The sequence below is a fragment of the Ferrimonas sp. genome, from assembly GCF_048263965.1.
Lineage (GTDB): Bacteria > Pseudomonadota > Gammaproteobacteria > Enterobacterales > Shewanellaceae > Ferrimonas.
Map to the genome: position 1 here is coordinate 56,242 of NZ_JBLXDO010000011.1, position 57,671 is coordinate 113,912.

Annotated in this window: 47 protein-coding genes (2 of these 47 only partly in view); 24 read left to right on the plus strand and 23 right to left on the minus strand. The window is 60.5% G+C overall.

What is annotated here, in order from left to right; genetic code table 11:
* The 6 genes from ACN0RV_RS11465 to ACN0RV_RS11490 form a co-directional block, all read left to right on the plus strand.
* Positions 1–494 carry the final stretch of an efflux RND transporter periplasmic adaptor subunit gene (locus tag ACN0RV_RS11465; protein WP_417347731.1) on the plus strand. The gene continues 580 nt to the left of window position 1, outside the view, so the window shows 494 of its 1,074 coding nt (coding positions 581–1,074); its start codon lies beyond the left edge, outside the window; the stop codon is at positions 492–494.
* Positions 495–503: 9 nt separating this feature from the next.
* Entirely contained in the window at positions 504–3,731 is a 3,228-nt protein-coding gene (locus tag ACN0RV_RS11470) for an efflux RND transporter permease subunit (protein ID WP_417347732.1), read from the plus strand.
* The gene (locus ACN0RV_RS11475) at positions 3,721–6,771 is read left to right on the plus strand and encodes an efflux RND transporter permease subunit (protein WP_417347733.1); all 3,051 of its coding nucleotides are present in this window, start codon (positions 3,721–3,723) and stop codon (positions 6,769–6,771) included. Before ACN0RV_RS11470 ends, ACN0RV_RS11475 begins: the two co-directional genes overlap by 11 nt.
* Before the next feature lie 223 nt (positions 6,772–6,994).
* On the plus strand, positions 6,995–9,382 hold the full coding sequence (locus tag ACN0RV_RS11480; RefSeq protein ID WP_417347734.1) for a TonB-dependent receptor plug domain-containing protein: 2,388 nt from the start codon (positions 6,995–6,997) through the stop codon (positions 9,380–9,382).
* Positions 9,383–9,584: 202 nt separating this feature from the next.
* The gene (locus ACN0RV_RS11485) at positions 9,585–10,436 is read left to right on the plus strand and encodes an MBL fold metallo-hydrolase (RefSeq protein ID WP_417347735.1); all 852 of its coding nucleotides are present in this window, start codon (positions 9,585–9,587) and stop codon (positions 10,434–10,436) included.
* Positions 10,429–10,803 (plus strand): hypothetical protein, encoded by a 375-nt coding sequence (locus tag ACN0RV_RS11490; RefSeq protein ID WP_417347736.1) that lies wholly within the window; start codon positions 10,429–10,431, stop codon positions 10,801–10,803. Before ACN0RV_RS11485 ends, ACN0RV_RS11490 begins: the two co-directional genes overlap by 8 nt.
* 62 nt (positions 10,804–10,865) lie before the next feature.
* On the opposite strand, the gene kdsB is transcribed toward ACN0RV_RS11490, so the two are convergent.
* From kdsB to ACN0RV_RS11515, 5 genes are all read right to left on the minus strand, one after another.
* On the minus strand, positions 10,866–11,609 hold the full coding sequence (gene kdsB, locus ACN0RV_RS11495) for a 3-deoxy-manno-octulosonate cytidylyltransferase (protein WP_417347737.1): 744 nt from the start codon (positions 11,607–11,609) through the stop codon (positions 10,866–10,868).
* 2 nt (positions 11,610–11,611) lie between these two features.
* On the minus strand, positions 11,612–11,788 hold the full coding sequence (locus tag ACN0RV_RS11500) for a Trm112 family protein (protein WP_136853202.1): 177 nt from the start codon (positions 11,786–11,788) through the stop codon (positions 11,612–11,614).
* Between the two features lie 3 nt (positions 11,789–11,791).
* Positions 11,792–12,766: a tetraacyldisaccharide 4'-kinase gene (gene lpxK / locus ACN0RV_RS11505; RefSeq protein ID WP_417347738.1), complete on the minus strand. Its 975-nt coding sequence runs from the start codon at positions 12,764–12,766 to the stop codon at positions 11,792–11,794.
* Positions 12,759–14,528, minus strand: coding sequence for a lipid A ABC transporter ATP-binding protein/permease MsbA (gene msbA / locus ACN0RV_RS11510; RefSeq protein WP_417347739.1), 1,770 nt, complete (start codon positions 14,526–14,528; stop codon positions 12,759–12,761). The genes lpxK and msbA overlap by 8 nt, the downstream gene beginning before the upstream one ends.
* Before the next feature lie 104 nt (positions 14,529–14,632).
* On the minus strand, positions 14,633–16,822 hold the full coding sequence (locus ACN0RV_RS11515; protein WP_417347740.1) for a DNA internalization-related competence protein ComEC/Rec2: 2,190 nt from the start codon (positions 16,820–16,822) through the stop codon (positions 14,633–14,635).
* Positions 16,823–16,852: 30 nt separating this feature from the next.
* On the opposite strand from ACN0RV_RS11515, the gene ACN0RV_RS11520 reads away from it, so the two are divergent.
* Positions 16,853–17,416, plus strand: a complete 564-nt coding sequence (locus ACN0RV_RS11520) for a DUF2062 domain-containing protein (protein ID WP_417347741.1) — start codon at positions 16,853–16,855, stop codon at positions 17,414–17,416.
* Between the two features lie 179 nt (positions 17,417–17,595).
* Here the strand turns inward: ACN0RV_RS11520 and lolE are convergent, their stop codons facing one another.
* Genes lolE through ACN0RV_RS11535 form a run of 3 tightly spaced genes read right to left on the minus strand, consistent with a single transcriptional unit; the run spans position 17,596 to position 20,730 of the window.
* Positions 17,596–18,834, minus strand: a complete 1,239-nt coding sequence (gene lolE, locus ACN0RV_RS11525) for a lipoprotein-releasing ABC transporter permease subunit LolE (protein ID WP_417347742.1) — start codon at positions 18,832–18,834, stop codon at positions 17,596–17,598.
* Positions 18,831–19,514: a lipoprotein-releasing ABC transporter ATP-binding protein LolD gene (gene lolD / locus ACN0RV_RS11530; RefSeq protein ID WP_417347743.1), complete on the minus strand. Its 684-nt coding sequence runs from the start codon at positions 19,512–19,514 to the stop codon at positions 18,831–18,833. The genes lolE and lolD overlap by 4 nt, the downstream gene beginning before the upstream one ends.
* Positions 19,507–20,730 carry a lipoprotein-releasing ABC transporter permease subunit gene (locus ACN0RV_RS11535; RefSeq protein ID WP_417347744.1) on the minus strand — a complete coding sequence of 408 codons (1,224 nt, stop codon included), beginning with the start codon at positions 20,728–20,730 and terminating at the stop codon, positions 19,507–19,509. Before ACN0RV_RS11535 ends, lolD begins: the two co-directional genes overlap by 8 nt.
* A gap of 70 nt (positions 20,731–20,800) precedes the next feature.
* Here ACN0RV_RS11535 and ACN0RV_RS11540 point away from each other — a divergent pair, with 70 nt between their 5' ends.
* From ACN0RV_RS11540 to ACN0RV_RS11550, 3 genes are all read left to right on the plus strand, one after another.
* The gene (locus ACN0RV_RS11540) at positions 20,801–21,382 is read left to right on the plus strand and encodes a PilZ domain-containing protein (protein ID WP_417347745.1); all 582 of its coding nucleotides are present in this window, start codon (positions 20,801–20,803) and stop codon (positions 21,380–21,382) included.
* Between the two features lie 69 nt (positions 21,383–21,451).
* Positions 21,452–24,886, plus strand: coding sequence for a transcription-repair coupling factor (mfd, locus tag ACN0RV_RS11545; RefSeq protein WP_417347746.1), 3,435 nt, complete (start codon positions 21,452–21,454; stop codon positions 24,884–24,886).
* On the plus strand, positions 24,886–25,941 hold the full coding sequence (locus ACN0RV_RS11550; protein WP_417347747.1) for a CsiV family protein: 1,056 nt from the start codon (positions 24,886–24,888) through the stop codon (positions 25,939–25,941). The genes mfd and ACN0RV_RS11550 overlap by 1 nt, the downstream gene beginning before the upstream one ends.
* Here the strand turns inward: ACN0RV_RS11550 and ACN0RV_RS11555 are convergent.
* Both ACN0RV_RS11555 and ycfP read right to left on the minus strand, forming a co-directional pair.
* Positions 25,931–26,203 carry an acylphosphatase gene (locus tag ACN0RV_RS11555; RefSeq protein ID WP_286342057.1) on the minus strand — a complete coding sequence of 91 codons (273 nt, stop codon included), beginning with the start codon at positions 26,201–26,203 and terminating at the stop codon, positions 25,931–25,933. The two genes, ACN0RV_RS11550 and ACN0RV_RS11555, sit on opposite strands and share 11 nt — an antisense overlap.
* Positions 26,204–26,287: 84 nt before the next feature.
* Positions 26,288–26,842, minus strand: coding sequence for an alpha/beta hydrolase YcfP (gene ycfP / locus ACN0RV_RS11560; protein WP_417347748.1), 555 nt, complete (start codon positions 26,840–26,842; stop codon positions 26,288–26,290).
* A 355-nt stretch (positions 26,843–27,197) separates the two neighbouring features.
* Between ycfP and ACN0RV_RS11565 the strand changes: the two genes are divergently transcribed.
* On the plus strand, positions 27,198–28,568 hold the full coding sequence (locus ACN0RV_RS11565) for an L-serine ammonia-lyase (RefSeq protein WP_417347749.1): 1,371 nt from the start codon (positions 27,198–27,200) through the stop codon (positions 28,566–28,568).
* 199 nt (positions 28,569–28,767) lie between these two features.
* Here ACN0RV_RS11565 and queE read toward each other — a convergent pair whose 3' ends face one another.
* The 3 genes from queE to ACN0RV_RS11580 are packed head-to-tail and all read right to left on the minus strand — an operon-like array spanning position 28,768 to position 30,753.
* Positions 28,768–29,379 (minus strand): 7-carboxy-7-deazaguanine synthase QueE, encoded by a 612-nt coding sequence (gene queE, locus ACN0RV_RS11570; RefSeq protein ID WP_417347793.1) that lies wholly within the window; start codon positions 29,377–29,379, stop codon positions 28,768–28,770.
* A 59-nt stretch (positions 29,380–29,438) separates the two neighbouring features.
* The gene (locus tag ACN0RV_RS11575; protein ID WP_417347750.1) at positions 29,439–30,509 is read right to left on the minus strand and encodes an AI-2E family transporter; all 1,071 of its coding nucleotides are present in this window, start codon (positions 30,507–30,509) and stop codon (positions 29,439–29,441) included.
* 25 nt (positions 30,510–30,534) lie between these two features.
* Positions 30,535–30,753, minus strand: a complete 219-nt coding sequence (locus ACN0RV_RS11580; RefSeq protein WP_417347751.1) for a sulfurtransferase TusA family protein — start codon at positions 30,751–30,753, stop codon at positions 30,535–30,537.
* A gap of 415 nt (positions 30,754–31,168) precedes the next feature.
* Here ACN0RV_RS11580 and ACN0RV_RS11585 point away from each other — a divergent pair, with 415 nt between their 5' ends.
* The 4 genes from ACN0RV_RS11585 (at position 31,169) to ACN0RV_RS11600 (ending at position 35,368) form a co-directional block, all read left to right on the plus strand.
* Positions 31,169–32,617 (plus strand): M48 family metalloprotease, encoded by a 1,449-nt coding sequence (locus ACN0RV_RS11585; protein WP_417347752.1) that lies wholly within the window; start codon positions 31,169–31,171, stop codon positions 32,615–32,617.
* Positions 32,618–32,681: 64 nt separating this feature from the next.
* Complete coding sequence (gene arsC, locus ACN0RV_RS11590) at positions 32,682–33,032, plus strand: arsenate reductase (glutaredoxin) (protein ID WP_417347753.1); 351 nt, start codon at positions 32,682–32,684, stop codon at positions 33,030–33,032.
* Between the two features lies 1 nt (position 33,033).
* Positions 33,034–33,411, plus strand: coding sequence for a DUF2069 domain-containing protein (locus ACN0RV_RS11595; RefSeq protein ID WP_417347754.1), 378 nt, complete (start codon positions 33,034–33,036; stop codon positions 33,409–33,411).
* Positions 33,412–33,475: 64 nt separating this feature from the next.
* Positions 33,476–35,368: a PKD domain-containing protein gene (locus tag ACN0RV_RS11600; RefSeq protein WP_417347755.1), complete on the plus strand. Its 1,893-nt coding sequence runs from the start codon at positions 33,476–33,478 to the stop codon at positions 35,366–35,368.
* Between the two features lie 140 nt (positions 35,369–35,508).
* Here ACN0RV_RS11600 and hda read toward each other — a convergent pair whose 3' ends face one another.
* The 4 genes from hda to upp all read right to left on the minus strand — a co-directional run bounded on the left by hda (position 35,509) and on the right by upp (position 39,564).
* The gene (gene hda, locus ACN0RV_RS11605) at positions 35,509–36,216 is read right to left on the minus strand and encodes a DnaA inactivator Hda (protein ID WP_417347756.1); all 708 of its coding nucleotides are present in this window, start codon (positions 36,214–36,216) and stop codon (positions 35,509–35,511) included.
* A 66-nt stretch (positions 36,217–36,282) separates the two neighbouring features.
* The gene (locus ACN0RV_RS11610; protein ID WP_417347757.1) at positions 36,283–37,353 is read right to left on the minus strand and encodes a DUF2066 domain-containing protein; all 1,071 of its coding nucleotides are present in this window, start codon (positions 37,351–37,353) and stop codon (positions 36,283–36,285) included.
* Between the two features lie 187 nt (positions 37,354–37,540).
* Positions 37,541–38,803 (minus strand): uracil-xanthine permease family protein, encoded by a 1,263-nt coding sequence (locus ACN0RV_RS11615; protein ID WP_051215811.1) that lies wholly within the window; start codon positions 38,801–38,803, stop codon positions 37,541–37,543.
* A gap of 134 nt (positions 38,804–38,937) precedes the next feature.
* Positions 38,938–39,564, minus strand: a complete 627-nt coding sequence (gene upp, locus ACN0RV_RS11620) for a uracil phosphoribosyltransferase (protein WP_028108110.1) — start codon at positions 39,562–39,564, stop codon at positions 38,938–38,940.
* A 260-nt stretch (positions 39,565–39,824) separates the two neighbouring features.
* Between upp and purM the strand changes: the two genes are divergently transcribed.
* From purM to ACN0RV_RS11655, 7 genes are all read left to right on the plus strand, one after another.
* Positions 39,825–40,862, plus strand: a complete 1,038-nt coding sequence (gene purM, locus ACN0RV_RS11625) for a phosphoribosylformylglycinamidine cyclo-ligase (protein ID WP_417347758.1) — start codon at positions 39,825–39,827, stop codon at positions 40,860–40,862.
* Between the two features lies 1 nt (position 40,863).
* On the plus strand, positions 40,864–41,514 hold the full coding sequence (gene purN, locus ACN0RV_RS11630; RefSeq protein WP_417347759.1) for a phosphoribosylglycinamide formyltransferase: 651 nt from the start codon (positions 40,864–40,866) through the stop codon (positions 41,512–41,514).
* A gap of 7 nt (positions 41,515–41,521) precedes the next feature.
* Complete coding sequence (locus ACN0RV_RS11635) at positions 41,522–42,280, plus strand: HAD-IIA family hydrolase (protein ID WP_417347760.1); 759 nt, start codon at positions 41,522–41,524, stop codon at positions 42,278–42,280.
* Between the two features lie 172 nt (positions 42,281–42,452).
* Positions 42,453–44,042: a M28 family metallopeptidase gene (locus ACN0RV_RS11640; RefSeq protein WP_417347761.1), complete on the plus strand. Its 1,590-nt coding sequence runs from the start codon at positions 42,453–42,455 to the stop codon at positions 44,040–44,042.
* A 47-nt stretch (positions 44,043–44,089) separates the two neighbouring features.
* Positions 44,090–44,830 (plus strand): sporulation protein, encoded by a 741-nt coding sequence (locus tag ACN0RV_RS11645; RefSeq protein ID WP_417347762.1) that lies wholly within the window; start codon positions 44,090–44,092, stop codon positions 44,828–44,830.
* 136 nt (positions 44,831–44,966) lie between these two features.
* Positions 44,967–46,631 (plus strand): asparagine synthase B, encoded by a 1,665-nt coding sequence (gene asnB, locus ACN0RV_RS11650; RefSeq protein WP_417347763.1) that lies wholly within the window; start codon positions 44,967–44,969, stop codon positions 46,629–46,631.
* A 230-nt stretch (positions 46,632–46,861) separates the two neighbouring features.
* Entirely contained in the window at positions 46,862–48,382 is a 1,521-nt protein-coding gene (locus ACN0RV_RS11655) for an EAL domain-containing protein (protein ID WP_417347764.1), read from the plus strand.
* An 80-nt stretch (positions 48,383–48,462) separates the two neighbouring features.
* Here ACN0RV_RS11655 and ACN0RV_RS11660 read toward each other — a convergent pair whose 3' ends face one another.
* The 4 genes from ACN0RV_RS11660 to ACN0RV_RS11675 all read right to left on the minus strand — a co-directional run bounded on the left by ACN0RV_RS11660 (position 48,463) and on the right by ACN0RV_RS11675 (position 52,886).
* Positions 48,463–49,647, minus strand: coding sequence for an alginate export family protein (locus tag ACN0RV_RS11660; protein WP_417347765.1), 1,185 nt, complete (start codon positions 49,645–49,647; stop codon positions 48,463–48,465).
* Positions 49,648–49,711: 64 nt separating this feature from the next.
* A complete protein-coding gene (locus ACN0RV_RS11665) occupies positions 49,712–50,095 on the minus strand; it encodes a nitrate reductase cytochrome c-type subunit (protein ID WP_417347766.1) in 384 nt (127 codons plus the stop codon).
* A 44-nt stretch (positions 50,096–50,139) separates the two neighbouring features.
* Complete coding sequence (gene napA, locus ACN0RV_RS11670; RefSeq protein ID WP_417347767.1) at positions 50,140–52,623, minus strand: nitrate reductase catalytic subunit NapA; 2,484 nt, start codon at positions 52,621–52,623, stop codon at positions 50,140–50,142.
* A gap of 17 nt (positions 52,624–52,640) precedes the next feature.
* Entirely contained in the window at positions 52,641–52,886 is a 246-nt protein-coding gene (locus ACN0RV_RS11675) for a chaperone NapD (protein WP_417347768.1), read from the minus strand.
* Between the two features lie 487 nt (positions 52,887–53,373).
* Here ACN0RV_RS11675 and ACN0RV_RS11680 point away from each other — a divergent pair, with 487 nt between their 5' ends.
* Together ACN0RV_RS11680 and ACN0RV_RS11685 are read left to right on the plus strand one after the other, a co-directional pair.
* A complete protein-coding gene (locus ACN0RV_RS11680) occupies positions 53,374–54,960 on the plus strand; it encodes an EAL domain-containing protein (RefSeq protein WP_417347769.1) in 1,587 nt (528 codons plus the stop codon).
* Positions 54,961–54,967: 7 nt separating this feature from the next.
* Complete coding sequence (locus tag ACN0RV_RS11685; protein ID WP_417347770.1) at positions 54,968–55,393, plus strand: DUF3010 family protein; 426 nt, start codon at positions 54,968–54,970, stop codon at positions 55,391–55,393.
* 52 nt (positions 55,394–55,445) lie between these two features.
* Here ACN0RV_RS11685 and ACN0RV_RS11690 read toward each other — a convergent pair whose 3' ends face one another.
* Positions 55,446–56,756: a DUF3943 domain-containing protein gene (locus ACN0RV_RS11690; RefSeq protein WP_417347771.1), complete on the minus strand. Its 1,311-nt coding sequence runs from the start codon at positions 56,754–56,756 to the stop codon at positions 55,446–55,448.
* A 261-nt stretch (positions 56,757–57,017) separates the two neighbouring features.
* Positions 57,018–57,671, minus strand: partial view of a phospholipase A gene (locus ACN0RV_RS11695; RefSeq protein WP_417347772.1) — the 3' portion only. Its footprint extends 309 nt past the window's final position; the window shows 654 of its 963 coding nt (coding positions 310–963); its start codon lies off the right edge, out of view; its stop codon occupies positions 57,018–57,020.

Genomic DNA, 57,671 nt, shown 5'->3' on the forward strand with positions numbered 1-57,671 from the left:
TTGTTCGTCAGGACGAGCTGCACGGCATCATCCACCTGCCAGAGCAGGAACTCGCTCAAGTCCGTAAAGGCCAGATGGCGGAGCTGATTCTCAGTGGCGACGAGCGTAAACATCAGGCCAAGGTGCTGCGCATCAGCCCCATCGTTGACGCCGACACCGGCACCTTCAAGGTGACCCTGACCGTGCCCAATGGCCAGGGCAACCTCAAGGCCGGAATGTTTGCCCGGGCCAGACTCAAGTATGACGCCCACGAAGGTACCCTGGTGATCTCCAAAAACGCCCTGCTGCGCCAGGACCAGGGACACGCCGTGTTCGTGGTGGAAGAGGGCAAGGCCAAGCGCCGCGCCGTGGAACTGGGCTACGAGGATGAGGGTCGGGTGGAGATCACCCAGGGACTGGCCCTGAACGACCAGGTGGTGGTGCGCGGACAGCACCAACTGAAGGATGACGCCAGCGTGGAGGTTATCGCCCCACTGCAACTGGCCCAGCGCTAAGGACGGCACATGGGAATCATCAACACCTCAGTCAAACGTCCGGTCACCGTCTGGATGTTCATCCTGGCCATAGTCATGTTTGGCCTGGTGGGCCTGAGTCGCCTCAGCGTCAACCTGCTGCCGGACATGAGCTACCCCACCCTGACGGTGCGCACCCTCTATCCGGGGGCTGCCCCGGCGGAAGTGGAGCAGCTGGTCAGCAAACCCATCGAAGAATCCGTAGGTGTGGTCAAGGGACTGCGCCAGGTCTCCTCCACCTCCAGAGCCGGACTGTCCGACGTTCACCTGGAGTTCGAGTGGGGCACCGACATGGACCTGGCCGCCCTGGACAGCCGCGAAAAGCTGGATGCCATCGAGCTGCCCCTGGATGTGGATAAGCCGCTGATTCTGCGCTTTAACCCCAACCTGGACCCCATAGTCCGCCTGGCGGTCACCACCGAGGAGAGCAACGAAGCCGCCCTGGTGCAGATGCGTACCTGGGTGGAGGAGGAGCTCAAGCGCACCCTGGAAACCGTGCCCGGTGTGGCCTCGGTGCGCCCCTCCGGCGGCCTGGAGCAGGAGGTGCAGATCCTCATCGACCAGCAGAAGATGGCTCAGCTCAACCTCACCGCCGCCCAACTGATTGAGCGCATTCGCAGCGAAAACCTCAACCTGTCCGCCGGCAAACTGACCCAGGGGGATCAGGAGCTGCTGATCCGTACCCTCAATCAGTTCCAGAACCTGGAGGAGCTGCGACAGATGGTGGTCTACCGTGACGACCAGCGCCAGGTGCGCCTGTTTGAGGTGGCTCAGGTCAAAGACAGCTTCAAGGAGCGGGACAACATCGCCCGCAGCCAGGGACAGGAAGCGGTGGAGCTGGCCATCTACAAGGAGGGGGATGCCAACACCGTTGCGGTGGCCCAGGCTCTGAAAGCCAAACTCAAAACCCTGGAGGAGGAGACCCCCTACCCCATCAACCTGCTCTACGATCAGTCCCGCTTCATTGAGAATGCGGTCAACGAGGTGACCAGCGCCGCCCTGGTGGGTGCCGTGCTGGCGATGGCGGTGATCTTCCTGTTCCTGGGCCAGCTCAAGCCCACCATGATCATCTCCCTCTCCATCCCGGTGTCGGTGATCGCCACCTTCAACCTGATGTACTTCGCCGGCATCAGCCTCAACATCATGTCTCTGGGTGGCATCGCCCTGGCGGTGGGCCTGCTGGTGGACAACGCCATCGTGGTGCTGGAGAACATCGACCGTCGACGTCGCCTGGGGGATGACCTGCATCAGGCCGCCGAGAAGGGCACCCGGGAAGTGAGTGGCGCCATCGTCGCCTCCACCCTCACCACCCTGGCGGTGTTCGTGCCGCTGATTTTTGTCGACGGCATCGCCGGCCAGCTGTTTGCCGATCAGGCGATGACGGTCACCTTTGCCCTGATCGCCTCTTTGCTGGTGGCCCTGTCCGCCATCCCCATGCTCTCCTCCCGCAAGGGGATTGAGCTCAAGGTCAATCACAATAACCAGCCCAAGGCCAAACCCACCACCCGCTGGGGCAAGGTGCGCCACCATGCGGCGACGGTGTTCAGCTTCCCCTTCGTACTGCTGTTCTCCTATATTCCCAGCCTGTTGATTGGGGTGGTGATGGTTGTGGTTCGCGCCCTGCGCAAACTGTTCGCCCTGCTGCTGACTCCCGTGCTCTGGGGCTTTGACCGCCTCTACGGCGCCCTATCCTGGGCCTACCCCAAGCTGCTGAACCTGGCCCTGAGTGCCCGGGTGCTGACCCTGGGCGTGGCGGTGGCGGTCACCGCCCTGGCCTTCTCCCTGGCCCCGCGCCTGGGGATGGAGCTGATTCCCCCCATGAACCAGGGGGAGTTCTACCTGGAGGTACAACTGCCGCCGGGGACCGAGGTCAGCCACACCGACAAGGTGCTGCGCCACCTGGCGGACAGCCTGATGGACGATGAGGCGGTGGACAAGGTCTACTCCCAGGCAGGCAGCGGCGGCCTGCTCAGCTCCGCCTCCCAGATTGGCGGCGAAAACTGGGGCCGCCTGCAGGTGGTGCTCAGTGACGCCAGCCTGCAAGCCCGGGTGATGAGCGCCCTGCGCTACAGCGCCTCGCGCATCCCGGATCTGGAGTACTCCGCCCAGTCACCGGAACTGTTCAGCTTCAAGACCCCGCTGGAGCTTGAGATCAGTGGCTATGACCTGGATATGCTGGGTCTGGCCAGCGGTCAGGTGGCGGCCACCCTGGCCCAGTCCGAACGCTTCAAAGATATTCAGAACAGCCTCAAGGAGGGCCAGCCGGAGCTGACCATCCGCTTCGACCACGCCAAGCTGGCGTCACTGGGGCTGACCGCCCCGGATGTGGCCAACCGGGTCGCCTCGGTAATCGGCGGCAGTGTGGCCTCCCGATACACGGTGCGTGACCGCAAAATTGACATTCTGGTGCGAGCCCTGCCCGCCCAACGGGATCAACATGAGGATCTGGCCAGCCTGATCGTCAACCCGGGCTCCGAGCGTCCCATCGCCCTGGATGCGGTGGCCACCATCAAGGAGGAGATTGGCCCCGCGTCCATCAACCGCATCGCCCAACAGCGGGTGGCCATCGTCTCCGCCAACCTGGCCTACGGCTCCCTCAAGGAGGGGGTGGACGCCGCCTCGACCCTGCTGGAGTCGCTGTCGCTGCCCCCGGGCACCAGCATCCAGTTTGGTGGCCAGAATGAGGAGATGGAGCACTCACTGAACTCCCTCTACATCGCCCTGGGTCTGGCGGTGTTCCTGGTCTATCTGGTGATGGCCAGCCAGTTTGAATCCCTGCTGCACCCCCTGCTGATTCTGGCGGCGGTGCCCATGGCCCTGGCCGGCAGTGTCTATGGTCTGTGGCTCACCGGCACCCACATCTCGGTGATCGTCTTCATCGGCCTGATCATGTTGGCAGGCATAGTGGTGAACAACGCCATCGTGTTGGTGGATAGGATCAACCAGCTGCGCCAGGAGGGCGTGGAGCGTGGTCAGGCCATCATGGAAGCGGCCCACTCCAGGCTGCGCCCCATCCTGATGACCACCCTCACCACCACCCTGGGTCTGGCTCCCATGGCCATCGGCCTGGGCGAAGGCGCCGAGATGCGTGCCCCCATGGCCATTACCGTGATTGCCGGGCTGATGATCTCCACCCTGCTTACCCTGGTGGTACTGCCGGTGCTCTACAGCCTGTTCGACAACAAGCAGTTTGCCATGGAGGGTCAGCATGACCACTAATCTGACCAAGCTGGCCCTTAAGAGGCCGGTGACCATCACCATGGCCTTCCTGGCGATGCTGCTGATGGGGCTGGTCTCCAGCCGGCTGCTGCCCCTGGAGATGTTCCCCGGCCTGGAGATCCCCCAGATCATGGTGGAGGTGCCCTACCAGGGTGCCTCCCCCCAGGAGGTGGAGCGCGGCATCACCACGGTGCTGGAGGAGTCCCTGGCCACCCTGAGTGATGTCAAGAGCATGCGCTCCCACTCCACCGAGAATGGCGCCTTTATCGAGATGCGCTTCGACTGGGGCGTGCCCATCGCCACCAAGACGGTGGAGGCCAGGGAGCGGCTGGACTCGGTGCGTCACCTGTTGCCCACAGACGTTGAACGGGTGCTGCTGCGCCAGTTCTCCACCGCGGACATGCCCATCTACACCCTGAGGATCTCCTCCAAGCGGGATCTCAGCGGCGCCTATGACCTGCTGGAGAGTCAGCTCAAACGTCCTCTGGAGCGCCTGCCTGGGGTGTCCCAGGTCACCCTCTACGGCGTCGACAAGCCCCGCATCGAGATTCGCGTCGATGCCGATGCCCTGGCCACCATGGGGATCAACCCTGACAAGCTGCAGCAAAGGCTGAACCAGGAGAACTTCACCCTCAGCGGCGGCACCCTGCGCAGTCAGCAGACCCTGTGGCAGCTCTCGCCCAAGGGGGAGTTTCGCAGCGTCAGTGAAATCGAGAATCTGGTGCTGCGCCCCGGCCTGCGCCTGGGTGATGTGGCCGAGATTGGCTACACCCAGGCGGAGCGCATCGATGGCCGCCATCTCAACCGTGCCTACGCCATCGGCCTGGACATCTTCAAGGAGTCCGGCGCCAACCTGGTGGAGGTGGCCGACCGGGTGACCAAGGTGATCGCCCAGGCCAACGACAACCCCCAGTTCCAGGGCATCGAGCTGTTCTCCATGGACGACCAGGCCCAGGGGGTAAAAAGCTCCCTCCACGACCTGCTGATGGCCGGGCTGATAGGCGCAGGCCTCTCCTTCGGGGTGCTGTTCCTGTTCCTGCGCAACATCCCCATGACCCTGATTGTGGTGGTGTCCGTGCCCATCTCCATCGCCATCACCCTGGCGGCCATGTACCTGATGAACTACAGCCTCAACATCCTGTCGATGATGGGGCTGCTGCTGGCGGTCGGCATGCTGATCGACAACTCGGTCGTCGTGACCGAGTCGGTGCTGCAGGCTCAGGAGAGCGGCAAATACAAGGACACCAAGGACGCGATTCTGGCCGGGGTCAACAAGGTGGCCCTGGCGGTGATGGCCGGCACCCTGACCACCATCATCGTGTTTCTGCCCAACATCTTCGGCACCAAGGTACAGCTGACCATGTTCCTGGAGCACGTGGCCATCGCCATCTGCATCTCCCTGCTGGCCTCCTTGCTGCTGGCCAAGACCCTGTTGCCCCTGCTGCTCTCCCGCCTCAAGGGACTGAAATCCAGCCCCAAGGGCAACAGCCGCCACCCCAGGTACAGAAAGTGGCTGACCCGCTGCCTGGAGTGGCCCAAGACCTCGGGAATCATCGCCCTGGTGCTGCTTGGGAGCACCGCCCTGCCCATCAGCCAGGTCAAGATGGCGGACGATGACGATGACAACACCCGCCTCTACCTGCGTTACCACCTGCAGGAGCGCCAACCAGTGGCGGTCACCGAAGCCATGGTGGACAGGGTGGAGGAGTACCTGTTTGCCAACCAGGAGGCACTGGGCTTCGACAGCATCTACAGCTACTACGCCACAGACAACGCCACCACCACCCTGATCATGCGAGAGGAGCTGCCTGCAGACATCGAGTCCATCAAGCAGACCATCCGCGACAACATGCCCAGGCTGGCCAACGCCGAGCCTGAGTTTGGCTGGGGCGGCGGTGATGACAGCGGCATGAGAATCACCCTCACCGGCCGCTCCACCACGGTGCTGATGGAGTTGACTGAGCAGCTGGTTCCCCTGATGAACCGCATCGAAGGACTGGAAGATGTGCGCTCCGACGCCGGTGCCGGTCAGCAGGAGCTGGTGGTGCAGTTCGACCGTCAGCTGCTCTCCCGTCTGGGGCTGGAGGTCAGCGACGCCGCCCAGACCCTGGCCCTGGCGGTGCGCGGCCAGAACCTGCGCTCCTTCCGCCACGATCCCAGCGGCGAGATTCAGATCTTCCTCGCCTGGGAGCGTCAGTGGCGTGATTCGCTGCAGCAGCTGAAGCAACTGCCCATAGTCCGCGACGGAGAGCGGGTCTACACCCTGGAGATGCTGGCCAGCATCAATAGCCAGCCTCAACTGCAGGGGATTCGCCACTTCAACCGACAGACCGCACTGACCATTGGCGGCAACGTGGAGGGGCGCTCCATGGATGAGGTGCGTGAAGACCTGACCAAGGTGCTGGACTCCATCCACTGGCCCCCAGGCTATGAGTACAGCTTCGGCGGCGGCTTCCGTCAGCAGCAGGACAGCGAGCAGATCATGATGATCAACATGCTGCTGGCCATCGCCATGATCTACATTGTGATGGCGGCGCTGTTCGAGTCCCTGCTGCTGCCCACGGCGGTGATCACCTCCATCCTGTTCTCCATCACCGGGGTCTACTGGACCTTTATGGTGCTAGGGCAGGAGATGTCCATCATGGGGATGATCGGCATCCTGATCCTGATGGGGGTGGTGGTGAACAACGGCATCGTGCTGGTGGACCAGATCAACCAGCGAGAACCGGACATCGACCGCCTCAAGCAGGCGATCATCGACGCCGCCGCTTCCCGTCTGCGGCCGGTGCTGATGACGGTGGCCACCACGGTGCTGGGGCTGGTGCCCCTGGCCCTGAATGATACCCGCCTGGCCGGCGGCGGCCCCTCCTACACCCCCATGGCCCTGGCCATCATCGGAGGCCTGCTGTTCTCCACCGTCACCAGCCTGTTCCTGGTGCCCTACTGCTACCTGCTACTCAGCCGCATGCGCCACTTCTACGCCCAGCGCTGCGCCCGCATCAAGCAGTGGAGCGACAACAAGTTACCTAACTGGATGTAAAGAGTTTTCCCACCGTCGTTCGGGAGGCTTACGCCTCCCTTTTTTTTTGATCCCGCAAAAGAACTCTAAATAATAATTTTAAGCACTTTTAAATCAGGAGCTTATTTCAGCAGTTTTTAGACCGGAGCACGATGATTCAGACGATTTGGTTATAATTCGGCGAACTTGGAAATGTTAACATCCTCACACTTTAATATTCACTTTAGTTATTTGGATAGTACGGATGTATAGAAACCTTGTTGCGTTGGCTGTCGCAGCAACCCTGCCAGCCCCCCTGTTGGCCGCCGAAGAGGCCGCTGTTGAACGAATTGAAGTGGTGGGCTCCCGCATCGCCCTGCGTACCGCCACCGACTCTGCTGCCCCGGTAGACATCATCTCTGCCGAAGACCTGGCCGCCACCGGTCAGCTGGAAACCGCCAAGGCGCTGCAGTTTGCCGCCCCCAGCTACAGTTTCCCCTTCTCCTCGGTGACCGACGGCACCGACGCGGTTCGCCCCGCCAACCTGCGCGGCATGTCCCCGGACCACACCCTGGTACTGGTGAACGGCAAGCGCCGCCACACCACCGCCCTGGTGCACCTCTCCGGCACCGTGGGCAAGGGATCGTCCAACGTGGACCTGAACGCCATCCCCATGTCCGCCATCAAGCGCATCGAGATCCTCCGTGACGGTGCCGCCGCCCAGTATGGCTCCGACGCCATCGCCGGGGTGATCAATGTGGTGCTCAAAGACGCCGACCAGGGCGGCAGCATCAGCACCCACCTGGGCCAGACCTATGAGGGTGACGGTGAGCAGCTGCGCATCGGCCTGAACCATGGCATGCAGTTTGGTGACGAAGGCTTCCTGAACCTCTCCCTGGAGAGCCACCACAAGAACCCGACCAACCGCGCCGGCAACGACCCCCGCCAGCAGTACCCTGAATTGGCCGACGGCAGCCCGGATCCCCGCGAGGAGACCTTCGATCGCAACAACCACCATGTAGGTGACAGTGACTATCAGAACTACGGCCTGTTCCTGAATGCCGGCACCGCCATCAGCGGCGACGACCAGCTGTATTTCTTCGGCGGCTACTCCGAGCGTGAGTCTACCTCTGGCGCCTTCTACCGACGCGCCAAAGACAGCCGCAACGTACCGGAGATCTACCCCGACGGCTTCCTGCCCCAGATTAACCCGGAGATCATCGACGCCTCCCTGCTGGTGGGTTATGAGTTCGAGGTGGGCGAATGGAGCCTGGATGCCTCCGCCGGCTATGGTCAGAACAGCTTTGAGTATCGGGTAAAGAACAGCCTGAACGCCTCTCTGGGCCCCACCAGCCAGACTGAGTTTGATGCGGGCAAGCTGACCACCGACGAGCTCAACCTCAACATCGACGCCTCCCGCTACTACGACTTCGTCAACGACTCCGAACTGGTGGTCGCCCTGGGTGCCAGCTGGCGCAACAGCGGCTACGAAGTGGAAGCGGGTGAGGAAGCCTCCTACATCCGTGGCGACTATCAGGGCAAATCCGGTGGCAGCCAGGGCTTTGGCGGCTTCACCCCCGAGTCTGGGGTAGACGAGGACCGTCACAACCTGGGGTTCTATTTGGAGCTGGAAAACCAGTACAGCGATCAGTTCTACTGGGCCGCCGCCGCCCGTTATGAGGACTACTCTGACTTTGGCAGCAACACCAGCTGGAAGCTGGCGGGTCGTTGGGACATCACCGATTCCCTGGCTCTGCGTGCCACCACCAATACCGGCTTCCGCGCCCCCAGCGTGCAGCAGCTCTACTTCACCAACATCTCCACCTTCTTCGACCCGGACCCGGTCACCGGAGAGTTTGTCCCTCGTGAGTCCGGCACCTTCAACACCCTGGCACCCATCACCCAGGCCCTGGGTGTGAACGAGCTGGAGCCTGAGATCTCCCACTCCTACAGCCTGGGTCTGGTGTACAGCCACGACAGCGGCCTGACCGTCACCCTGGATGCCTACCGCATCGATGTGGATGATCGCATCATCCTCTCCGGCTCCGTGGATAAGGAGTCCTCCCCGGAGATTGAAGCCCTGTTCGCCGGCACCAACGCCGAGTCCGCCCGCTTCTTTATCAATGGCCTGGACACCCGCACCCAGGGTCTGGATCTGGTGGCCACCCAGGAGTTCGACCTGGGCAGTTGGGGTGACCTGAAAGCCAACCTGGCCTACGCCTACAACGACACCGAGATTCAATCGGTGAACCTGCCCACCATCTTGAGTGGCCAGGAGCAGCAGCTGTTCGACCGCAGAGAGGAGATTCGCGCTACCGACGCCAACCTGCACCACAAGGGCAACATCGGCTTCACCCACAGCCTGAACGATCTGACCACCCACCTGAGGTTCAGCTATTTCGGCACCTACACCGTGGGCTACTCCCGCTCCGAGGTGAAGTATGACGCCAAGTGGACCACGGATCTCAGTGCCAGCTACGCCCTGACCGATGCCCTGACCCTGACCGCCGGTGCCCAGAACCTGTTTGATACCTATCCGGAGAAACGCCCTGAAGACAACAACTTCAACGGCATCTTCGTCTACCCGCTCACCAACACCCCCTTCGGGTTCAATGGCGGTTACTACTACATGGACCTGACCTACAGGTACTGATGCTCCCCCCCCAAAAAAGGGCGCCTTCAAGGCGCCCTTTCCTTATCTGTTTGCAAGTGTCACTCCGTTGCCACGGTCCCATTACTTAGCCATAGCTCCGAGTCGTTTGTAAAAGCTCCTCATTTATAAGAAGAGTTGTCTATATAAACCGCAAGGAATTGGTGCTATTTTCATCAACACACAACAATCAGGATGATCTGTTATGCGCAAACTGCTTCTCATGACCCTGCTCTTCTCTTTGCCGTTGAGCGCAGAGGATCGCTTTAAGGATGTGAAGATCCTCTCCGAGAAGGTGTCGGAAGGGGTGCACATGCTGACCGGCAGCGGCGGCAACATCGGCGTCAGTGCCGGCGACGATGGCATTCTCATTATCGACGACCAGTTCGCCCCCCTGGCAGGTCGCATCCAACAGGCGCTGGCCGCCATCAAACCCGGGCCGGTAAACTATGTGCTCAACACCCACTACCACGGCGATCACACCGGCGGTAACGCCGAGTTTGCTCCCCCGGCAACGGTTTTTGCCCATCATAATGTCCGGCTGAGGCTGGCTGATGATGATAAGTTTTCCCCGGAGCACTTGCCTGTGGTGACCTTCGATAAGGGGATCACCTTTCACCTCAACAACGACACCATCCGGGTGATCCACCTGCCTCATGGTCACACCGATGGCGATGCCCTGGTGCGGTTCGAACAGGCCAATGTGGTGCACATGGGGGATCTCTTCTTCAACGGCATGTTTCCCTACGTCGATCTTAAGGGAGGAGGCAGTGTAGAGGGGTACCTCAACGCGGTCACCAAGGCCCTCGAGTGGATGGATGCAGACACCAGGGTGATACCGGGTCATGGCAAGTTAGCCAACAAGGCCGACCTGCAGAAGTTCCAAAAAATGCTGCTAGACTCAATAATATGGGCGAAAAAACAGGACAGGGATGCGCCGCTTGAAGCTTGGCAGAAAGCCTTCCCCGCATCCATGACCTCCTGGAGCTGGCGCTTCATCACCACCGAGCGCTGGGTCACCACTCTCTACGAGGAAAGAAACAGGCTGCATGATTGATCTGCTGATTTTCGCCGCCCTGGTGTTACTGGTCTCCATGGTGCCAGTGTATGGGGCGGCGGTGCTGATCCGCTCGCCAACGCCGGGCCCTCTCCTCGGGGCTCTGACGGTGTGCGTCGCCCTGGCCCTGCTGGAACTGTCACTGGACAGGGTAAGTGGTCAGTGGGGTTGGCTGGTGGGCGCCCTGTTTGCGGCCGTCGCCTTCAGCCTGCTGTTTGGCACCCGCACCTGGCGCGGCATCATACTGGCCGCCGTACTCTGCCTTACCTACCAGTGGGGCACCAGCGAGTACCTCAATGGCGCCTCCCTCACCGCCACCTTCAAACACCAGATCAACAAGGCCAGATCGGAAGTCTGGCCTGATTAGGGTGCGTTGGGCTTTGCTGACCGATTCTTGCGATAAAAAAGGCGGCCATCAGGCCGCCTTTTTTAGCTGAGGATGTCACGGACCCTGTCCAGGTCCTCCGGGGTGTCCACCCCGGCAGGCGGCGTCTGTTTCGCCTCCTCCACATGAATCCCTTCACCGTAATAGAGCACTCTGAGCTGCTCCAGAGACTCGATCCCCTCCAGGGGGCTGGGCTGCCAGCTGACATAGCGCTTAATAAAGCCAGCGCGATAGCCATAGATGCCTACGTGGCGCAGGGCTCCCGGGCTGACCCCAGGGCCATCGGCAAAGCCATCCCTGTGGTAGGGGATGGGCGCGCGGGAGAAGTAGAGAGCCCGACCGTCGGCGGCGCACACCACCTTGACCGCATTGGGATTGAACATCTCTTCGGCGTCTTCGATGGCCACCCCCAGGGTGGACATGGGCAGCCCGCTGGAGATCAGGTTGTCCGCCACCTGGCGGATATTGGCCGGTGGGATCAGCGGCTCATCACCCTGAACATTGACCACAACCTGATCTTCACCAAGCTTAAGCAGTTCAACCACCTCCGCCAGGCGTTCGGTCCCGGAGTTATGATGCTCGGAGGTCATCACCACCTCGGCGCCAAAACCTGCGACGGCATCAAACACCCTCTGATCGTCGGTCGCCACCACCACCCGATCGGCACCACTGGCCTGGGCTTGCTCGCAAACCCACTGGATCATGGGCTTACCGGCGATATCTGCCAGAGGTTTGGCAGGCAACCTGGTAGAGGCATAGCGGGCGGGAATCACCACCACAAAGCCCATGATCAGTCTTCCTTCAGCTCGGTGGCACGGTTCTCCAGCAGCACTGGAATACCGTCATCGATGGGGTAAACCAGACGGTCTGCCTTGCAGGTCAGGGTCTGCTCAGCCGCGTTGAACTCCAGCTTACCCTTGCATACAGGGCAGGCAATAATCTCTAGCAGTTTGGTATCGAACGCCATTGTTTATTCCTTCAGTCGTGACAGCAGAGCGCCATCAAAATCTTCCGGTAAATTAGCAGTTACCGGTAGGTAAAACCAGTTGGGCCGGGCAAAACCACGGCACTTGACCGCATCTTTTTCGGTCATCAGCAGCAGTTCGTCGTCCGGGGTCAGTGCCGCCAGCTCCGCCTCGCTGTACAGGTAGTGATCGGCAAAGGGTACGCAGCGCAGCGGCGACAGCCCCTGCTCCTCCAGTGAGGTGAAGAACCTTGGGGGGTTACCGATCCCCGCCATGGCCACAATCTCCATGTCCGGATCAAAGGGGCGGTCAGTGCCATCCACCGCTTTCAAATGGTCCGGTGCCAGGGACATGGGGTATTCGCCGGCCTGATGCCGACCGCCATTGCAGATCACCATATCGACACTCTTGAGACGGCTCACCGGCTCGCGCATGGGCCCCATGGGCATGCGAAAGCCATTGCCAAAGCGGCGCTCACCGTCGACCACCACCAACTCGATGTCTCTCTGGAGACGATAGTGCTGCAGGCCGTCATCGGCCACAATCACGTCCACCTTAGCCCGCTCCAACAGCAGCTGTGCGGCCTTGATGCGGTCCGGACCAACCGCCATGGGCGCTCCGGTTCGCTGAACGATGAGGGCAGGTTCATCCCCGACCAGGGCAGGATCCGTATCCTGGGCAACCCACTGGGGCCAGGTTTCCGACTGACCACCATAGCCGCGGCTGATCACCCCCACCTTGTAACCGTGGCGGCGAAGCAGCTCAATCAGGTAGAGCACCACCGGGGTCTTACCGTTTCCCCCCACGCTGAGGTTGCCCACCACGATCACCGGGACCGGCAATCTGGCACTGGGCAGGATGCCTAATCGAAACAGCAGCCGACGCAGGCCGCTGACCAGGATAAACAGCAGGGTCAGGGGGGCCAGAAGCCACAGCACCGGGCTCCCCTGCTGCCAGGCGCGCTCGAACCAGCTACTCATTGTCACCGAACTGCATCTGGTGCAGCTGACTGTAGATGCCACCATGCTGGAGCAGCTGTTGATGGCTGCCTTGCTCGACCACCTGACCCTTGTCCACCACCATGATGATGTCGGCATTTTCAATGGTGGAGAGGCGGTGGGCAATCACCACCGAAGTCCGCCCCTTCTGCAGGTTGTCCAGCGCCGCCTGAATGGCGCGCTCAGACTCGGTATCCAGGGCCGAGGTGGCCTCATCCAGAATCAGGATGGGGGCATCACGCAGGATGGCGCGGGCGATGGCGATACGCTGACGCTGACCGCCACTGAGCAGGATGCCATTTTCACCCACCATGGTGTCCAGCCCCTGGGGCAGGTCCTTAACGAACTCCATCAGGTAGGCGGCTTCGGCGGCGGCTTCAATCTGCTCCCGGCTGCACTGCTCGCAGGCATAGGCGATATTGTTGGCGATGGTGTCATTGAACAGGGTCACCTGCTGGGACACCATGGCGATCTGGCTGCGCAGGTTGCTCAGCTCATAGTCGTTCACGTCCACACCGTCCACCTGAATCGCACCCTTGGTAGCGTCGTAGAAACGGGGCAGCAGGCTGGAGATGGTACTCTTGCCCGAGCCGGAGCGTCCCACCAGCGCCAGGGTCTTCCCAGGCGGCACCTCCAGGGAAACACCCCGCAGTGCCGGCTCATCCTTGTTGGTATTGGGGTAACAGAAGGTCACATCCTTGAAACTGATCGCCCCGTCGATGCGGTCCACCTTGTGGTTGCCGTTGTCCGGCGCATCAGGGGTATCCAGCACCTCAAACACCGAATGGGCGGCGGTAATGCCGCGTTGGAAATCGGCGTTGACCCGGGTCAGGTGTTTCAGCGGCTGCATCAGCCCCATCATGGAACCGACAATGGTGATAAAGGTGCCGGGGCTCAGACTCTGGAAGATAAAATCGAAGCTGGCCACATAAAGCACCACGCCCAGGGCCACGGAACCGATGATCTGGATCACCGGCTGGCTGATCGCCTGAGCCGCCGACAGCTTCATGTTCTGCTGGCGGTTGCGGTTGTTCACCTTGGCGAAACGTTCCGCTTCGATCTCCTGACCACCGAAGGCGATCACGTTCTTGTGCCCCTTGATCATCTGCTCAGACGCCGTGGTCACGCCGCCCATAGCCTTCTGAATCGCCTTGGAGACCTTACGGAAACGACGGCTCACCACGGTGATTACCCAGGCCACCAGGGGCCCAATCAGGAAGAAGATCAGCGACAGCTGCCAGCTCTGGTAGAACATGATGAACAGCAGGCCGATGACCGTAGCACCATCGCGCACCATGCTCACCAGTGCGCTACTGGAGGCCCGTGCCACCTGTTCGGTGTCGTAGGTGATGCGGCTGATAAGGTCACCGGAGCTCTGAGTGTCAAAGTAGCTCACCGGCAAGTTGAGGTACTTCTCGAACACCATCTGGCGCATGCTCTGCACCACCTTCTGACTGACCCAGGCCAGGCAGTAGGTCGACACAAAGTTGGCCGAGCCACGGACAAGGAACATCCCCACCACGATAAAGGGGGCAATCTTCAGCACATCGCTGTTGCCTGCGGTCAGCGCATTATCAATCAGGGGCTGAACCAGCCAGATCATACCGGCGTCCACCGCACCATAGGTGATCATCCCCAGAATGGAGACGACAAAGGCGGCGCGGTAGGGGAGAACATAGGGCCACAGACGCTTAAAGGTTGCCCAGGTCTGTCCCTTCTCCATTGGAGTTGGTTTGGCGCTCATAGAGTTAACCGAATTTCAATTCAAGGGGCCATTCTACCCACACCGGGCATGGATACCAACGCATGGTGAACAAATGTCGATTAAACCGTCAATTACCACATGAATTACCACCGTCGCTGGTTATACCAATAGGGAGCCAACTGTTCACTGTAGCTCAGCAGAGTCACTCCCTCGGGGTAAAAGTGAACACTGACCTGCCCCTGGCGCCCAGTGGTTTTCTGGATGGTGCCCAGCGCCCGGTAGCGCGCCTCCACCTCCTGGTGGGGGAAATGCCAACGATTGCGCCAGCCTGCCGGGTGGATCACTATCCGCGGCGACACCGCCCTGACCCAGGGCTCGGTGCTGGAGCTGCGGCTGCCATGGTGGGGAGACACCAGCACTGTGGCCCGCTCCGGACTCATTCTGGCCTCGGAAGCCGCCTCGATGTCACCGGGAAGCAGGACGCTGCGCCGCCCGTCGGAGATGCGCAGGATGCAGGAGCCATTGTTGCCCCGGTAATCAAACTTCTGCCAGGCCAGATCAAGCCCCTGCCAGTGAGTGGGGCCTCGCTTACACCCCTCTCCTGAGATCTCCTGGAGCCCAGGCCACAACCGCTTCATCGCAGCGGCCCCGCCGGCGTGGTCGTTGTCGCCGTGGGAGAGCACCAGATAATCCAGGCTGCGTATCCCCCGGCCTTTCATAAAGGGGTCGACCACCCGTTCTGCGTAGCTGAAGCCGGAGGGAAACGCCGCCCCGGTGTCATACACCAGCGCCCTGCCCTGCTTCTCCACCACCACACTCAGCCCCTGCCTTACGTCCATCACATGAACCCGCCAGTCCAGGGGCGACTCCCCAATCTGGGTCAGGAGCGTGGGGATCACCAGCACCGGCGCCAGATACCTGGCCATGGGTACGGGCGGTCGCCACACCAGCCACAAAGCCAGGGGGATCAACACCAGGGTCATCAGGCCATGGGCCCAGCCCAGGCTGGCTCCGGGCAAAGAGTAGGCTGTGCGGGCCACCCACTCCAGGGGCCACAGGGCCAGGTCCGCCAGCCACAAACCGCCGTCGGCCAGGGGCAGGGACAACCAGCTCCACAGCGCGGCCACCAGGGTCAACGGCAGGACCACCACAGAGACCCAGGGCACCATCAGTAAGTTGGCCCACAGGGCATGGAGAGACAGGGAACCGAACCACCCCAGTTGCACCAGCCCCAGCAGCAGTGTCAGCCCGCACTGGATCCACACCAGACTGGCCAGACGGCCACCACTCCAGCCTGGGGCCTGGGCCACCAGCAGCATGATGATGGCAACGGCACAGCAGGAGAGCCAGTAGCCTGGCCCCAACACTGCCAGGGGATCCAGCAGGAGCAGCAGCGCCGCAGCCCGCAGCAACAGCTCCCAGGGACGACCAAATCGCCCGGTGGCCAGCATCACCATGGCTGCCAGAGCCATGATCAGGGCTCTCTGAGTCGCCAGTCCCAATCCGGCCAGCAGCGCATAGGCGATCACCCCCAGGGCCGCCAGCAACAGCACCGGCAGACGTGCACCACCACCCTGGGAAGGAAGCAGTCGCCTTGCCAACCAGCCAAGCATGCTGACCAGCAGCAGGGCCACCAGACTCAGATGCAATCCCGAGATCGCCACCAGGTGAGTCAGCCCGGCGCCCCTCAGCTGCTGCCAGCGCTCATCGCTGAGGCCGCGGCGATCCGCCATGGCCAAGGCCCGCAGCAGATCGCCTCTGGGCAGGGCCGCCACTGCCAGCTCAAGGCTCTGAGCCAGGGGAACCCGCCAGTGGCTGTTCTGCTCCAGCGGTTCCATTGCCAGGATACGCCCCTGAGCCACCACCCTGTTGGCCAGTGCATGACGCCTCTGGTTCCAGCTAAACTGATTGAAGGTACCCATGGGGGGCCGCAACTTAACCCTCAATTGGTAGAGGTGGCCCGCCTGCCACTGGGTCTCACCCTGGTAGCTCAACCAGATGCGGTCGGGATGGTGAAACTTCAGTGACGTTTCACCGATTCTCTCGACCTGCCATAAAGTTCGCTGGTATAGTGCGCCGCGGGTTGGTAAAGTGAGCAGCCTTGCCACCAGCTGGTGCTCCCCCTCGTTCAGGGGCTGCGCCACAGTGATATGACGGTCGCCGTGCCAGGCGAACCAGCAGACGCCCAGCAGCATTCCGGCCAGCAACGGCCGTTGCCGCACTAGCCAGAGGGCGGCCGCTCCAATGACGACCAGTAACCCGGGAGGCAGCAACTCTGGCCAGAACAGGCCTGAGCTGATGGCTGCCACCCAACCAAGAAGAAAACTGTTCACCTGACTTTGTTTAGGCGATAACAAACAGCTATGCCAAAAAAGACCATTCAACGGCTGATGCCGAACCCTGAGAAGCTCAAGGACCACAAACACCTGAAACTCTTCGGTGATGTGATCCATCAACCGGGGTTGTGGCACCTGAATCGTCGCTCTGCCGCCGGCGCCCTTGCCGCCGGCATGTTTATGGCGTGGGTTCCTGTTCCCTTCCAGATGGTCCTGGCTGCCGCGGCCGCCATCATTCTAGGCGTGAACCTGCCCCTGGCGGTGGTCACCGTCTGGTTTACCAATCCGGTCACCATGCCCTTCATGTTCTACCTTGCCTACCTGGTCGGCGCTTCCCTGCTGGGGATTGAGGCAGGGCACTTCCAGTTCGAGCTCAGCTGGGAGTGGCTCAGCACCAGCCTGGGCCAGATTGGCGAACCCTTCCTCCTGGGTTGCCTGGTGCTGGGGGTACTCAGCTCACTGTTCACCTACTTCGTGATCAACAGCCTGTGGCGCTACTCCATCCTGTTTAGCTGGAAGAAGCGCCGGAAGTTGCGTAACGGCAACGGCAACGGCAACGGCAACGGCAACGGCAACGGCAACGGCAAGTAAGCCTGCCCCACAGTTGCAAAAAAGGCTCCTGAAGGAGCCTTTTTTGATCGCTAATCTGCCATACCGTCCTGCCGAAATCGCCTGTCCAATTCAACGGCAAACCGCTGCTGTACCCCTGACCAAACAACAGAGGCACCGGATGGGTGCCTCTTTATCGTTTGCCGTCTGTCACGCCCGATTTATCTGAGTGCCTGAGCAGGCTCCTGGGCCGCCGCTTTCCAGGCGGGGTAGAGTGAGGCGACCACGGTCACCAGGAAGGCCAGCACCGTCACCGACGCCACGTCACTCCAGATCAGCTGCGAAGGCAGGAAATCAATAAAATAGACATCCCCGGAGAGCAGGGTCACCCCCAGGCTCTGCTCCAGGGCCCGCACCAGATCGGACAGCCGCCAGCCCAGGGCGCTGCCAAGGGCCGCCCCCAGCAGGCAACCGGTCAGGCCGGTCAGCGCCCCCTGCACCAGGAAAGCCCCCATCACCGCCCGGCGCTCCAGGCCCATGGTGCGCAGGATGGCGATCTCCGCCTGCTTATCCCGTACCGCCATCACCAGAGAGCAGATGATGTTGAAGCTGGCCACGGCCACCATCAGCACCAGCACCAGGTACATCAGACTGCGAATCAGCTGAATGTCGGAGTAGAGGTGTCCCTGGGTGCGGGTCCAGTCGTTCAGGTAGAGGTAGTGGGTCTGGCGATAACCCACGGCGCGAATCAGCTGAGGCGCCGCAAACAGATCGTCCAGTTTGAGTCGCAGGCCGCCAACCCCCTGGCCAAAGTCCCGTATCTGCGAGGCTCGGCTGAGGCTGGTAAAAGCCATGGTCCGGTCAATCTCGCCGCCCAGGTCGAACAGGCCGGTCAGGGTAAACACCACCCGCTTGGGGGGGCGCTGCCCCTGCGCCACAGGCCGGGGCACCAGCAGGGTCACCTTGTCTCCCAGGGACAGATTCAGTTCGGCCGCCAGGGCTTTGCCCAGCACCAGGGGCGATGCCTCACTGGAGAGTGAGTCCCACGCCTCGGCGGACATGTAACTCTGAGCATCGGAGACCTGAGCCTCCAGCTTGGGATCCACCCCTCGCACCGACACCCCTTTGAGCTTCTCCCCCTTTTGCAGCAGGCCATTGACCAGGGTAAAGGGGGCTGCCGCGGCCACGCCGGGTTCGCTCAGGGCATCATCCGCCATCGACTGCCAGTCGAGTATGGGGCTGTCCACCGCGATGAGCTCCGCCTGGGGCACCACCGCCAGCAACCGGTCTTTAAGCTCCCTTTCGAAGCCATTCATGGCAGAAAGCACCAGGATCAGCACAGTGACCCCCAGTGCCACCCCGATGATGGAGGAGAGGGAGATCACCGAGATAAAACGGTTACTGTGGCGGGTGCGCAGGAAGCGCCACCCCAGTTGCCAGATCAGGGCCAGGTTCTTCATTGGGCTTCCTGTAATCGGCCGCCATGCATCATCAGCTGACGATCCAGCCGGGAAGCCAGCTCCCGGTCGTGGGTCACCACCACGAAGGCGGTCCCCTCCTGGGCGGCCAGCTCCCGAATCAGCTCATACACCTCTTCAGCGGTGGTCTCATCCAGGTTACCCGTGGGCTCATCCGCCAACACCAGGGCGGGCTTGTTCACCAGGGCCCGGGCGATGGCCACGCGCTGGCGCTCCCCTCCGGAGAGCTCCGAGGGTTTGTGCTCCAGGCGGTGATTCAGGCCAACCCGGTTGAGCAGCTCCTCACCCCGGGCTCTGGCCTGGGCCTTGGACTGACCGGCGATCAGCAGGGGCATGATCACGTTCTCCAGGGCAGTGAACTCCGGCAGCAGGTGGTGGAACTGATAGACAAAGCCCAGCTCACGGTTACGCAGCTGAGTACGGGCACCATCGCTCAGGGCAAACAATTCCTGGCCCTTAAACCACACCTGGCCCTCACTGGGACTGTCCAGGGTGCCGATGATGTGCAGCAGGGTGCTTTTCCCCGAACCGGAGCTGCCAACCACCGCCAGCAGCTCGCCGGCATGCACCTCCAGGTTCAGGTCCGTCAGTACCCGGGTGGCCAGCTTACCCTCCCGATACTCTTTGCCCAGCTGCTCACAACGCAGCAACAGATCACTCATAACGTAACGCCTCAGCGGGTTGAATCAGGGAAGCCCGCCAGGCGGGGTAGAGAGTGGCCAGGTAGCTGATCAGCATGGCTCCGGCCAGGATCAGGCCAATCTGGCCATAGTTTAGGATCACCGGCAAAGGCTGCCCGGGAGGCAGGAGCCAGATCCCCAGGGCGGCCATCACCCCTTGCAGGTTGAACGCCAGCGCCAGGCCGGCCAGGGCACCGATCATCACCCCCAGCAGGGTGCTGGTCATCCCCTGGACGGAGAACACCCCCATCACCGAGGCACGGCTCAGTCCCATGGTTTTGAGGATGGCGATATCGGAGGTTTTGTCGGTGACCATCATCACCAGGGCGGAGACCACGTTGAAGGCGGCGATGGCGATGATCAACGCCAGCAACATGGCCATCATGTTCTTCTCCATCTTGACCGCACTGAACAGCTGGCCGTAATCGTTGCGCCAATCCTGCACCCGAAACTCCTCCCCGAGCTGAGTCTGCAGCTGGGCGGCCAGAGACGGCGCCTTGAAGGCATCATCCAGATAGAGGCGCATGGACGCCACCCTGTCCTTGCCCAGGCGGGTGAGGCGGGCGGCATCATTGATGTGCACATAGGCCAGGTTGCCATCGACTTCGGCGCCGAGCTCGAAGACTCCAGCCAGGGTAAACACCCGCTGGCTGGGCAGGCGCCCCATGGGACCATAGACGGCGCCGGTGGCGGAGATCACCCTGACCTTGTCACCGGGCATCAGGTTGAGGCGACTGGCCAGGCGCGCCCCCATCAGAATCTGATACTGCCCGGACTGAAGATCCTGCCAGCGGCCGCTGAGCAGGTGATCGGAGACCGTTGAGAAGCCGGCCTCCTGGTCCGGATCCACCCCGAGAATCTGGGCGCCGCTGAGAGCGCCTTCACCCTGCAGCATCGCTTCGGTGCTCACAAGCGGAGTCACCCCAACCACCCCGGGCTGAGCGGCCAGAGTTTGTTGCAACTCGTCGGGACTCGCAAGATAGCGGGATTCAGACACCAGCACCTGGGGCACGGCACCGAGCAGACGGGTCTTCAACCGCCCCTCCAGGCCATTCATCACCGAGCTGACCACGATCAGCGCAGCCACTCCCAGGGCGATACCGGCCACGGAGAAAAAGGTAATAAAGGAAACGAACTGGGTGTCCTTGCGGGCACGCCAGTAACGCAACCCGATAAGCAGGGAGACAGAAGGCGACATCTAACCATTTGCCAAATAGATAAGTTATCGGATAATAAAGTTATTCGCCCCCAATAGACAAGTTCAGGCCATGTCCGAAACGCAACAAAGCTTTTTCAGCGTCACCTGCGAGTTCACCCTGTTCGCCGACCCTCTGCCTGCGGACAAGCGCCTGGTGGACGCCGATACCCTGCTGACCATGATGCCACGCGCCTTCAAGCTGATGGCCCAGGTCAACGAGGTGGAACAGCGCTGTCAGCCCCTGATGGCCAGCCTGGCCCAGCATGCCGCCGAGCTGGCGGAGTACCTGAGCCTGCAAAACCTCAAGCTGGATATGGTGCTGCAGCTTCAACTGGAGAGGAGCACCGAGGCCCAGTACCGCTGCCAGGGCGTCCGCTTTGGGGGCAGCGGTGCCCAGGTACGCAGTGACCAGCCTCTGGAGCCCGGCACCATCCTGGAGATCAAGATGCTGGTCCCCGAAGAGAATGTCGCCGTGTTTGCCGTCGCCGAGCTGACCCAGTGTCAGCCCCAGGAGGACGGCTACCTGTGGGATCTGGACTTCACCAGCATCATCGAAGCGGATCAGGAACGCCTGGTCCACGCCAGCCTGCAGGTGGAGCAGAGACTGCTTCGTGCCCGGGCCCAGGCCCGACGCGAACAGCAAACGCCCTGACAAGCCGGGGTGGAAGCGTCCGCCCCCCTTGCCTACAATAGCCGCACCTAACTTCAGTAAGCCCGAATCATGAGTAGTTTTTCCCCCCTGGCGCCGGCCCCCGCTGGCGCCGGATGCAAGCGCCGTCTCACCGGCCTCACCGGCAGTGCTCTCAGCCTGACCATCAGCCGCCTGGCCCGACAGCATCAGGGGGTCAGCCTACTGATCACCCAGGACACTCCCTCCGCCATGCACCTGGAGCAGGAGCTCTCCTACCTCTGCCCAGAGATGACGGTCACCCTGTTCCCGGATCGGGAGGTGTTGCCCTACGACAGCTTCTCTCCCCATCAGGATATTGTCTCCCAGCGCCTGGAAGCCCTCTATCGCCTGCCCCAGACCCAAAGTGGCCTGGTGATCGTTCCGGTCAACACCGCCCTGGTCAGGCTGCCGCCGGTGGATTATGTGGGCAGCAGCGTACTGCTGTTGGAGCCCGGTCAGCGCATCGATATCGAGGCCCTGCGCCATAACCTGACCCAGGCGGGCTACCACCATGTGGAGCAGGTGTATGAACATGGCGAATTTGCGGTGCGCGGTTCCATCATCGATCTCTTCCCCATGGGCAGTGAACAGCCCCTGCGCCTGGACCTGTTCGATGACGAGCTGGAGTCCATTCGCACCTTCGACGTGGACAGCCAGCGCACCCAGGGCAGCCTGGAGCGGGTCCGCCTGCTGCCTGCGCGGGAATTTCCCACCAATGACAAGGCGATCGAAGGGTTCCGCAGCCGCTGGGGCCAGCACTTCAGCCGCATCAGCAACGAAGCGGAGTCCGTCTATCAGCAGATCAGTCGCGGCCTGATGCCCGCCGGGGTGGAGAACTACCTGCCGCTGTTTTTCGAGTCCACCGCCACCCTGTTCGACTATCTGCCCGACCAGGTGCAGTTGATGACCGCCGGGGACATCCAGGGGGCCTGCGACAAATTTCTCTCTGACGCCACCCAGCGCTTCGACAACTACGGCGTGGATCCACTGCGGCCGCTGCTGCCCCCAAAGACCCTGTTCCTGAACACCGAAGAGCTGTTTTCCCGCCTCAAGCCACACGGGCGCATTCAGCTCTCCCGTGAGGTCAGCGAGATCGCCAAAGAGCCCAAAGCCAAGGTGTCGGCCATCGGCGATGTGGCGGTGAACCATCAGCTCAAGGTACCCACCCAGGCCCTGGCCGAGCGGCTGGAAGGGGTAAAGCGCACCCTGTTCAGCGTCGAGTCCGAGGGACGCCGTGAAGCCCTGCTGGAGCTGCTGCGTCCCATGCAGCTGACCCTGAGCCAGTTCAACCACCTGGACCAGTTCCTCGAGAACGACGCCGCCATGGGCATCATCGTCAGCCCTCTGGAACAGAGCGTCATGCTGGATCAGGAGGGGCTGGCCCTCATCTGCGAAGAGGAGCTGCTGGGGGGCCGGGTGCGTCAGCGCCGCCGTCAGCGCAAAACCGTCAGCTCCGACACCCTGATCCGCAACCTGGCTGAGCTCAAGGTGGGCCAGCCCGTGGTGCACCTCAAGCACGGCGTTGGCAGCTACCAGGGACTGCAGACTCTGGATGCCGGCGGCATGAGCACCGAGTTCCTGGTCCTGGAATACAAAGACCAGGCCAAACTCTACGTGCCGGTGAATGCCCTGCACCTCATCAGCCGCTACAGTGCCGGTGAGGAGTCGGAGGTCCAGCTTAACCGCCTGGGCAGCGAAGCCTGGGACAAGGCCAGGCGCAAGGCCGCCGAGAAGGTGCGGGACGTGGCCGCCGAACTGCTGGACATCTATGCCCGCCGGGAGAGCAAGCCGGGCTTCGCCTTCGAACTGGATGAGCCTGAGTATCAGCGATTCTCCGCCGGCTTCCCCTTCGAGGAGACCGTGGACCAGCACAACGCCATCGACGCCGTGGTGCGGGACATGCGCACCAGCAACGCCATGGACCGCCTGGTGTGCGGCGACGTGGGTTTCGGCAAGACCGAAGTGGCCATGCGCGCCGCCTTTGTGGCGGTGGCCGGAGGCAAGCAGGTGGCGGTGCTGGTGCCCACCACCCTGTTGGCCCAGCAGCACTATGAAAACTTCCGCGACCGCTTTGCCGACTGGCCGGTGCGCATCGAGGTGATGTCCCGCTTCAAGACCGCCGGCGAGCAGAAACAGGTCCTCAGCCAGTTGGCCGAAGGCAAGGTGGACATCGTCATCGGCACCCACAAGCTGCTGCAGTCGGACATCAAGTTCACCGATCTGGGCCTGCTCATCGTCGATGAGGAGCACAGGTTCGGTGTCCGCCAGAAGGAGCAGATCAAGGCACTGCGTGCCGAGGTGGATATCCTCACCCTGACCGCCACTCCCATCCCCCGGACCCTGAATATGGCCATGTCCGGCATGCGGGATCTGTCCATCATCGCCACCCCACCGGCGCGGCGACTGTCGGTGAAAACCTTCGTCCGCCCCAAGGAGGGCAACCTGATCCGCGAAGCGCTGATGCGGGAGATCCTCCGCGGCGGCCAGGTCTACTTCCTGCACAACAGCGTGGAAACCATAGAGCAATGCGCCAAGGAGCTGGCGGAACTGGTGCCCGAGGCCCGCTTCGCCATCGCCCATGGCCAGATGCGCGAACGGGAGCTGGAGCGGGTGATGAGCGACTTCCATCATCAACGCTTCAACGTGCTGGTGTGCACCACCATCATCGAAACCGGCATCGACATCCCCAGCGCCAACACCATCATCATCGAGCGGGCTGATCGCTTCGGCCTGGCCCAGTTGCATCAGCTGCGGGGACGGGTGGGGCGCTCCCATCACCAGGCCTACGCATACCTGCTGACCCAGGGCAAGCGACTCACCAAGGACGCCAAGAAGCGCCTGGAAGCCATCGAACAGTTGGAAGACCTGGGGGCGGGCTTTATGCTGGCCACCCAGGATCTGGAGATCCGCGGTGCCGGCGAACTGCTGGGGGATGAGCAGAGCGGCCACATCGCCAAGGTGGGATTCAGCCTGTACATGGACATGCTGGAGCAGACGGTGGCGGCCCTTAAGGCGGGCAAGGAACCCAGCCTGGACCAGATTCTGGCTGAGCAGACCGAGCTGGAACTGAAGATTCCCGCCCTGCTGCCGGAGGAGTACATCCCCCACGTCAACACCAGACTGGCGATCTACAAGCGCATCGCCTCCTGCAACAGCATGGACGAGCTCACCGAAGCCCGGGTGGAACTGGTGGACCGTTTCGGTAAACTGCCGGACGCCACCGAGAATCTGCTGACCCTGACACGCCTGAAGCTGCGGGCCATGGCCTCCGGCATCCGCCGCATCGATGCCCACGCCAAGGGGGGCAGCATCGAGTTTGGTCCGGACACCAGTGTGACTCCGGAAATCCTCATAGGTCTGTTACAATCCCAACCTGGCCTCCTGCGGATGGATGGCCCCAATAAATTGCGCTTCCAGGGCGAGTTGCAGGAAACCCCTGCCCGCCTGGAGGCGGTGGAGCAGCTGTTAAGCCAACTGGGGATCTGATGAGCAAACCACTGTACCACGCCCTGTTTGGGCTCACCGCCCTGCTGGGCAGCGGAATGACCGCCGCCGAAGAGGCCACCTGGTTTGAGGTGGAGCTGGTGGTGTTTGAGCGTCCCCAGACCACCAGTGAGCGCTTCCCGGAAGAGCTGGCTCCGATGAAAAACTCTGCCCAGCGTGACCTTCTCGGCCCGGCGGTGATGCCAGACACCAGCTCGCTGGAGCTGGCGCTGAGTGACTGCCAGAGTTTTGGCTGGCAGCCGGACAAGCCTGAGTGCCAACCCCAAACCGACGAACCTGAACAGCCCGGCGAGCTGCCAACCCGGGTTACGGCAATGAACATGGGGGATCCCCGCCTGGGCGAACCCTACCTGCTGCCGGAGACCGAGATTGAGTTCGATGAGGCTCTGGCCACGCTGAAAAGAGGTGGCGCCAAACTGCTGCTGCACACTGGCTGGCAGCAGCCGGTCTACAGCCGCGGCAACAGCCAGGCCTACCGCCTCTACAGCGGTCATAACTTCGCCGACCGTTACCAGGCTGATGGCCGTCTGATTCCCGAGGAAAGCCCCGCCGACACCAGTGCCTTTGATCTCTCCTGGCTGCTGCCGCAGGTGGAAGAGAGCGAGCCCATGTGGCAGCTCGATGGCTGGATTCGCATCTACCTCAACCAGTTCCTCCACATCGATACCCAGCTGCAGTTGCGTGAAGAGGGGGAGCGGCCGGTGCCCACACTGGAGACAGGAGAAGATGAGTCGTTGGCAGATGCTGCGCCGATGATCGCCCTCCCCCAGGAGAACTCAGAGGCTGAAGCCGTTGAAGTGGTGCTGGAGACCGAGCCCTTCCTCAACCGGATCAGGCTGGAGCAGAGCCGACGGGTGCGCAGCCGGGAGATCCACTATTTCGATCACCCCAGACTGGGGATGGTGGTACAGATCCGCAGGATGACCCAGCCCAGCAAGATGCCCCCGCTGGAGGAAGCGCCTGCAGAGACTGCGCCTGTGACCGAGCCCGCCAACCTGGCCCCCGCAAGCTCGCAGAGTTCGGAGCTTACTCAGTAACCTCAAAATCCAGGTAGAGATCGCTGCCGTCGTAATCGGACACCAGCACATCGGATACCTGGGCACTGGGTGGGCCCTGATGGGCCCAATCCAACATGGCATCCACGGCCCGGTCTGCCCCCTGGGCCAGCATCTCTACGCTGCCGTCATCCAGGTTGCGCACATAACCGGTCACCCCGAGTCGGAGTGCCGTCTCCTGAGCGGAAGCCCGGAACCACACTCCCTGGACCTTGCCTGTCACCCTCACCAACAGCCGTTTCATCGAAGCACCCACAGTCGCACAGTCAATTTCAATAATAGCAGCAAACAAAAAGGCGACCCCGGGGCCGCCTTGTTGTTCAGAGAGTCACGCGCAGTCGCGCTCCTCTGTTTTAAATTGGGACAGAGCCCTGAGTTGTTTGGAGATATCTTTGAACTTGTGAGTCTGGGTCTCATCCCAGATCACCGGATAGTAGCCCCCCAGCTCCGACTCGATGCGCTTGGTGTCCAGCACCTCATCGTTGCGGGCCAGGACGCACAGACAGTGGCCACGGTTTCGCTCGCGAAACGCCTTGACACATTTCTCCTTGATGTCCCGATACTCCTCCGGTCGGTCAATCAGCCCCACCATATTCTCTTCCGGCCAGAGATTGGGGTTGAACACCACGGAACGCATGCCGCAGAGGAAGCCTACCCGTTCGGCCCAGAAGCCGCCCAGGCCGACGCCGACGATCAACGGATTGGCGTCATCGCTGAACTTCTTGTGCTTCTCCACCTCTTTCAGCAAATGCTGCATATCATGCCGGGGATGCAGGGTGGAGTAATTGATAAAACGTACATCTTCATCCGCAAACTGCAGCTGAAGCACCTTCTCGTGATTTCCGGGACTGGTGGCATCAAAGCCGTGCAGGTAGATAATCATAGCGAAACCATTCCATTAGCTTGGGACCACTATAGCCACAGGGCCGGACCATTCAAAGGGCAAACCCTGATCTGGATCACTGTTGGTCGAATTTTGCCAGGTGAGCCCAATTCGACCCCACCCTGGAAATGCATCTCTAACCAGTATGGGCCCAATCCAGTGTGAATCCCATTCCAGGGCAGTTTTTCTCCAGAGCACTCCCCCTGAGGCTGTGCGGCCCCCGACACAGACATCGGCAAGACAGGGTCGCGGCAAGATATTATGCTGTATGAGTCAGGCTGGATTTTGCTTTCCCTCCGCCTGGGTTACCATCAGCCATCCGCCTGCGGGCAACGACACAACAGGGATACCGTTTATGATCAGCGTGTTCGATATGTTCAGTATCGGCATCGGCCCCTCAAGCTCCCACACCGTGGGCCCGATGAGGGCAGCCAATCGCTTTATCGATGAGCTCAAAGAGCATCAGCAGTTTGAGCAGGCCGACGAAATTCAGTGCGAGCTGTTTGGCTCTCTGGGCCAGACCGGCAAGGGCCACGGCACCGGCAAAGCCGTGGTGCTGGGATTGCTGGGCGATGAGCCGGAAGCCGTCGACACAGACAGCGTCCAGGGTAAGCTGGACCAGGTTGAATCCGAGGAAGCCCTGGTTCTGGCCGGCCAGCGCAAGGTCAGCTTCACCCGGGCCAATGGCCTCACCTACCACAGGCGCAAAACCCTGCCTCAACACGCCAACGCCATGACCCTGCGCGCCCTGGTGCGTGGCCTGGTGGTCTATGAGCAGACCTACTTCTCCGTCGGAGGCGGCTTTGTTCTGGACAAGAGTGAGATCGCCCAGCCCATCGCCATCAGCCAGGGTCCGATCCTGCCCTACCCCTTCGAGAGTGCCGCCCAGTTGCTGGAGCTGTGTAATGAGCAGGGCCTGTCCATCGCCTCGCTGATGATGGCCAACGAAAAGGTGGTGGCCGAAGAGTCTGCCATCCGAGCCCAGCTCTGGACCATCTGGCTCACCATGAAGCAGTGTGTGGAACGTGGCTGTCGTGACGAAGGGATCCTCCCCGGCGGTCTGAAGCTGCGCCGCCGCGCCCCTACCCTCTACCGCAGACTCACCGTAGAGGGTTGCAACAGCAGCGATCCTCTCAACGCCATGGACTGGGTGGATCTCTTTGCCCTGGCGGTGAACGAGGAGAACGCCGCCGGAGGCCGGGTGGTCACCGCCCCCACCAACGGCGCCGCCGGCATACTGCCTGCGGTACTCTGCTACTACGACAAATTTGTTCAGCCGGTGGATGAAGAGACCGCCTGTCGCTACCTGCTGAGCGCCGCCGCCATCGGCATCCTCTACAAGAAGAACGCCTCCATCTCCGGCGCCGAAGTAGGCTGCCAGGGTGAGGTGGGCGTCGCCTGCTCCATGGCCGCCGGCGCCCTGACCGAGATCATGGGGGGCACCCCCGCCATGGTGGAGTGTGCCGCCGAGATCGGCATGGAACACAACCTGGGCCTGACCTGCGACCCTGTGGGCGGCCTGGTGCAGGTTCCCTGCATCGAGCGCAACGCCATGGGCGCGGTCAAGGCGATCAACGCCTCCCGCCTGGCCCTGCGCGGCGATGGTCAGCACAAGGTCTCTCTGGACAAGGTGATCAAGACCATGTGGGAAACCGGCCAGGATATGCGCACCAAGTACAAGGAGACCGCCCGAGGCGGTCTGGCGGTGAACATCGTCGAGTGCTGATGGTTTCGTAAAAAGTTGAAGATCCCCGCCCCGGCGGGGATTTTTTTGGCCCGGAGTCAGCGGTGAGAGCGACAAAATCAACCACAAAGAACCCCACTCTATTCAGAACGACAACTGCCTGCTGGCCGACCACCCCAGGTAATGCTGACAAAAAAGACCGCCAGATGGCGGTCTTTCTCTTTAGGGCTAAGGTAACGGCTTAATCGATATCCAGATACTTGTGGGTCTGCACCGACAGTCGCCAGTTGCGCTTGATGCAGGTTTCGATGGCCAGCTCGGTCGCCCGCTTCTTGGTGGAGATGGGCTGCAGACAGATTTGCGGCTCTCTTGGCAGAGCCTGGCCCGCCAGAAGCTGATCCAGCTCCTCGATGTGCCGCTCTGTGGCGATGGGGTGCTTGATCTCGTCCGCCCTTGCCAGCGCCTGCTTCAGTACGGGCAAGCCGCCCTTCATCCCCACCTTGGGCGATACCGTCACCCAGGTCTGCTCATCACAGCGCACCTCGGCACAGCCGGAGGTCTCAATCTGACACTGCCAGCCAGCGACGTGCATCAACCGGGTCAGTTGGGTCAGATCGTACAGACAGGGTTCGCCACCGGTGATCACCAGGTGACGGGCGCTGTAGCGGCCATCGGAGAGCAAAGCCACCAGCTGGGCTTCATCATAATGGGCCCAGATCGGCTTATCACCACTGACACCGATGATCTGCTCAGGGGAGACGTGATGTTCAGGCTCCACCTCCCAGGTATGGCGGGTGTCACACCAGGGACACCCCACCGGGCACCCCTGAAGACGAAGGAACACCGCCGGCATGCCGGTAAACTGCCCCTCTCCCTGAATGGTTTCGAAGATTTCGTTGACGGGAAGCTGACTCACTGACCCGCCTCCTGCACCATCTCACTGCTGGGCCAGGCGTTGATCACGGCTTTGACCAGGGTCGCCAGGGGGATGGCAAAGAACACTCCCCAGAAGCCCCACAGGCCGCCGAAGATCAGCACGGCGATGATGATCGCCACCGGATGCAGGTTCACCGCTTCGGAGAACAGAATCGGCACCAGCACGTTGCCGTCCAGCATCTGAATGATGCCGTAGGCCAGCATCAGATAACCGAACTGTGGGGTCACCCCCCACTGGAACAGGCCCACCAGAGCCACAGGAATGGTCACCACGGTCGCGCCGATGTAGGGGATCAGCACCGACAGACCCACCGCCAGCCCCAACAGGGCGGCATAGCGCAGGTCCATAAACAGGAAGGTGAGATAGCTGGCCACACCGATGATCATGATCTCAATGGCCTTGCCGCGAATGTAGTTGACGATCTGACCGTTCATCTCGGCCCACACCTGCTTGGCCAGTTCACGGTTGCTGGGCACAAAGCGGCTGAGGCTGCGCAGCAGTTGGCGCTTGTCCTTGAGGAAGAAGAACACCAGCAGCGGCACCAGAATGGCGTATACCGCCAGGGCCACCAGGTCCACCAGGGAGCCCAGGGAGATCTGCAGCACCTGCTGACCCCAGGCCAGAATTTGATTGTTGAGGTTCTGCATCAGCTCCTGGACCTGCTTCTCACTGATCACCTCGGGATACTGTTGGGGCAGAGTCAGGACCATCCCCTGAGCCTGACCAATCATATCGGGCAGTTCACGCGCCAGGCTGATCCCCTGGTTCCAGATCTGAGGCAGGGCGATGAGACAGAACATCATCATCACCCCGACGAACACCAGCAGCACCAGCGACACCGCCAGGGAGCGTGGCAGGCCCCGATTGGCCATCTGCGCCACCGGCCATTCCAGCATGTAGGCCAGCACCACAGCCACCAGCAGTGGGGTGATCAGCTTGCCGTAGAAGTAGATGATGGCGAAGCCCACCATCAGGATCAGTGCCAGGGTGACCGCCTGAGGGTCGGAGAACTTCTCCTGGTACCAGTTGCGGAGTAGATTCCACATACTTTTCTAAAACCTTTTCTGTCTTTTAATGTTGCGGGCGCAGATAGACTGCCGTCCCCTGTGGCCGCGTTTCGGACTCCACCGAAAAACCGCAGCGCCGGGCATAGGGGATCAGGTCCCGCAAGGTTGCCGGGTCGCCGATAAGCAGCTCCAGCGTTTCGCCCCGACCGAGATCCTTCATCGCCAACTTGGCCTGTACGAAGGCCATTGGGCAGCGATAACTCGAAAGATCAACAAATTGCATCCTGACTTCCTTGCCGGCTAAATAGGCCTGTCCACCGGAAACTCATCCCGGATAGGAAACTGCCCCGAATCGGGCGTCATTATCCCCCTAGCTCAGGCAAACCACAAACCCGCGATGCAAGATTATGTAAAGTCGCTGGAACCCAACAGGCCTCTGAGCAGACTAACAGAAACACACTGCGGTTTACTGAATGGCTTTTGCACCCACAGGCCTGATTGAAATCCAACCGGCAAAGGTCGGCGGACTCTATTGAGCCTCCCGACCAAACGGGAGCCAAAGGCGTAAATAACCTAAGTTAAAACATAGCATTACTTCCTTAACCTCGGGTAAATGCCTGCGCAACACTGTGGTCATTCACAGGCGGATGCAGGTACACTGGCCGGAACACCATCAGAAACGGACATCAAGGACACACGTGATAAGACGTTTTTCACTCACTCTGGGCGCCGCGCTGCTGAGCGCGACACTGGGGCTCACGGCGGCCCAGGCACATTCTGAACTGCCTGAGCTGGGCACCGTAGCCTCCAGCACACTCTCCATCGACAAGGAGAGTCAGATAGGGGACTTCTACATGCGGATGCTGCGTGGTCAGCTTCCCATCATTCACGATCCAGTGATGAACGAGTACCTCAACGATCTGGGCAACCGGCTGGTGGCCAGGGCGGACAACGTCAAGACTCCCTTCACCTTCTTTCTGATCAACAACAACGAAATTAACGCCTTCGCTTTCTTCGGCGGCCATGTGGGTGTTCATACCGCCATCCTCAACGAAGCGGACAACGAGAGTGAACTGGCATCGGTACTGGGCCACGAAATCGCCCACGTGACCCAGCGGCACCTGGCCCGGGCCATCGAAGCGCAGAAGAAGACCGCCCCAGCCACAGTGGCCGGGGTTATCGGCTCCATCATCCTGGCCATGGCCTCCCCTGAAGCGGGCATTGCCGCCCTGCAATCGACTCTGGCCATTAGCCAGCAGGCGCAAATCAACTACACCCGAAGCAATGAAAAAGAAGCGGATCGCATCGGCATCAAAACCCTGGCAGCCGCCGGGTTTGACCCCAACGCCGTCCCCAGCTTCTTCGGCAAGATGGCGGCCAAATACCGCTTCGCCAGCAAGCCCCCCCAGATGCTGCTGACCCACCCCCTGCCGGAAAGCCGGGTGGCCGACGCCAGGGCCCGGGCGGCCCTCTATCCCTATCGTCCGGTGCCGGAAAACCTGCTGTTCCATCTGGCCAAGGCCAGGGTTCAGGTTCGCTACTCCAAGCTGGACAAGGACCACGCCCTGTTCCTGTTTGATAAACAGGCCAAGATGGGCGACCCGGTGGTCATCGATGCCGCCCATTACGGAAAGGCGCTGACCTTGCTGGACATGGAGCGCTTCGATGAGGCAGAGAAGGAGCTCAATGCCCTGCTGGCGAAGAACCCCCAGAACCTGTTCTATCTGGATACCGCCGCCGACATCCTGCTGATGCAAAAGCGTCCCAAGGAAGCGATCGCCCTGCTGCGCCAGGCGCAGAAGCTCAGGCCTGATAACAGTGTCATTGAGATCAACCTGGCCAATGTGCTGCTGCAAACCGGTCAACTCAAGGAGGCCCGCACCCTGCTTGAGCAACAAATACTGCTCAACAAGGACAGTGTAGTGGCCTATGACCTGTTGTCCCAGGTGTACCGCAAGATGGGCCTGACGGCCGAGCGCCACATGGTTCAGGCGGAACTGTTGGCCCTGTCAGCCGGCTACGGCCAGGCGATTGAGCAGCTTCAGTATGCCTACCGCCAGACAAAAGACAACCCGCTGCAAAAGGCGCGTATCGACGCCAGAATCAAAGAGCTGCGTAAGTCGGAGCAGGAGATGAAATCCCTTTGATCTGATGACGGCCCGACGTAGAATGACCCAATAATGAGATCATGATCACAGGAAGTTCATTACCATGACCCAAACTATCCGCATCTGGCACAACCCCCGCTGTTCCAAGAGCCGCCAAACCCTGGCTTTATTGGAGGAGCAGGGGGTCACCCCAGAGGTATATGAATACCTGAAGCAGGCGCCTTCCGAAGCGGAGCTTCGCCAGGTCCTCGACATGCTGGGCCTGGCCCCCCGCCAGCTGATGCGCACCAAGGAAGCTGAATACAAGGAGCAGAACCTGGCCGATGCTGGCGATGACGCCCTGGTCGCCGCCATGCTCAGCACCCCCAAGCTGATTGAGCGCCCCATTGTGGTCCACGGCGATCGTGCCGCCATAGGCCGTCCCCCGGAACAGGTGCTGGAGATCCTCAAATAAGATGGTGAACAGCAGCGAAAACCTGGGCCGCTTCGCCCTGGGTAGCTACCTCAGTTGCTTGATCTACATTCCCCTCTGGCAGCTGTGGCTGGTCCCCGGGAGCGGCTACTCCCTGGGCTTCAGCCTGATTATGCTGGTGCCCCTGTTTCTGCCCCTTGCCGGGATGCTCAAAGGCAAACCCTACACCCATGCCTGGTCAGGCTTCATCGCCTGTCTCTATCTGGTGGCCAGCCTGACTCAGTTGTGGGTAGCCAGAGAGGCATTCTGGTGGCCAACCCTGGCCACCATACTGCTGTTGAGCTGGCTGCTGGCCAGCAGTTTTTACGCCCGCAGCCGCGGCAGAGAACTGGGGCTGGGACTGAAGAAAAAGAAGCAATAACCGAGTAGGGTCACCGAGGCCATTGGCGCCGAGGTGAACCCTTAACCCCTATGGGAGAGAGCCTATGAAGAAGCACTGGATTGCCCTGTCCGCCTTATGCCTGCTCACCGCCTGTGGCGGAGGAGGCGGGGGCGCCTCTCCTGATCCCACGCCACTTCCCCCCTCGTCACAGCTGCAACTGAACCTGAGTCCGGCAGCAGACGGCAGTGTTGCCCTGGTGGCCACCGTCGATGGCGTACCCAGCCGGGACCTCAGCTTCCAGTGGAGCCAGCTCTCTGGCCCGGCGGTCAACATCGCCAACCCCCGTTCGCCCATGGCGGCCTTCGACGCCCCACAGGCTACGCTCTACGAGTTTCAGCTGACCATAACCGACACCCAGGGCAACGTACTCCTTGCCCCCGTGGACATCAGCACCACAGAACCGGTAGCGGCGACGCGCATCCGAGGTGACCAAGTGGCACCGTCTGGCGGGCGCGTCTCCATGCGCCTCGGTCGCAGCGGCGATCGCAGCCAGCCACTGCAGAACATCAGCTGGCAGCAACGCTCTGGCCCTGGCATCCGTGACATGGACAACAGCGACCCTGAACTGCTGACCTTTACCGCCCCTGTGGTCAACCAGGATACCCTGATTACTGTCAGCGCCAGCGCCAGTGACAATGGCCAGAGTGTCAGCGACAACGCCTACGTGCTGGTCACCGCCGAACCCACTCCCGTCTCAGGCGCCCTGTTTGACTCTCCCCTGACCAGGGTGATGGCCTGGGATTCGGACTCTCCCTGGGCCGATGCTCTGGGACGCTGCGTCTACTCCACCCAGCTGGCCTCCTCCTCTCCCTGCAGCATAGACACCCTGCCGCTGCTAGGTCAGAGCCACCCCAACCCCACGGTGGATCAGGTGATGGAGCGGGTGGTGGTCTCTCACCCCTGGATGGGCGAGGCCTTCAAGAGCTTCCTGGAGCAACGCGATACCCATGGCGACTTCCGTCGCTTGCTGGGTGCGGTCACCGCAGTGGTCATCAGCTCCGATGTACGCCCCTCCTTCTACTGGGTCGCCACCGGCGCCATCTATCTGGACCCGTCGGATCTGTGGCAATCTCCCTGGCAGATGGCCACCATCAATGAAGATCCGGATTTTCGCAGCGGCTTCGGCAGCGAACTCAACTTCCTCACCCCCTGGCGCTATGTGAAAGGCAACAGCTATGCCAGCGTCTACTACCCGCCCTATCTGGAAGTGAGCCGCAGCCTGGGTGCCCTGGAACCTGATCTGGCCAGCCTGCTCTATCACGAGCTGGCCCACGCCAACGACTTCTTCCCCAGCAGTACCTGGGACAGCATCAGTGCCTCCACCCTGTTGCAGGCCTTCTATCAGCGCAGCGAACAAAATGCCCTGATCTCCGACCACCTCATCCGGGACCTGCCACTGCAGAGCAGCGAGATGAAGGCACTGGCCGACGTGCAATTCAGAGGCAGCACGGCCACCACTGTGCAAAAGAGCTATCAGCCCGATGACATCACCGCCTTCTTCTCCGGAGACCGCGCCAACGATGACTACAGCTACTCCACCTCCAGAGAGGATCTGGCCATGCTGTTTGAAGAAGCGATGATGATGCACAGGTATGAGATCCGCCGGGATGTGGCGGTCACCGATCTGCCGGAGCAGGTTACCGCCTCCAGCATCACCGTCGACTGGGGCCAGCGGGGTCGCATCGGCGAAACCTCGATTCTGCCCAGACTGGATCTGGTGCTCACCGAGTTGATGCCTTCGTTAAATGCCAATGCGGTGATCTCCGGGCTGCCCAGTCCCACCCCGATGCGCAGCGGCGAAAGCTGGGCCCAGAACCTAACCCTGGAGAGCGCCACCGCAGCTCCCCGGGTTCAGGCCATGCCCTCTCTGCTCTCTCCCAAGGAGGGGCACCACCGCCACCCAGGCAGGGCACCGGACTGGAAAGTGGCGCATTAGAGCGCCAACCCGATGACATAAACATCACCGGCGAGAGCCCCTGTTCACGGACAAGACAGTTCAGCGGTGTGTTTCGGGTACTCAATCGAGAAAAGGCCGCAGATGCGGCCTTTTCTTATGTTGCTGACTCGGTCGACTCCCTAGAGATGCAGAGTCTCCTTGACGAAGGGGATGGTCAGTCGGCGCTGAGCCTGCATGGAGGCTTTGTCCAGCCTGTCCAGCACATCAAACAGGGTGCGCAGATCCCGGGCCAGCCTGGTGAGCATAAAGCGACCCACATCCTCGGGCAACTCCAGCCCCCTCGCCTTGGCCCGGCGCTGCAAAGCCGTCAGCTTCTCCTCATCGGTCAGCGACTGCACCTGGTAGTGCACCCCCCAGTTCAGCCGGGAAACCAGATCCGGCAGCAGGAAGCCAGCCTGTCCGGCGGGGCAGCTGGCAGAGACAATCAGCTTGCAGTCACCGCGCTCATTGATCCTGTTATAGAGATCAAACACCGCTTCCTCCCAGAAGGGGTTTCGAGCCAGCTGGTCAATATCATCCAGGCAAATGAGGGAGAGGTCTTCCAGACCTTCGAGCACAGCAGGAGACATACTGGCGTGGATGCCCAGGGGGAGATAGAACGCCTGGCGCTCCAGCTCTCTGGCGTGGGCACAGGCGGCATGCAGCAGATGGGTACGGCCGGATTTGGCCTGTCCCCAAAGGTAGGTAACGGTCTCCCCTTTGCCCTCGGCCACCTGACGAATCGCCTCCAGTAACTGCTGGTTGGCCGCCGGGTAGTAACTGCCGAAGGTCTCATCGTCCGGCAGATGTACAGGCAGGGAGAGCTGAATGGGTGAATTCGATTGCACTAGGGATTTACAGCTCCAGTCCGCAAGATGGCGTCATTGTAGCACGGGCTCACGCCCGTCCCAATTTCACTGGTTGCCGATCCAACGATATCGGGTCTGAGTGACCATTTCATCGTCAGAGACCAGAGTTTCCACCCTGGGCTCCAGCTCCAGAATCTGCGCCAGGGCGTCGGCTGACCCCACCAGTTCCACGGCAAAGCTCACCTGACGATCCTGCAAGCTGGTCACCTGGAGACTGGAGATGGCACTGAGGCCACGAAGATAGCGCTCGACGGCAACCAACTCGGACATGCTGCCCTGAATCTCGAACACCAGCTGCTTCTGGGCCTCCTCTTCGCTGGCCACTGTGGCGTAGCGACGAGCGTAGTATCCGGCTAACTCCTGCTGGAGCGCCATCAAACCCTGCTCCAGTCCCTCGGCCTGACCGCTCTTTTGCATCACGCTGCGACGCACACTGCCAAAACCATAACGGTCTTCCTGGCTGGCCTGCTGATAGGGGTAGAGGGCCAGGGTGTAATACCAGGCGTCTGCGCCGGGCCAGATCCGGGCCAGCATAAAGAAGTCCGCCTGGTAACGCTCACTGGCCTCAGCCACCGGATCCACAAAAAAGCCCCAGACGTCATTGAGGCCAACCCGGATGGCGTCCTCAAGATCCATCAACGGCAGCGACAGGGGCAGACCGCGTAACTCTGACTGCTCTCGCCAGGCCTCCAGCATCTCGGCATCCAGCTGTTCAGACATCAACTGCCGCTCTCCCTGCTCATCCTCCAGGGCAACCCACCCCAGGGTCAGAGGCCTCTGCTTACCCCACACCGGCAGTTGTCGCTGCTGCATCTCTTCCACAAGCAGCGAGCCATCGAACTGGATGGTCAGGGTCAGGGGATCGCCGCCATAGCCAAAGCTAGAAACAAAACGGGTGGGATTGCCCAGCATCCCCTTCATGCGAGGGTCCTCGGCAATGGCCGCATCGCCGGTCAACCGGACCAGGGTCTGAATCAGGGCATCGGGAATCTTCTGCTGGCGCTCGGCACGCTCACGCCCTTCCACCTGAACCTGGGCCTGATAGAGGTTTGCCACCTCCACCGCCATAGCGGAAGTACAGAACAGCAGAGGCAGTAAAAAAGCGAGTCTTTTCACGAAGATTCCTGAGGGTCAATATCAATGGCCAGAGTGTATCACAGAGGCAGGGAAGTTGAATGACCGCCTCCCTGCTCCACAGGAAAACAGAAAATGAACACCTGATGCAGGGAAAATGAACACCGGATGACTGATAGAAAAAAAAGAGGACTCAGGGAGTCCTCTTCCTCGTTAGATGGGCTGGCTATCAGGCCTCATCTTCATGGCCAAAGTTCTTTGGCAATACCAGGTTCAGCAGGATGGCCACCACGGCGCACAGGGCGATGCCCTGCAGGGTGAATTCCCCCATCTTAATGGTCATACCGCCGATGCCGAACACCAGGGTCACCGCCACAATCACCAGGTTGCGGGGCTCGGACACGTCCACCTTGTTGTTGATCATGGAGCTCATGCCCACTGCGGCAATGGAGCCGAACAGCAGGATCATGATGCCACCCATCACCACAGTGGGCACCGTGGCCAGGATGGCACCGAACTTACCCACCATGGCCAACAGGATGGCGCTTACCGCCGCCCAGGTCATCACCTTGGGATCGTAGTTGCGAGTAAGCATCACCGCGCCGGTCACCTCAGAGTAGGTGGTGTTTGGTGGTCCACCCAGACTGGCAGCGGCCATGGTCGCAACACCATCACCCAGAAGGGTACGGTGCAGGCCCGGCTTCTTCACGTAGTTTTTGCCAGTCACATTGCTGATGGCCAGCATGTCACCGATGTGCTCCACCGCCGGGGCAATGGCCACAGGGATCAGGAACAGGATCGCCTCCCAGTGGAAGCTCGGCGCAGTGAAATCCGGAATGGCAAACCAGGGTGCGGCAGCCACGCCGCTGAAGTCGATGATGCCGGCAAACCAGGAGAGGCTGTACCCCACCACCACCGCAGACAGAATCGGCAGCAAACGCAGCATCCCCTTGCCCATCACCGCCACAACCAGGGCAGTAATCAGGGTAGGCAGAGCGATGGACAGCGCCAGGCCTGTCTCATAGGCCTGATTGTCCCCTTGCATCCCCAGGGCCATATTCACCGCCACAGGCGCCAGAGTCAGACCAATCACCATGATCACCGGACCCACGACGACCGGAGGCAGCAACTTGTTGATCGCTTCCATGCCACCGGCACGGGCCACCTGAGACAGCACCACATACACCACGCCAGCCGCCATCAGGCCGCCCATGGTGGCGGAGACGCCCCACTGGGCCACGCCATAGGAGATGGGGGCAATGAAGGCAAAGGAGGAGGCCAGGAATACGGGAACAGAACGCTTGGTCACCAGTTGGAACAACAGGGTGCCCACACCCGCGGTGAACAGGGCAACGTTGACATTCAGACCGGTAAGGAGGGGAACCAGAACCAGGGCACCAAAGGCCACGAAAAGCATCTGGGTACCGGCGACCACCTGTCGCCAGGTTGCCGGGACAGGCGCAGCCCCGGCCGTAACAGCTTGCTGCTGCATGTTAACCTCGTTGTTATTTATCGTAATTATGTGATCGGCATCTGGGTGCCGATGTAGGGTCGAAAGCGTGAGCCTGGGCTCTCCCGGCTTTCACGGGATTCAAAAAAACGGCGCCGATGGCGCCGTCTCTGAAATCACTTGGTTCCGAAGATCTTGTCCCCGGCGTCACCCAGTCCCGGGAGAATGTAGCCCTTGTCGTTGAGGCACTCATCCACGGAAGCGGTGAACAGTTCGATATCCGGGTGAGCCTCCTCCAGAGCCTTCAGGCCCTCGGGAGCCGCGACCAGAACCAGAACCTTGATGCTGGTACAACCGCGCTTCTTCAGCAGGTCCAGAGTAGAGATCATGGAACCACCGGTGGCCAGCATCGGATCCACAACCAGAGCGATACGCTCATCAATGTTGGACACCAGCTTCTCAAAGTAAGGTACTGGCTCCAGGGTCTCTTCATCACGGTAGATGCCCACAACGGACACCTTGGCAGCGGGGATGTGCTCCAGAACACCATCCATCATGCCCAGGCCTGCACGCAGGATAGGCACCACGGTCACTTTCTTACCCTTAATCTGGTTAACGGTGATGGGACCGTTCCAGCCATCGATCTCCACAGACTCGGTCTCAAAATCGGAGGTCGCTTCGTAGGTCAGCAGAGCGGCAACCTCTTTTGCCAGCTCACGGAAGCGCTTAGTGCTGACATCAGCTTCACGCATCAAGCCCAGTTTATGTTGAATCAGCGGGTGCTTGACCTCAGTGACTTTCATCTTATTCTCCGAATGGTAGGCTACAGGTAAACAGCGGAATCATAGCGTGAATCCCCACCCTTGGGAAGAGAGTGTGCTGCCCACCACCCCATGACGGGAGACAGATCACACCACAAACGGCCAAGTGAAGAGTTTTCAACCGGTTTACGCCTGGTGAACCGCCATCACAGAGAAAAACTTGGGCACACAGTGTGCAACTGGTAAAATGCGCGCCAGAACATCAACACTATAAAAATCCCTACAAAAACAACGAGGCCTCTGTGAACAAAGCCGATTCCCTCAGCTACAAAGACGCCGGTGTCGACATCGATGCCGGTAACGCCCTGGTAGACAACATCAAGTCTGCGGTAAAGCGTACCCACCGCCCGGAAGTGCGCGGCGGCCTGGGCGGCTTTGGCGCCCTGTGCGCTCTGCCCGAGAAATATAAGAAGCCCCTTCTGGTCTCCGGCACCGATGGCGTAGGCACCAAGCTGCGCCTGGCCATGGACTTCAACGGTCATGGCACCGTAGGTGTGGATCTGGTGGCCATGTGCGTCAACGACCTGATTGTGCAGGGTGCCGAGCCCCTGTTCTTCCTGGATTACTACGCCACCGGCAAGCTCTCCGTCGACACCGCCACCCAGGTGGTTTCCGGCATCGCCGACGGTTGTGAGCAGGCAGGCTGCGCCCTCATCGGTGGTGAGACCGCCGAGATGCCCGGCATGTACGAAGGGGAAGATTACGACCTGGCCGGTTTCTGCGTTGGCGTGGTTGAAGAGTCCGACGTGATCGACGGCACTCAGGTAGCCCCGGGTGACGCCCTGATCGCCCTGGGCTCCAGCGGCCCACACTCCAACGGCTACTCCCTGATCCGTAAGGTGCTGGAGCGGGTGGACAACCCTCAGGAGCAGACCATCGACGGTCAGCCTCTGATTCAGACCCTGCTGGCCCCGACCCGCATCTACGTCAAGCCAGTGCTTAAACTGCTGGAGCAGCACAAGGTCCACGCCATCTCCCACATTACCGGTGGTGGTTTCTGGGAAAACATTCCCCGGGTACTGCCTGACGACGCCCAGGCGGTGATCGATGGCAACTCCTGGCAGTGGCCAGAAGTGTTCAACTGGCTGCAGCAGGTGGGCAACATCGATCAGCACGAGATGTACCGTACCTTCAACTGTGGCGTAGGCCTGGTGATCGCCCTGCCTCAATCCGAAGCCGAGGCTGCTGTGGCCCTGCTGAAGAGTGAAGGGGAAAACGCCTGGCTGCTGGGCAACATCGATGCCCGTGCCGATGACCAACCCCAGGTGGTGATCGCTTAAGATGGCACAGCAGACCCGAATCGTCGTTGTCATCTCCGGCAGCGGCAGCAACCTCCAGGCGATCATCGATGCCTGCGCCGAAGGTCTGGTTCCCGGCCAGATCGTCGGCGTCATCAGCAATAAGGGCGAGGCCTATGGCCTCACCCGCGCTGCCAACGCTGGCATCGAAGGGATCACCCTGCCCGCCGAGAAGGGGGAAAGCCGGGAGTCCTACGACGCGCGCCTGGCCGCCAAACTGGATGCGCTGAATGCGGACCTGGTGGTGCTGGCAGGCTTTATGAGAATTCTGAGCCCAGCTCTGGTGCAGAAGTTTGCAGGGAAGATGCTTAACATCCACCCCTCCCTGCTGCCCAAGTACACAGGTCTCAACACCCACCAGCGAGCCCTGGACGCCGGAGACAGCGAGCACGGCTGCTCCGTCCACTTCGTCACCGAGGAGCTCGACGGAGGGCCGGTAATCCTCCAGGCCAAGGTGCCGGTGTTCGTAGAGGACACCATAGAGGCGCTGACTCAAAGGGTGCATACCCAGGAGCACCGCATCTATCCTTTGGTGGTCAAATGGTTTTGTGAGGGACGCCTGGCCATGAACGACCAGGGTGCCCTTCTGGATGGTCAACTGTTGCCCGAACAGGGGTACGCCAGCGAGGAGTGAGCCATACATGGCGACTGAGTTAAAGAGCGTTATCTGTGATATCGACGGCGTGCTGATGCACGACAACCAGCTGATCCCCGGCGCCGATCGCTTTATCAAGCGACTGCAGGAGCAGGGAAACCCGCTGGTACTACTCACCAACAATCCGGCCCAGACCGCCAAGGATCTGGCCAACCGCCTGGCAAACTCAGGCATCCACCTGCCGGATTCAGCGTTCTATACCTCCGCCATGGCCACCGCTCACTTCCTCAGGCACCAGTGTGGCAACAAGGCTTATGTCATCGGTGAGGGAGCCCTGACCCACGAGCTGTATCAGGCGGGTTTTACCATCACCGACATCGACCCCGACTTTGTGGTGGTGGGTGAGACCCGCTCCTTCAACTGGGACATGATCCACCGTGCCGCCAACTTTGTGGCCAACGGTGCCCGCTTTATTGCCACCAACCCGGACACCCACGGGCCCTCCTACAGCCCGGCCTGTTCCGCCCTGTGTGCCCCCATAGAAAGAATCACCGGCAAGACCCCCTTCTATGTGGGCAAACCCTCCTCCTGGATCGTCCGCAGCGCCCTGGATCACCTGGGCAGCCACTCTGGCGATACGGTGATTGTGGGTGACAACATGAACACCGACATCAAAGCCGGCGTTCAGGCAGGGCTGGAAAGCATTCTGGTGCTGTCCGGCGTCACCGGCATCGAGGAGCTAGAGGTGTACCCCTTCAGACCCACCCACATCTTCCCCTGCGTCGCCGAGATTGACGTGGTGTGAGTCCATACACCATCCCCAAGAGGCGGCCACCTGGCCGCCTTTTTTAATCGGTTTTACTGTCACCTCGCCAAACAGAATTCCTTACAAATCACCCTTGTCGGCACAGGCAACTGAGGCGATGATAGGCTCGGACCAACTGAACAGCAGATTCAGTAATTAAGAAGGAAGAAAGATGAAATTAACCCTACTGGCGCCAGCCCTGCTGGTACTGGGCGCCTGCAGCCAGATCCCGGCCCAGCACACCGGCATCGACGAAACCCGGTTCCGCGCCGACATCAAGGAGCTGGCCTCCGATCGCTATCAGGGCCGTCAGCCGACGACAGAGGGGGAGACCCTGACCCTGGCCTACCTGGAAAAGCAGTTTCGCGCCATGGGCCTGGAGCCCGGCAATGGCGACTCCTACCTCCAGCCGGTCCCCATGGTCACCTACACCACAGAACCGGGTACCCAGCTGAGCCTGGGCGGCGAGCCGCTCTCCTTGCCGGAACAGGCGGTGCTCAACAGCTTCCATGATCGTCCCTCCCAGACCCTGTCCAACAGCGACATCGTCTTCGTTGGTTACGGCATCGATGCCCCCGAGTATGGCTGGAACGATTACCAGGGGCTGGACGTCACCGGAAAAACCGTGCTGATCCTGGTGAACGACCCGGGCTTTGCCACAGGCGACCCCGACCACTTCAAGGGCAGCACCATGACCTACTATGGCCGCTGGGATTACAAGTTCGCCGAGGCGGGCCGCAAGGGCGCCGCCGCCGCGCTGATCATCCACGACACCGAGCCAGCCTCCTACCCCTGGTCCGTCGTGGCCAACAGCTGGACCGGCCCGCAACTGGACCTGGCCGGCAGCGCCGACCCCCACCCGATGATGGAGGGATGGATTCAGAAAGAGGTGGCCCAGAAACTGCTGGCGGCGGAAGGCAAGAACCTGGAGACGCTGATGGCCCGGGCGGCCCAGACGCCAGTTAACCTGTCGCTGAATGCCCGCGCCGACGCCAGGCTGAATCAGAAGGTGGAATACGCCACCAGTCATAACGTGGTGGCCAAGCTGACCGGCAGTGAGCGTCCCGACGAGGTGGTGAGCTACACGGCCCACTGGGACCACATCGGTACCGATGGCGAGGAGATCTACAACGGTGCCCTGGACAACGCCACCGGCGTGGCCGGCATTCTGGAGATCGCCCGCCAGTTCGTCTCCGCGCCCAAGCCTCCCATGCGCACCGTGCAGTTTATCGCGGTCACAGGAGAGGAGCAGGGACTGTTGGGCTCACGCTACTACGTGGCCAACCCCACCGAATCTCTGAAGAAGACCGCCGGGGTGTTCAATCTGGACTCCACCAACGTCTATGGTGCGGTTAAGGAGTTCACCGTTATCGGCCTGGGACAGTCCCAGCTGGACGATTACCTCGGTGAGGCAGCGGCGGGTCAGCAGCGTACGCTGGCGCCGGAGCGCTACCCTGAAGCCGGCGGCTTCTTCCGCTCCGACCATTTCTCCTTTGTAAAGGAGGGAGTACCTGCGGTGTTTGCCGGGGGCGGCTCCACCCCCAAGAGCGAGGCTCTGGCTGAGTACCGCTCCAACATGCGCGAAGAGATGAAAGGATGCTATCACAACACCTGTGATATCTACCGGGAACACTGGAACCTCTCCGGCGCCGTGGAAGACATTGAGGTGTTCTACCGGGCCGGCAACGCCCTGGCCAACAGCGACCATTGGCCCGGATTCAACCAGGGCAGCGAGTTCCACTCTCTGCGCCCGGCAGGTTAACCAGGGCCGCCAATGACGGTGGCCAACAGAACGATTGAGGAACAACCATGCTTAAGAAACTGCTGGCGTCCGTAGGTATCGGCGCCGCCAAGGTGGACACCCAGCTGCATCAGGATGTGATGATGCCCGGTCACCCCTTCTCCGCCACCATAGTGATCAAAGGCGGCGACGTAGACCAGGAGATCTCTGGGCTGTCTCTGACTCTGGTGACCGAAGCCAAGGCAGAGGTGGACGACTCCACCGTCTACCAGCATGTGGCTCTGGAAAGCTGGCGCCTGAGCGAAAAGATGACCATCGAAGCGGGCCAGACCTATGAGCTGCCCTTCGAGGCCGTGCTTCACCCGGAAACCCCCATCACCACGGTCGGCGGCCGCCGCAACCAGAGCAAGGTGTGGCTGCAGACCGGACTCGAGGTGGATCTGGCCATCGATCCCTCCGACCGGGACATGCTGGCCGTGGCCCCCACCCCGGCGATGGAAACCCTGTTGGCCGCCATGGAGCAGGCCGGCTATCAGCTGCATAAAGCGGACGTCGAGCGCGGCCACCTCAACGGCGCCGGCTTCAGCTCCCAAAGTGGCGCGTACCAGGAGCTGGAATTTGTCCCCGACGGCATGAACCTGTTCGGTGTGCGCGAAGTGGAGGTCTCCTTCGTCCCCCAGGGCAACCGCATGAATGCCCTGATAGAAGTGGACCGAGCCTTCCGTGGCGACAGCTACAAGAGCCTGAGCTGGGACGATGGCACCTCCCTGCCCACCCTGCTGGAACAGCTGAAGCGCACCATCGGCTGAGTCTTAATGGCCGCGCCGACCGGCGCGGCCGATTATCAATTCATTTACAGTGACTATACATGCAGTTGGCAAACGCGCCAAAGAGTGGCAATGTGGTCTGAGTCTGACCCTGTACCCACCACGGAGTGAACCAACAATGTGCAGTATCTTTGGTATCCTGGACCTGAAAACTCCAGCCTCCGAATTGCGTACCCTGGCACTGAGCCAGTCAAAAAAGATGCGTCATCGCGGCCCCGACTGGTCCGGAATCTACTGCGATGACCAGGCGATCCTGGTCCATGAGCGACTGGCCATCGTCGACATCGATAACGGTGCCCAGCCCCTCTACAGCAAAGAGGGTGATCTGGTGCTGGCGGTCAATGGCGAGATCTACAACCACAGAGAGCTGCGCCAGGAGCTGGAAGCGGAATATGAATTTCTGACCGGTTCCGACTGTGAGGTGATCCTCGCCCTGTATCGCAAGTACGGCGAACAGTTTCTCGATCGCCTCAACGGCATCTTTGCCTTCGTACTGTGGGACAAGGCCAAGCAACGCTACCTCATCGGTCGGGACCACATCGGCATCATCCCCCTCTACACTGGGTTCGACGCCTCAGGCAACTTCTACGTGGCCTCCGAGATGAAAGCCCTGGTGCCTCAATGTCGCCAGATAGAGGAGTTCCTTCCCGGGCGCTATCAGGCAAGCTGGCAGGAGGAGCCGGTGACCTACTACCAGCGCGACTGGCAACAGCACAGTGCCGTGGCAGACAACCCGGCGGACAGCGCCACTCTGCGCCAGGCTCTGGAAGAGGCGGTGAAGCGCCAGCTGATGTCGGACGTACCCTACGGCGTCCTGCTCTCCGGCGGTCTGGATTCCTCCATCACCTCGGCCCTGGCAAAGAAATACGCCGCCCGCCGCATCGAAGAGGATGAGGCCAGCCCCGCCTGGTGGCCACAGTTGCACTCCTTCGCCGTCGGCCTCGAGGGATCGCCGGACCTGGCCGCTGCCGCCGAGGTGGCCGCCCACATCGGTACCGTTCATCACCAGGTCACCTTTACCATTCAGGAGGGGATTGACGCCCTGACCGACGTCATCTACCACCTGGAGACCTACGACGTCACCACCATCCGCGCCTCCACCCCCATGTACCTGATGGCCAGAAAGATCAAAGCCATGGGGATCAAGATGGTGCTCTCAGGTGAAGGGGCCGACGAACTGTTCGGCGGCTACCTCTACTTCCATAAGGCCCCCAGTGCCCAGGCCTTTCACGAAGAGTTGGTGCGCAAGATCCACAAACTGCACCAGTTCGACTGCCTGCGGGCCAACAAGGCGATGGCCGCCTGGGGCATCGAAGCCCGGGTGCCCTTCCTGGACAAGGAGTTTGTGGATGTGGCGATGCGCCAGAACCCCACCACCAAGACCATTACCGGTGGGCGCATTGAGAAACAGATTCTGCGGGAGGCCTTTGCCCACTATCTGCCGGAGTCCGTCGCCTGGCGTCAGAAGGAGCAGTTCAGTGACGGTGTCGGCTACTCCTGGATCGACACCCTCAAGGAGCACGCCGAAGCCCAGGTGAGCGACCAGGATCTGCAAAACGCCCACTTCCGCTTCCCGGTCAACACCCCGGACACCAAAGAGGGGTATTTCTACCGTACCCTGTTCGAGCAGCATTTCCCCGGCGAGGCCTCTGCCCGCTGTGTACCCGGCGGCAAGTCCGTCGCCTGCTCTACCCCCGAGGCCCTGGCCTGGGACAAGAGCTTTTCCGCCATGGCCGACCCTTCAGGTCGCGCCGTTGCCAATGTACATAAAGACGCTTACTAGTCACTTGGGGGCTTCGGCCCCCTTTTTTTTTCTCCCGCCAGGTCGACGATCCCCCCGAATTCCTCCGTTCAACGCAAAATTTTTATTAACCAACATTTCAATACCTTGCCCGAAATACGCGCGCAAACGCCCGCGCTTCCCGGGTTCGGCGGTTTAAAGGAAGCCGGGATTTTGCTACATTTTTGTCACTTTTTGGGATCTCACCAGTTTCTGCCTGTGCCAGGACCATAATGATTCAAATAAGATGGCAGCTCGGACGCTACATTCGTCATGGATGGCGATGGTTTATTCTGATTCAGTTGATCTGTCTGCTGGGGGTGGCCATGGCGGGCAGCCTCGCCCTAAGCGAACGGCTGAATGATCGGGCAGAGGAGGTGGTCGTGGCCACCGACAGCTTCCTGAATCGCGGCATTGACGCCCTGACCACCCTGGGCCATGAGCTGGCTCCCGGCGCCTGTGACGCCACTGCAGAATTTCGACTCACCGAAGCGGCCATCCACTCCGATGTATTCGACCACTTTGCCTATCTCAGCAACGAGGGAGGCTACTGCCGCAGTGCCACCAATCCACTCTATCCGGTTCAGGTTGGTCAGCTGATCTCGACCCATCCAGGGCCCCTGTGGCTCTCCTTCGATGACAGCACCCTGACCCCCTACCAACTGTTCGTGCTGGAACAGGCTCCGGGGCGCTACCTTATTGGCGTAGCCAAATCCTCCCACCTGCTGGATCGGTTGGTGACCCCCAGGGACAGGAACTTCATCAGGCGCCTCCAGATTCAGGTGGACCAGCGGCTGTTCTACACCAGGGATAACCTGACTCAGGTGCCCTGGCTCAGCCTGCAAACCAGCCTGGCCCAGGGTAAAGTCAGGGTGCAGATGATGGCCCTGCTGTTCAGCGGCGATCACTGGCGCCGCTGGCTTACCTACAGCCTGCCCCTCTCCCTGGCCCTGGGCGTACTCCTGCCGGTACTGATGATTCGGCGCCGCAGCCATCAGGGCGTCTTGGTGGATGATCTGACCATGGCGCTGCGCCGCGGCGAGATTGGCCCGGTGTTCCAGCCCATAGTCCACGGCGGCAATGGCCGGGTAAAGGGGTTCGAGATGATGGCCCGCTGGACCCACCCGACCCTGGGAATGATCACCCCAGACACCTTCATTCCGATGATGGAGCAGCACGGTCTGCTGGACAGGCTGCTGCTCTCCCTGGCGGACCAGGCCCGTGGCAAGCTGCCCAGCACCGCCTACCTGAGCATCAACCTCTCAGGAGAGCAGCTCACCCAGGGGCTTAGGGATCCGCTGAGCTTCCTGCTGGAGATCTGTCACCGTCTGGGAATAGGCCCGGACAGGCTGATGGTGGAGATCACCGAGCGTCACGCCCTGGATTATGACTGCCCGCAACTGCAGGAAACCCTGGCCATCTTGCGTCACGCCGGCTTCAAACTGGCTTTCGATGACTTCGGTACCGGCCACAACGGCATCGCCTGCCTGCGCACCTTCTCGCCGGATGTGATCAAGATAGACAAGAGCTATGTGCACACCGTCAGCGGCGAAGCGATCCAGAAGCCAGTACTGGATGCCATCATCCAGTTGGCCCGCAAGATGAAGGTGGAGGTGATCGCCGAGGGCGTGGAGACCGACGCCCAACGTCTTTTCCTGCTGGAGCGAGGCGTGACCAGTATGCAGGGCTACCTGTTTGGAAGGCCGACCCACTGGCATGACAGCTGCCCTCAGCCCCAGCCAGCCATCGCCTGAGGCGTCATTGAGACAGATAAAAAAAGGAGGACTCATTCGAGTCCTCCTTCACTTTGTGCTCCATTACAGGGGCAGGATGTTTAGAAACTGGCGCTGGCCCATACCCACAGCTTGTCGGTGTCCACCTTGATGTCACCGGCATCGTACATGGCGTACTTCACACCCAGGGTGTAGTTCTTGGCCACCTTGGTGGTGTAGCTCAGGTCGATTTCGCTACCGAAGTCGTCACCGGCTACGCTTTCGTCGGCGCTGAAGTCGTGATAAACAGCAGCGAATTTGCCGCCCAGAGCCTTACCGGATACGCCGGCGTACAGATCAACCAGACCGGCATCCGGGGTAGTCAGGAACATGTCGGCCCAGCCGTTGAACTTGTGCAGGGTCGCCAGAGGAGTGGCGAAGCCGTACTGGCCGTTGTCGGAACCCAGAACCTCGTAGCCCAGCTTGGCAGTCACGCCGCCGAAGGTGGCGGCACCCTCGATCAGGTAGTAATCCGCCTCGAAGTCGTTGGCCTTGTTTTCCTGAGTGGCGTACTCCAGCTGATATTTAACAGGAGTGTTGGCCAGCTTGGCGCCACCGGCGAAGCGAACACCATAGGTGTCGATGCCGTTGGTGGTGTTGTTATCCACTTCCAGCAGGTAGGCGTAGGCGCTCAGCTTGCCGAAGCCAGTCTTGTAGCCAACGTTGATCAGGTGGTCCTTGGAATCCACGTCCTTCTCTTCGGCGAAGATACGGTTACGCTGGTTGATGTAGACGTAGTTCAGGGACAGGTCCTTGGCAGGGGTCAGCAACAGGTTGACCGCATCGAAGGTCTGGCGGTCCTGACGCCAGCCAACGTGGCCAACGAAACGGTGGTTGTCCATGGTCACAACCTGACGACCCAGGGTACCCTTGAACATGCCGCGCTGATAACGCAGGAAAGCCTGATCCAGCTCGGTGGTGTTAGGATCGGCGATGACGGAGTAGTCGGGATTGTTGCCAATCTTGTCGTTGTAGTCGTTGATGCCGAAGGCATCGCGGGAGTCTTCAAACTCAACCAGAGCAGACAGCCCCTGGTAAGCAGCGGTCTCCAGAGTCAGGCGAGTGCGCAGGGTCAGGGCGTCGGCGTCTTTCAGAGCGTTGTCCTGGCTGACATTTTCGTAGCGCAGACGGGCATCCAGCTTAACGGAGCCTTCAGCAACCGCGTCGGCGATGGACGCGGGCTCGGCTGCCACGGCGGCAGAGGAAAGGGCCAGGGCAGTTACGGTGGCCAGGTAGCGTAGTTTCATTGTCGTCTCCTGTTTTGACAAAACGCGGGGCGGTGGGCCGCCCCGTCTTTATTATTTTTGGGTGTTACTGGTTGGCGAGAGTGCCAACGTTGTCGGCCTGAGGCACGTGGCAAGCTTTACACTGATACAGCTGACCCTTCAGCTTGCCATTGTCGGTGTGGCTGACTGGCAGGGTTTGCTTCTTGGGCTTGTGGCAGCTCATGCAGCCATTGCGCTTCAGGGTGATTGGGTAGGTCGCCTTATGAGGGATCAGCGGCGGCTGGCCGGCAAACACCTCATCCACAACCTGCTTCTTGGGATAGTTGGCGATAGGCGCGGCGGGCACCTGGGTGTCTACCGCAACCTCTCCGCGACGGGACTCAGCGGTGTTCTGAGCCTCCTCGGCGGCATTCATTTGACATCCGGCCACGATCAGGGCCGCTGCTACCATAAGAATTTTTGCTTTCATTGGTCTCTCCATAGGGGCCGACGAACGGCCCCTTCCCTAATCGATTAAGCCTTGACTACCTGAACCGGACACTTCTTGAAGTCGGTCTCTTTGGACATGGGGTCGGTGGCATCCAGCAGCAGCTTGTTCACCAGCTGACGAGCGTCACAGAAGGGCATAAACACCACGCCTTCTGGCATCTCGTAACGACCCTTGGTCTCGATGCGGGTGCGTACAGCGCCACGCGGGCTGCTAACCATCACCTCATCGCCACGCTTGAGGCCGCGCTTGGCTGCGTCCTTGTCGCTCATGTAGATCTTGGCGTTAGGGTAGGCCTTGTTCAGTTCGTCGACGCGGCCGGTCATGGTGCCGGTATGCCAGTGCTCCAGTACACGACCGGTACACAGCCACATATCGTACTGCTCGGTCAGCTCCTCCGCCGGGCCCTCATAGGGGTTGGCGATGATCATCGCCTTACCGTCAGGCTTGCCGTAGAACTCAAAACCGGTGCCAGGCTTAACCAGAGGATCCAGGCCCTCCTTGAAGCGCCACAGGGTCTCTTTGCCGTCAATCACAGGCCAGCGCATCCCTTCGCCGAAGTACTCGTCAAACTCACCCAGGTCGTGCTTGTGACCACGGGTAAAGGCAGCGTACTCCTCGAACAAGCCCTTCTGCAGATAGAAGCCCAGAGCCTCGGACTCATCGTTGTGCTTGCCCTTGCAGTCGGATACGGGGAACTTGTCCACCACGCCGTTACCGAACAGCACGTCGAACATGGTCTTGCCGCGGTACTCAGGCTTCTGAGCCAACAGCTCTTCAGGCCATACCTCTTCCATCTTGAAGTACTTGGAGAACTCAACCACCTGCAGCACGTCGGAGCGGGCGCCGGGAACCGGCTTAACCAGCTGGTGCCAGTACTGACCACGACGCTCGGCGTTACCGTAGGCACCCTCTTTCTCCACCCACATGGCGGTAGGCAGCACCAGATCAGCCATGGAAGCGGTGACGGTCATGTAGGCGTCGGACACCACGATGAAGTTCTCTGGGTTCAGGAAACCAGGCAGAGTCTCTTCGTTGATGTTGGGGCCGGCTTGCAGGTTGTTGGTGACCTGAGTCCAGTAGCAGTTGAGCTTGCCATCTTTCAGCATGCGGCTCTGCAGTACCGCGTGGTAGCCAGGCTTGGCAGGGATGGTGCCTTCAGGCACGGCCCAGCGCTTCTCGGTTATGTCGCGGTGAGGCTTCTTCATCACCACCATGTCTGCTGGCAGACGGTGGGCGAAGGTGCCCACTTCACGGGCAGTACCACAGGCGGAAGGCTGACCGGTCAGGGAGAATGGGCTGTTGCCGGGCTCGGAGATCTTGCCGGTCAGCAGGTGGATGTTGTAGATGGAGTTGTTCACCCACACACCACGAACGTGCTGGTTGGCACCCATACACCACATGCTCATCACCTTGCGCTTAGGGTCGGCGTAGGCCTTGGCGATGTTCACCAGAGCGTCGGCGTCTACGCCGGTCTGCTCAACGGTGTACTCCAGGGTGTAGGTGCTCAGGAACTTGGCGTACTCGTCGAAGCTGATGGGGGTCATCTTCTTCGCGGACTTCTGGTTCTTGGCTTCCTTCTCACGTGGGTGATCAGGACGCAGGCCGTAACCGATGTCGGTGGTCGCCATGGCAAACTTGGTGTGCTTGTTGACGAAGTCCTTGTTTACCGCGCCATTCTCAATGATGTAGTTGGCGATGTAGTTCAGCAGGATCAGGTCGGTCTGAGGCTTGAAGATCAGGCCGTTGTCCGCAATGTCGAAACAGCGGTTGCGGTAGGTGGAGATGGCGTGGATCTTGGCGCCAGGGTGGCCCAGGCGACGGTCGGTAACACGGTTCCACAGGATCGGGTGTGCTTCGGCGGCGTTGGAACCCCACATCACGAAGTCATCGGCGTGCTCGATATCGTCGTAACAGCCCATGGGCTCATCGATGCCGAAGGCGCGCAGGAAGCCCACTACGGCAGAGGCCATACAGTGACGGGCGTTAGGATCGATGTTGTTGGAACGGAAGCCCGCCTTCATCATCTTAACGGCAGCGTAGCCTTCCCATACGGTCCATTGGCCGGAGCCGAACATGCCGACGGAGCTTGGGCCCTTCTTCTTCAGAGAGGCTTTCCACTTCTCAGCCATGATCTCATAGGCGCGATCCCAGGATACCGGGGTCAGCTCACCGTCTTTGGCGTACTCACCGCCCCTCATGCGCAGCAGAGGAGTGGTCAGGCGATCCTTGCCGTACATGATCTTGGACAGGTAGTAGCCTTTAGCACAGGCCATGCCCTTGTTCACAGGGGAGTCTGGATTACCACGGGTGGCGATCACCTTGTTGTCCTTGGTGCCCACCATGATGGAACAACCTACACCACAGAAACGGCAGGGTGCCTTGCCCCACTCCAGATCGTCCTTGCCCTGTGCCGCATTGACGGTGGACACAGGCAAGATGGCACCTGCGGCGGTGGCGGCGGCCACTGCGGCATTGGCTTTGATAAACTCGCGTCTGTTCAAGCTCATATCATCCTCTTGATATTTTAGAGTTGTTCTACCCTGTGATAGGCCAAAGCAGTGTTCATCACCCCTTCAATGGCCGATATCGCTTCAATGGCGTCGCTGGTGCTGGCCTGGCTGTCTCGCTCCAGGGTCACCACCAGCTTGCCTTCGTCAGTCTTGGTGTGCAGTTCACAGCCGGGGATCTCGGTCAGGGCCGGAATGACCGCCCCTTCAAGTTCCGCCACACAGCTCACTACCAATCCACTTATATGCACCGTCTCACTCAAGGTCTTCACCTATGTCGTTTTGCGCTTCATTGATTTAGATGTTGTTTTTTTGGCCTCAGCCTAACCATACCCCTTAGGTGGTATTCCTTTTGAGATAGGGCGAAGGTCCAAATTTCCACTACAAAGGGAAAGGTTATTTATTTAACGGGCCGTTAAAATGCGACCCTAGCCATGAACAGCATTCGTGAACCAAGTCCACCAACTATAGCAATAAGAATGGATGTCATTTGAGAAGGTGGATCAGGGCCCTGAACCGGTCTCATCCCCGGCGTGACGGGCTTTGCGAACTCTCAATCGCTGTGAGCCAGAGCAAGTTCGGTGGCTCTGGTGCGGAATAGCGGTGTCTGGAGTGAATTTTAAGCTTAAGTAAACTCTGGCCAAAACCGTTCACATATCGCCCACATATCTGTATCCATTCAGTTTTTTTAAGACAAAGTGTGATAAGTTGAAGCCATCTTCTGGGATCAGTCAGGACCATAACCTGTTTATGAGCAAATTCAGGTGGCAGCTTGGGCGCTTCATCCGACTGGGTTGGCGATACTTCTTCCTCTGCCTGCTCGTGGGCGTACTGTTCAGCCTCTCACTGAGCCTGATGACCCACACCAACAACATCAACTCCCGCCTGAATCTCGGCCTGTCAATGTTCGATGCCTACTACAACCAGAGTGAGCAGGAGCTGAAGCTGTTGGCTGGGCGCATCCCCTGGGGCATGTGTGACGCCTCCTCGGAACTGGAATTGAAGCGCCAGGCAGAGCTCTCCCACTTCTTTGATTACCTGGCCACCATGAGTGACGAAGAGGGGTTTTGCCGTGATGAAGATCTGATCATCGCCCCCACTACCGCCTACCAGATGCTGCTCGAAGGACAGGGACCGAGCTGGATGAAACACGTCAGCCACCACCTTCAGGCCTATCAGATGATGGCTATTCACCTGGGCGGCAGTCGCTACCTGTTTGGCATCACCAAGAGTCGGCGGATGATGGCACTGCTGTTTCCCGAGCCCGAACTGCTCAGTAACGCCAGGATCACCCTCAACTATAAAGAGCAGGCCATTGTCTCTCTGGGAGAGGCGAAACAGAACTGGTTATCCCAGCACTACAGTGAACAGCGCGGTCCCCTCTCCATCAGTTTGACACTCGATCCCCAGCACCTGACCCTCTATCTGAAGCGAGATCTGTCTCTGGGGCTACCACTGACGCTGGTGTTCTCCATACTGGTGACCATGCTGCTGCTCTATTGGCGCAGCTACCAGGGACTGCACCCCGAGGATCTGCTGGACACCTTCAGCAACCGGGAGATCTACCCGGTATTCCAGCCCATAGTGGATGGCCGGGACAAAAGGGTGCTGGGTCACGAGATGCTGGCACGCTGGAGCCACCCTCAACTGGGAGAGGTCCCACCAGATGAGTTCATTCCCATGCTGGAGTACCACCAGCAACTGGACCGCCTGCTCTATGAGATGGCCCCCCAATGCCAGTATCAGCCACTCCAGCACGGCTATTTGAGTATCAACCTGGCGGGCCAGCAGTTGCTCACAGAGAAACGCAGTCTGGGAGACTTCCTGGAGCACCTAGCCCGGCAGATAGGCATTGAACCCTGGCAGATGGTGGTGGAGATCACCGAGCGAGAGGTGCTGGATTTCCACTCCCGGCCCTTTCAGCGCACCCTGTACAACATCCGCCAGCGTGGCTTTAAAGTGGCCATCGACGACTTCGGCACCGGTCACAACGGCCTGGCCAGCCTCAAGGTGTTTCAACCTGATTATCTGAAGGTGGACCGCAGCTTTATCCAGGCGATCATGCACCGCCATGATCCTCAGCCGGTGCTGGACTCCATCCTGCAATTGGCCAACCGTCTGGAGATTGAAGTGATCGCCGAAGGGGTGGAGACCGAGGAGCAGCGTCTCTATCTGTTGGACCACGGCATCACCCGGATGCAGGGATTCCTGTTTGCCAGACCCGGCCCCCTGTCCATTTCTTCCCCAAAGAAAGAGGGCAGGCAAGAATCCCCCTCCCGAAGCGGCGCTGAATCCACTATACTGGCCGCCGATCTAGCCATCACTGGGGACACCTGAGGAATCGATGAGAATCTGCGCCGTAGAACTGAAGAGCAACGAAGCCATTATCTGCATCCTGGCACTGGAGAAGGGACTGTTTAACGTACCCGATTGCCGGGCCCGCAAACTGACCCTGACCGACATCCAGGGCACCAAGGCGCTGCACGCCTTCCAGAGCGAGTTTGCCAAACTGTTGAGCGATTACCAGGTGGATAAGGTGGTGATTCGCGAACGCCCCACCAAAGGCAAATTTGCCGGCAGCTCCGCAGGCTTCAAGATGGAAGCGGCGATTCAGCTGATTGACGGTGCGGATGCCCAGGTCGTGACCAACACCGCCATCAAAGAGAGCCTGAAACGCACGCCTCTTGAGGTCAGCACCAAGGACGTGGGACTCAAGCAGTTCCAGGAAGCGGCCTTCACCACAGGCTTCGCCTTCCTCAACGCCAAATAATCAAAAGCCCGGCAGATGCCGGGCTTTTTGATCCTGACTCCTCGCCGGCCTGCTATCGCTCTCCGCCACCAAAACGGTACACCAGTTGCAGCTCGGCCATGGAGTCCGTGGTGGAGGTACTGGTGCTGTGAAAGGCACGCCACTGCCCCTGCAACGCCCAGTTGGCATGCCAGCGCCAGTGCAACCCGGCCCCGCCATTCACCTGGAAGGTCTTCCTGTCCCTGTCCTGCTCCCACATGGTCTCGCCGAAGCCGCCGATGACGTAGGGGCGCAGAGCCTGATCTGCCATGAAGTAGTACTGAGTATCCAGGCTGTAGTTCTCGTAGGTCAGCTGCTTGCCACTGCCCTTCTCATCCAGGTCCCCCCGGGCATAGCTCAAGCGGGTGGAGAAACTCGGGGTAAAATAGAGCCCCAGGGTCATCACCGCTGCCGGACCGGCTTTGACGCCCCACTTGCTGTCCGGTTCTACCCAGGTGCTGCCCAGGGTCAGACCGACAATGCCGGTGTCCACGGGGTCATCACTGGGCATGTAGCCGGCTTTAGGTGGCCTCATCCCCTCGTCACCGCCTCCGAAACGGTACCTGAGCTGCAACTGCACCTGGGTGTCGGTGCCGCCATCGGCCATGGTGAGTTCATTGAGGGTCACATAACCGGTGCCCGCCTTGATCAACTGGCGTCCCACCAGGTTATTGATGCCCCGGCCGATGCTGTCCACCGGATCCAGGAAGAACAGCGCAGTGCTGCCCCAGCCCTCAGAGCCCCACACCTTGCCACCGTTGGCCCAGATCTCCTGCTCCTTGTTGAAGGCCCATTCGCCGTAGACCCAGCCCAGCACCGGTGTCACCACCAGATCCTGAATCGCCGGGATCTCGGCAAAGGCCTCCAGGCCATACTCCCAGTAGAAGGTGGACATCAGGAAGGAGTAAACGAAGGCGTCCCACTGGCGATAGCCCGATTTGCGGGCCACCTGATAGTAGACACCGCCAAAATAGGGGTGGCCGATGTAGTTGATGTACCAGACATCCCGGTCCCAGACCGGGCCGTCTGCGACGTTGTCCCACCACTTATCAAACAGGCCGATGTCGTCCCGCTCCCAGTTGGAGATGTCCTCCGGAAGCAAAGCGATAAAGCCGGCCACACCCACGCCGTAGGCAGCCACAGATTTGGTTTGAGACCACAAACGCGCCCTGTCCTCACCATTGGGGGCACTGAACAGGGAAACGGCATAGGGGTTGTCATACACATCCGGGGGCAGGGAGAGTTCCTCCCAACGACTGTTGGTGATGGGGCTGCGCTCCACCTCCTCACCGGCCCAGGCGCCTCCCGCCAGCATCAACGCCAGCGCCACAGTACAAATTCTCATCTCCCATCCTCTCCCTGGCAAAAATGAAGCTGATTGTAGTCAGCTAATCAGTACCTTAGCTGAACAGGCTACGGGTTTGCACCGACGACGCCCGGATACGGGTATTTGAGTGTGCCCCAATCCTGAGCCATTGTTGGTGCCTTAGAATTGAGTATACGCCCAGTTGGCCAGCTTTGGAGGGGGAATTACCTTAAGATCAGCTAGATGGCATCGAGCCACCCGAAGGTGGCTCGCGAAGGCAGTCAGCAAAGTCGAGATCTCCTAGAGGATGGGGGTCATCTCCAGGCCCACACCGATGCGGTTGGTGCGGACGTTATAGTCGATGAGGCTCTCACCATAGCCGTAGTAGTACTGCACATAGCCACGCACCTTGCGGCCTAAGGGGAAGCTCCACCCCAGCTCCACCGCCCCACGGTTCTCATCGAAGTCCAGGTTGTTGCGGAACAGGCCGCTGAAGGTATGGTCGTTGTGTTTGTAAACCAATCCAAGCTCTCCGTAGCCCATGTAATCGAGGATGTCCGGGTTGTCATCCCCCTTGGAGTCTTCGGGGGATTCCTTCTCATCCTCTGGCAGGCGGTACCAGGCTCGGGCCAATACGGTCCAGTCATCCTTCTCAAACACCAGGGAGCCGATGATGCGGTTCCAGGAGCGACTCTTCTCCTCATTCTGACCGTTGGACTGGTGATTGATCCCCAGCACCCAGAAGGGCACCAGCCAATCTCCCAGCTGCCAGTCGACACTCTGCACCCAGAACAGCTCCGGCTCATGGTTGGTTTCCCTGAAGGGCGCGGAGTATTCACTGTTGTACGCCTGCCACCAACTCTGGTTGGTGTAGGCGAAAAACAGCCGACCACTGTCATCCAGCAAAGGCACCGTCAGAGGCATCTTGAAACTGAACTGGAACTTCATCTCTGT

Excerpts from the sequence above, each read along its gene's own strand:
- ACN0RV_RS11595 (WP_417347754.1), top strand. The coding sequence starts at position 33,034 with ATGGTGAACAGCAGCGAAAACCTGGGCCGCTTCGCCCTGGGTAGCTAC.
- ACN0RV_RS11615 (WP_051215811.1), bottom strand. The coding sequence starts at position 38,803 with ATGCAGCAGCAAGCTGTTACGGCCGGGGCTGCGCCTGTCCCGGCAACC.
- ACN0RV_RS11600 (WP_417347755.1), top strand. The coding sequence starts at position 33,476 with ATGAAGAAGCACTGGATTGCCCTGTCCGCCTTATGCCTGCTCACCGCC.
- ACN0RV_RS11580 (WP_417347751.1), bottom strand. The coding sequence starts at position 30,753 with ATGCAATTTGTTGATCTTTCGAGTTATCGCTGCCCAATGGCCTTCGTA.
- ACN0RV_RS11550 (WP_417347747.1), top strand. The coding sequence starts at position 24,886 with ATGAGCAAACCACTGTACCACGCCCTGTTTGGGCTCACCGCCCTGCTG.
- ycfP (WP_417347748.1), bottom strand. The coding sequence starts at position 26,842 with ATGATTATCTACCTGCACGGCTTTGATGCCACCAGTCCCGGAAATCAC.
- ACN0RV_RS11470 (WP_417347732.1), top strand. The coding sequence starts at position 504 with ATGGGAATCATCAACACCTCAGTCAAACGTCCGGTCACCGTCTGGATG.
- ACN0RV_RS11645 (WP_417347762.1), top strand. The coding sequence starts at position 44,090 with ATGCTTAAGAAACTGCTGGCGTCCGTAGGTATCGGCGCCGCCAAGGTG.
- ACN0RV_RS11485 (WP_417347735.1), top strand. The coding sequence starts at position 9,585 with ATGCGCAAACTGCTTCTCATGACCCTGCTCTTCTCTTTGCCGTTGAGC.
- ACN0RV_RS11475 (WP_417347733.1), top strand. The coding sequence starts at position 3,721 with ATGACCACTAATCTGACCAAGCTGGCCCTTAAGAGGCCGGTGACCATC.
- lpxK (WP_417347738.1), bottom strand. The coding sequence starts at position 12,766 with ATGAGTAGCTGGTTCGAGCGCGCCTGGCAGCAGGGGAGCCCGGTGCTG.
- ACN0RV_RS11565 (WP_417347749.1), top strand. The coding sequence starts at position 27,198 with ATGATCAGCGTGTTCGATATGTTCAGTATCGGCATCGGCCCCTCAAGC.
- ACN0RV_RS11640 (WP_417347761.1), top strand. The coding sequence starts at position 42,453 with ATGAAATTAACCCTACTGGCGCCAGCCCTGCTGGTACTGGGCGCCTGC.
- queE (WP_417347793.1), bottom strand. The coding sequence starts at position 29,379 with ATGCCGGCGGTGTTCCTTCGTCTTCAGGGGTGCCCGGTGGGGTGTCCC.
- ACN0RV_RS11690 (WP_417347771.1), bottom strand. The coding sequence starts at position 56,756 with ATGAGAATTTGTACTGTGGCGCTGGCGTTGATGCTGGCGGGAGGCGCC.
- ACN0RV_RS11500 (WP_136853202.1), bottom strand. The coding sequence starts at position 11,788 with ATGGCGTTCGATACCAAACTGCTAGAGATTATTGCCTGCCCTGTATGC.
- ACN0RV_RS11655 (WP_417347764.1), top strand. The coding sequence starts at position 46,862 with ATGATTCAAATAAGATGGCAGCTCGGACGCTACATTCGTCATGGATGG.
- ACN0RV_RS11635 (WP_417347760.1), top strand. The coding sequence starts at position 41,522 with ATGGCGACTGAGTTAAAGAGCGTTATCTGTGATATCGACGGCGTGCTG.
- ACN0RV_RS11685 (WP_417347770.1), top strand. The coding sequence starts at position 54,968 with ATGAGAATCTGCGCCGTAGAACTGAAGAGCAACGAAGCCATTATCTGC.
- msbA (WP_417347739.1), bottom strand. The coding sequence starts at position 14,528 with ATGAGCGCCAAACCAACTCCAATGGAGAAGGGACAGACCTGGGCAACC.
- kdsB (WP_417347737.1), bottom strand. The coding sequence starts at position 11,609 with ATGGGCTTTGTGGTGGTGATTCCCGCCCGCTATGCCTCTACCAGGTTG.
- ACN0RV_RS11575 (WP_417347750.1), bottom strand. The coding sequence starts at position 30,509 with ATGTGGAATCTACTCCGCAACTGGTACCAGGAGAAGTTCTCCGACCCT.
- ACN0RV_RS11540 (WP_417347745.1), top strand. The coding sequence starts at position 20,801 with ATGTCCGAAACGCAACAAAGCTTTTTCAGCGTCACCTGCGAGTTCACC.
- ACN0RV_RS11555 (WP_286342057.1), bottom strand. The coding sequence starts at position 26,203 with ATGAAACGGCTGTTGGTGAGGGTGACAGGCAAGGTCCAGGGAGTGTGG.
- ACN0RV_RS11665 (WP_417347766.1), bottom strand. The coding sequence starts at position 50,095 with ATGAAAGCAAAAATTCTTATGGTAGCAGCGGCCCTGATCGTGGCCGGA.
- asnB (WP_417347763.1), top strand. The coding sequence starts at position 44,967 with ATGTGCAGTATCTTTGGTATCCTGGACCTGAAAACTCCAGCCTCCGAA.
- purN (WP_417347759.1), top strand. The coding sequence starts at position 40,864 with ATGGCACAGCAGACCCGAATCGTCGTTGTCATCTCCGGCAGCGGCAGC.
- ACN0RV_RS11480 (WP_417347734.1), top strand. The coding sequence starts at position 6,995 with ATGTATAGAAACCTTGTTGCGTTGGCTGTCGCAGCAACCCTGCCAGCC.
- ACN0RV_RS11520 (WP_417347741.1), top strand. The coding sequence starts at position 16,853 with ATGCCAAAAAAGACCATTCAACGGCTGATGCCGAACCCTGAGAAGCTC.
- lolD (WP_417347743.1), bottom strand. The coding sequence starts at position 19,514 with ATGAGTGATCTGTTGCTGCGTTGTGAGCAGCTGGGCAAAGAGTATCGG.
- napA (WP_417347767.1), bottom strand. The coding sequence starts at position 52,623 with ATGAGCTTGAACAGACGCGAGTTTATCAAAGCCAATGCCGCAGTGGCC.
- ACN0RV_RS11680 (WP_417347769.1), top strand. The coding sequence starts at position 53,374 with ATGAGCAAATTCAGGTGGCAGCTTGGGCGCTTCATCCGACTGGGTTGG.
- ACN0RV_RS11490 (WP_417347736.1), top strand. The coding sequence starts at position 10,429 with ATGATTGATCTGCTGATTTTCGCCGCCCTGGTGTTACTGGTCTCCATG.
- lolE (WP_417347742.1), bottom strand. The coding sequence starts at position 18,834 with ATGAAGAACCTGGCCCTGATCTGGCAACTGGGGTGGCGCTTCCTGCGC.
- ACN0RV_RS11535 (WP_417347744.1), bottom strand. The coding sequence starts at position 20,730 with ATGTCGCCTTCTGTCTCCCTGCTTATCGGGTTGCGTTACTGGCGTGCC.
- arsC (WP_417347753.1), top strand. The coding sequence starts at position 32,682 with ATGACCCAAACTATCCGCATCTGGCACAACCCCCGCTGTTCCAAGAGC.
- ACN0RV_RS11660 (WP_417347765.1), bottom strand. The coding sequence starts at position 49,647 with ATGAAACTACGCTACCTGGCCACCGTAACTGCCCTGGCCCTTTCCTCT.
- upp (WP_028108110.1), bottom strand. The coding sequence starts at position 39,564 with ATGAAAGTCACTGAGGTCAAGCACCCGCTGATTCAACATAAACTGGGC.
- mfd (WP_417347746.1), top strand. The coding sequence starts at position 21,452 with ATGAGTAGTTTTTCCCCCCTGGCGCCGGCCCCCGCTGGCGCCGGATGC.